The organism is Luteibacter sp. 329MFSha, assembly GCF_900111665.1.
Classification (GTDB): domain Bacteria; phylum Pseudomonadota; class Gammaproteobacteria; order Xanthomonadales; family Rhodanobacteraceae; genus Luteibacter.
This window is the reverse complement of record NZ_FOJE01000001.1, coordinates 591,807-649,477: the sequence shown is the minus strand read 5'-3', so window position 1 is coordinate 649,477 and position 57,671 is coordinate 591,807. Positions and strand designations below refer to the sequence as shown.

At 68.8% G+C, this 57,671-nt stretch carries 46 protein-coding genes (2 of these 46 cut by a window edge); 19 read left to right on the top strand and 27 right to left on the bottom strand.

Annotated features, from left to right (window positions below; genetic code table 11):
• On the bottom strand, positions 1-813 hold the 5' portion of the coding sequence (gene gltX / locus BMW54_RS02890) for a glutamate--tRNA ligase (protein ID WP_090052846.1). The gene continues 591 nt to the left of window position 1, outside the view; 813 of the gene's 1,404 nt are visible here — the first part of the coding sequence; its start codon is at positions 811-813; the stop codon falls past the left edge of the window.
• Positions 814-1,233: 420 nt separating this feature from the next.
• Between gltX and BMW54_RS02885 the strand changes: the two genes are divergently transcribed.
• Positions 1,234-2,394, top strand: a complete 1,161-nt coding sequence (locus BMW54_RS02885) for a glycosyltransferase family 4 protein (RefSeq protein WP_090052844.1) — start codon at positions 1,234-1,236, stop codon at positions 2,392-2,394.
• A complete protein-coding gene (locus tag BMW54_RS02880; RefSeq protein ID WP_090052843.1) occupies positions 2,366-2,908 on the top strand; it encodes a phosphatase PAP2 family protein in 543 nt (180 codons plus the stop codon). Before BMW54_RS02885 ends, BMW54_RS02880 begins: the two co-directional genes overlap by 29 nt.
• A gap of 175 nt (positions 2,909-3,083) precedes the next feature.
• Here BMW54_RS02880 and accD read toward each other — a convergent pair whose 3' ends face one another.
• The 13 genes from accD to hisN form a co-directional block, all read right to left on the bottom strand.
• A complete protein-coding gene (gene accD / locus BMW54_RS02875; protein WP_090052841.1) occupies positions 3,084-3,956 on the bottom strand; it encodes an acetyl-CoA carboxylase, carboxyltransferase subunit beta in 873 nt (290 codons plus the stop codon).
• Positions 3,957-3,992: 36 nt separating this feature from the next.
• Complete coding sequence (gene trpA, locus BMW54_RS02870; protein WP_090052840.1) at positions 3,993-4,793, bottom strand: tryptophan synthase subunit alpha; 801 nt, start codon at positions 4,791-4,793, stop codon at positions 3,993-3,995.
• Positions 4,793-6,004 carry a tryptophan synthase subunit beta gene (gene trpB / locus BMW54_RS02865; protein ID WP_090052838.1) on the bottom strand — a complete coding sequence of 404 codons (1,212 nt, stop codon included), beginning with the start codon at positions 6,002-6,004 and terminating at the stop codon, positions 4,793-4,795. The genes trpA and trpB overlap by 1 nt, the downstream gene beginning before the upstream one ends.
• 28 nt (positions 6,005-6,032) lie before the next feature.
• The gene (locus BMW54_RS02860) at positions 6,033-6,656 is read right to left on the bottom strand and encodes a phosphoribosylanthranilate isomerase (RefSeq protein ID WP_090052837.1); all 624 of its coding nucleotides are present in this window, start codon (positions 6,654-6,656) and stop codon (positions 6,033-6,035) included.
• Positions 6,653-7,420, bottom strand: a complete 768-nt coding sequence (gene truA / locus BMW54_RS02855; RefSeq protein ID WP_090052835.1) for a tRNA pseudouridine(38-40) synthase TruA — start codon at positions 7,418-7,420, stop codon at positions 6,653-6,655. Before truA ends, BMW54_RS02860 begins: the two co-directional genes overlap by 4 nt.
• 317 nt (positions 7,421-7,737) lie before the next feature.
• Positions 7,738-10,296 (bottom strand): motility hub landmark protein FimV, encoded by a 2,559-nt coding sequence (locus tag BMW54_RS02850; RefSeq protein WP_090052834.1) that lies wholly within the window; start codon positions 10,294-10,296, stop codon positions 7,738-7,740.
• A gap of 177 nt (positions 10,297-10,473) precedes the next feature.
• Positions 10,474-10,761 carry a hypothetical protein gene (locus tag BMW54_RS02845; RefSeq protein WP_090052832.1) on the bottom strand — a complete coding sequence of 96 codons (288 nt, stop codon included), beginning with the start codon at positions 10,759-10,761 and terminating at the stop codon, positions 10,474-10,476.
• Positions 10,761-11,789, bottom strand: coding sequence for an aspartate-semialdehyde dehydrogenase (locus BMW54_RS02840; RefSeq protein ID WP_090052828.1), 1,029 nt, complete (start codon positions 11,787-11,789; stop codon positions 10,761-10,763). Before BMW54_RS02840 ends, BMW54_RS02845 begins: the two co-directional genes overlap by 1 nt.
• A gap of 30 nt (positions 11,790-11,819) precedes the next feature.
• A complete protein-coding gene (locus BMW54_RS02835) occupies positions 11,820-12,818 on the bottom strand; it encodes a 2-hydroxyacid dehydrogenase (protein WP_090052827.1) in 999 nt (332 codons plus the stop codon).
• 3 nt (positions 12,819-12,821) lie between these two features.
• Positions 12,822-13,925, bottom strand: a complete 1,104-nt coding sequence (gene aroC, locus BMW54_RS02830; RefSeq protein WP_090052825.1) for a chorismate synthase — start codon at positions 13,923-13,925, stop codon at positions 12,822-12,824.
• A 17-nt stretch (positions 13,926-13,942) separates the two neighbouring features.
• A complete protein-coding gene (gene prmB / locus BMW54_RS02825; protein WP_090052824.1) occupies positions 13,943-14,863 on the bottom strand; it encodes a 50S ribosomal protein L3 N(5)-glutamine methyltransferase in 921 nt (306 codons plus the stop codon).
• Positions 14,864-15,103: 240 nt separating this feature from the next.
• Positions 15,104-17,236 (bottom strand): phosphocholine-specific phospholipase C, encoded by a 2,133-nt coding sequence (locus BMW54_RS02820; RefSeq protein ID WP_090052822.1) that lies wholly within the window; start codon positions 17,234-17,236, stop codon positions 15,104-15,106.
• A 7-nt stretch (positions 17,237-17,243) separates the two neighbouring features.
• Positions 17,244-18,035, bottom strand: a complete 792-nt coding sequence (gene hisN / locus BMW54_RS02815; protein WP_090052821.1) for a histidinol-phosphatase — start codon at positions 18,033-18,035, stop codon at positions 17,244-17,246.
• A gap of 191 nt (positions 18,036-18,226) precedes the next feature.
• On the opposite strand from hisN, the gene BMW54_RS02810 reads away from it, so the two are divergent.
• The 6 genes from BMW54_RS02810 (at position 18,227) to BMW54_RS02785 (ending at position 27,717) form a co-directional block, all read left to right on the top strand.
• Positions 18,227-19,228 (top strand): extracellular solute-binding protein, encoded by a 1,002-nt coding sequence (locus BMW54_RS02810; protein ID WP_090052819.1) that lies wholly within the window; start codon positions 18,227-18,229, stop codon positions 19,226-19,228.
• 29 nt (positions 19,229-19,257) lie between these two features.
• Entirely contained in the window at positions 19,258-20,259 is a 1,002-nt protein-coding gene (locus BMW54_RS02805; protein ID WP_090052818.1) for an ABC transporter ATP-binding protein, read from the top strand.
• Positions 20,256-21,917, top strand: coding sequence for an ABC transporter permease subunit (locus BMW54_RS02800; RefSeq protein WP_217642587.1), 1,662 nt, complete (start codon positions 20,256-20,258; stop codon positions 21,915-21,917). Before BMW54_RS02805 ends, BMW54_RS02800 begins: the two co-directional genes overlap by 4 nt.
• On the top strand, positions 21,907-22,662 hold the full coding sequence (locus BMW54_RS02795) for a DeoR/GlpR family DNA-binding transcription regulator (protein WP_090052815.1): 756 nt from the start codon (positions 21,907-21,909) through the stop codon (positions 22,660-22,662). The genes BMW54_RS02800 and BMW54_RS02795 overlap by 11 nt, the downstream gene beginning before the upstream one ends.
• A gap of 83 nt (positions 22,663-22,745) precedes the next feature.
• Positions 22,746-25,763 carry a TonB-dependent receptor gene (locus BMW54_RS02790; protein ID WP_254779022.1) on the top strand — a complete coding sequence of 1,006 codons (3,018 nt, stop codon included), beginning with the start codon at positions 22,746-22,748 and terminating at the stop codon, positions 25,761-25,763.
• 10 nt (positions 25,764-25,773) lie between these two features.
• Complete coding sequence (locus tag BMW54_RS02785; RefSeq protein ID WP_090052813.1) at positions 25,774-27,717, top strand: CocE/NonD family hydrolase; 1,944 nt, start codon at positions 25,774-25,776, stop codon at positions 27,715-27,717.
• 111 nt (positions 27,718-27,828) lie between these two features.
• Here BMW54_RS02785 and BMW54_RS02780 read toward each other — a convergent pair whose 3' ends face one another.
• The 5 genes from BMW54_RS02780 to BMW54_RS02760 all read right to left on the bottom strand — a co-directional run bounded on the left by BMW54_RS02780 (position 27,829) and on the right by BMW54_RS02760 (position 32,342).
• Positions 27,829-29,265, bottom strand: coding sequence for a catalase (locus tag BMW54_RS02780; RefSeq protein ID WP_090055627.1), 1,437 nt, complete (start codon positions 29,263-29,265; stop codon positions 27,829-27,831).
• A gap of 253 nt (positions 29,266-29,518) precedes the next feature.
• Entirely contained in the window at positions 29,519-30,178 is a 660-nt protein-coding gene (locus tag BMW54_RS02775) for a DsbA family oxidoreductase (protein ID WP_090052812.1), read from the bottom strand.
• An 80-nt stretch (positions 30,179-30,258) separates the two neighbouring features.
• Positions 30,259-30,969 carry an SDR family NAD(P)-dependent oxidoreductase gene (locus BMW54_RS02770; protein WP_090052810.1) on the bottom strand — a complete coding sequence of 237 codons (711 nt, stop codon included), beginning with the start codon at positions 30,967-30,969 and terminating at the stop codon, positions 30,259-30,261.
• Positions 30,970-31,053: 84 nt separating this feature from the next.
• Complete coding sequence (locus BMW54_RS02765) at positions 31,054-31,965, bottom strand: enoyl-CoA hydratase/isomerase family protein (protein WP_217642586.1); 912 nt, start codon at positions 31,963-31,965, stop codon at positions 31,054-31,056.
• 164 nt (positions 31,966-32,129) lie between these two features.
• Positions 32,130-32,342, bottom strand: a complete 213-nt coding sequence (locus BMW54_RS02760; protein WP_090052806.1) for a tautomerase family protein — start codon at positions 32,340-32,342, stop codon at positions 32,130-32,132.
• Positions 32,343-32,465: 123 nt separating this feature from the next.
• On the opposite strand from BMW54_RS02760, the gene BMW54_RS02755 reads away from it, so the two are divergent.
• Entirely contained in the window at positions 32,466-33,386 is a 921-nt protein-coding gene (locus BMW54_RS02755) for a LysR family transcriptional regulator (RefSeq protein ID WP_090052804.1), read from the top strand.
• Between the two features lie 4 nt (positions 33,387-33,390).
• Here BMW54_RS02755 and BMW54_RS02750 read toward each other — a convergent pair whose 3' ends face one another.
• Positions 33,391-38,811: an autotransporter outer membrane beta-barrel domain-containing protein gene (locus BMW54_RS02750; protein ID WP_139206018.1), complete on the bottom strand. Its 5,421-nt coding sequence runs from the start codon at positions 38,809-38,811 to the stop codon at positions 33,391-33,393.
• A gap of 259 nt (positions 38,812-39,070) precedes the next feature.
• Between BMW54_RS02750 and asd the strand changes: the two genes are divergently transcribed.
• Positions 39,071-39,916 (top strand): archaetidylserine decarboxylase, encoded by an 846-nt coding sequence (gene asd, locus BMW54_RS02745; RefSeq protein WP_090052801.1) that lies wholly within the window; start codon positions 39,071-39,073, stop codon positions 39,914-39,916.
• Between the two features lie 136 nt (positions 39,917-40,052).
• On the top strand, positions 40,053-40,499 hold the full coding sequence (locus tag BMW54_RS02740; RefSeq protein WP_175472740.1) for a hypothetical protein: 447 nt from the start codon (positions 40,053-40,055) through the stop codon (positions 40,497-40,499).
• 6 nt (positions 40,500-40,505) lie between these two features.
• On the opposite strand, the gene BMW54_RS02735 is transcribed toward BMW54_RS02740, so the two are convergent.
• The gene (locus BMW54_RS02735; RefSeq protein WP_090052799.1) at positions 40,506-42,035 is read right to left on the bottom strand and encodes a transglycosylase SLT domain-containing protein; all 1,530 of its coding nucleotides are present in this window, start codon (positions 42,033-42,035) and stop codon (positions 40,506-40,508) included.
• A 136-nt stretch (positions 42,036-42,171) separates the two neighbouring features.
• Here BMW54_RS02735 and BMW54_RS02730 point away from each other — a divergent pair, with 136 nt between their 5' ends.
• The 3 genes from BMW54_RS02730 to greB are packed head-to-tail and all read left to right on the top strand — an operon-like array spanning position 42,172 to position 45,439.
• Positions 42,172-43,680, top strand: coding sequence for a helicase HerA-like domain-containing protein (locus BMW54_RS02730; RefSeq protein ID WP_090052797.1), 1,509 nt, complete (start codon positions 42,172-42,174; stop codon positions 43,678-43,680).
• 2 nt (positions 43,681-43,682) lie between these two features.
• Positions 43,683-44,945, top strand: coding sequence for a DUF4013 domain-containing protein (locus BMW54_RS02725; RefSeq protein ID WP_090052795.1), 1,263 nt, complete (start codon positions 43,683-43,685; stop codon positions 44,943-44,945).
• Positions 44,942-45,439 carry a transcription elongation factor GreB gene (gene greB, locus BMW54_RS02720; RefSeq protein ID WP_090052793.1) on the top strand — a complete coding sequence of 166 codons (498 nt, stop codon included), beginning with the start codon at positions 44,942-44,944 and terminating at the stop codon, positions 45,437-45,439. Before BMW54_RS02725 ends, greB begins: the two co-directional genes overlap by 4 nt.
• 34 nt (positions 45,440-45,473) lie before the next feature.
• On the opposite strand, the gene BMW54_RS02715 is transcribed toward greB, so the two are convergent.
• Complete coding sequence (locus BMW54_RS02715; RefSeq protein ID WP_175472739.1) at positions 45,474-49,025, bottom strand: ATP-binding protein; 3,552 nt, start codon at positions 49,023-49,025, stop codon at positions 45,474-45,476.
• 85 nt (positions 49,026-49,110) lie between these two features.
• Between BMW54_RS02715 and BMW54_RS02710 the strand changes: the two genes are divergently transcribed.
• Entirely contained in the window at positions 49,111-49,755 is a 645-nt protein-coding gene (locus tag BMW54_RS02710; protein WP_090052789.1) for a response regulator, read from the top strand.
• Between the two features lie 96 nt (positions 49,756-49,851).
• Here the strand turns inward: BMW54_RS02710 and BMW54_RS02705 are convergent, their stop codons facing one another.
• Positions 49,852-50,640: a DUF3025 domain-containing protein gene (locus BMW54_RS02705; RefSeq protein ID WP_090052787.1), complete on the bottom strand. Its 789-nt coding sequence runs from the start codon at positions 50,638-50,640 to the stop codon at positions 49,852-49,854.
• A 4-nt stretch (positions 50,641-50,644) separates the two neighbouring features.
• Complete coding sequence (gene rimO / locus BMW54_RS02700; RefSeq protein ID WP_090052785.1) at positions 50,645-51,961, bottom strand: 30S ribosomal protein S12 methylthiotransferase RimO; 1,317 nt, start codon at positions 51,959-51,961, stop codon at positions 50,645-50,647.
• Positions 51,962-52,097: 136 nt separating this feature from the next.
• Here rimO and BMW54_RS18970 point away from each other — a divergent pair, with 136 nt between their 5' ends.
• Positions 52,098-52,769 (top strand): dienelactone hydrolase family protein, encoded by a 672-nt coding sequence (locus BMW54_RS18970; protein WP_254779020.1) that lies wholly within the window; start codon positions 52,098-52,100, stop codon positions 52,767-52,769.
• Complete coding sequence (locus tag BMW54_RS18965) at positions 52,766-53,185, top strand: HIT domain-containing protein (RefSeq protein ID WP_254779018.1); 420 nt, start codon at positions 52,766-52,768, stop codon at positions 53,183-53,185. The genes BMW54_RS18970 and BMW54_RS18965 overlap by 4 nt, the downstream gene beginning before the upstream one ends.
• A gap of 318 nt (positions 53,186-53,503) precedes the next feature.
• Here BMW54_RS18965 and BMW54_RS02690 read toward each other — a convergent pair whose 3' ends face one another.
• The 3 genes from BMW54_RS02690 to apbC all read right to left on the bottom strand — a co-directional run bounded on the left by BMW54_RS02690 (position 53,504) and on the right by apbC (position 55,801).
• Entirely contained in the window at positions 53,504-53,995 is a 492-nt protein-coding gene (locus BMW54_RS02690; RefSeq protein WP_090052783.1) for a hypothetical protein, read from the bottom strand.
• An 87-nt stretch (positions 53,996-54,082) separates the two neighbouring features.
• Entirely contained in the window at positions 54,083-54,649 is a 567-nt protein-coding gene (gene dcd / locus BMW54_RS02685; RefSeq protein ID WP_090052782.1) for a dCTP deaminase, read from the bottom strand.
• A 66-nt stretch (positions 54,650-54,715) separates the two neighbouring features.
• Positions 54,716-55,801 carry an iron-sulfur cluster carrier protein ApbC gene (gene apbC / locus BMW54_RS02680; RefSeq protein WP_090052780.1) on the bottom strand — a complete coding sequence of 362 codons (1,086 nt, stop codon included), beginning with the start codon at positions 55,799-55,801 and terminating at the stop codon, positions 54,716-54,718.
• 158 nt (positions 55,802-55,959) lie between these two features.
• Here apbC and BMW54_RS02675 point away from each other — a divergent pair, with 158 nt between their 5' ends.
• On the top strand, positions 55,960-56,406 hold the full coding sequence (locus BMW54_RS02675) for a DUF2147 domain-containing protein (protein WP_090052778.1): 447 nt from the start codon (positions 55,960-55,962) through the stop codon (positions 56,404-56,406).
• 98 nt (positions 56,407-56,504) lie between these two features.
• Positions 56,505-57,671: the 5' portion of a methionine--tRNA ligase gene (metG, locus tag BMW54_RS02670; protein ID WP_090052776.1), read on the top strand. It continues 933 nt past the right edge of the window; 1,167 of the gene's 2,100 nt are visible here — the first part of the coding sequence; the start codon lies at positions 56,505-56,507; its stop codon lies off the right edge, out of view.

Below are 57,671 nucleotides of genomic sequence, written 5' to 3'. Positions count from 1 at the left end.
GTGCGACCAGCCGAGGCGGACGAGGTAGTTGAGCAGCGCGTGCGGCAGGAAGCCGTCGTCGCGGTACTGCATCACGCTCACCGCGCCGTGGCGCTTCGACAGCTTCTGGCCATCGGGACCGAGGATCATCGGCAGGTGCGCGAACTCGGGCACCGGCGCGCCGAGCGCCTTGTAGATGTTGATCTGGCGCGGGGTGTTGTTGACGTGGTCGTCGCCGCGGATCACTTCGGTGATGCCCATGTCGATGTCGTCGACCACCACGGCGAAGTTGTAGGTCGGGAATCCGTCGGAACGGAAGATGACGAGGTCGTCCAGCTCCTCGTTCGACCACTCGATGCGCCCCTTGACCTTGTCGTCGAACACCACGCTACCCGAGGTCGGGTTCTTGAAGCGGATGACGCGGTTCGGGTCGTCGCGCAGCGGCTCGTCACGGTCGCGATAGTATCCGTTGTAGCGCGGCTTCACGCCCGCGGCCATGGCCGCGTTGCGCATTTCCTCGATCTCTTCCTTGGTCTCGTACGCGTAGTACGCCTTCCCTTCGCGCAGCAGCTGGTCGGCCACTTCGCGGTAACGGTCCATGCGCTGCGTCTGGTAGTACGGACCTTCGTCGTGCGCGAGGCCCAGCCACGACATGCCGTCCAGGATCGCCTGCACGGCTTCCTGCGTCGAACGCTCGCGATCGGTGTCCTCGATGCGCAGCACGAACTCGCCGCCGCGACGGCGCGCCTCCAGCCAGCAATACAGCGCGGTGCGCGCGCCGCCGATGTGCAGGTAGCCGGTAGGACTGGGGGCGAAACGGGTGCGGACGGTCATGGGGGGCGGTTGGGGTTTGTGGGCAATTGGAGAGTTTAGCGTGGGCGGGGGGTAGGCGGGAGTTGGTCGTCTGGAGTTGGGGGATGGGAATTGGGGGCGTTGAGTTCGGGAGTTGGGAGTTGGGAATCGGGGGCGTTGAGTTCGGGGGTTGGGGGTTGGGAATTGGGGGCGCTGAGTTCGGGAGTTGGGAGTTGGGAATTGGGGGCGCTGTTCACGGCGGCCGCTCGAAGGGGCCGGTGGCGTGACACTCGCCTCGAGGCACGCCAAACGCTGCAGCCCCCTCGGGCGCTCGTTAGTGCGCCCCCAATTCCCAACTCCCCCCCCCCCATCTCACCTGTCATTCCCGCGTAACACGCCGATCATCCCGACGACACGACTTCCACCCACCATGCCCCAAGCCAGGCAACGAGGGGCACCGCCATGCGCATCGGCATCGTCACCGAAACCTACGCACCGGACGTCAACGGTGTCGCCCTGACCGTCCAGTCCCTCGCCCGCGGCATCGTCCGCCGCGGCCACAGCGTCGACCTCGTTCGCCCCATCCACCCCGCGACGACGCCGCTGGCCGATGCGGGCATGGATGTCCTGGCGGTCGACGGGGCGTCGGTGCCCCGCTATGCGGGCCTGCGTTTCGGGCTGCCCGCACGGTTTCGTCTCGAACGCCGCTGGCGTTCCGACCGGCCGGATGCCATCTATGTGGCCACGGAAGGCCCCCTGGGCTGGAGCGCCGTCAGTGCCGCGCGCCGCCTGGGCATCCCGGTCGCCACGGGGTTCCACACGCGGTTCGATTTCTACGTCGGCCACTACGGCTTCGGCGCGCTGACTCCACTCGTGCGGCACTACCTCGCGCGTTTCCACCGGCGGGCGCAGACGACGCTCGTGCCGACGGGCCAGCTCGCCGCCGAACTCAACGATCTCGGCGTGCACGACGTGCGCGTGCTGCGCCGCGCGGTCGATACGCTGCGTTTCCATCCGGAACGTCGCGACGACGCGCTGCGCGCCTCCTGGGGCGTGACGGACGACGCACCGGTCGTCCTCAGTGTCGGCCGCGTCGCGCCCGAGAAGAACCTGCACGTCGTCATCGACGCATACCGCGCCCTCGCCCGCCGGGTGCCGGGCACGCGGTGCGTCATCGTGGGCGATGGCCCCGGCCGCGCCGCGCTGGAGGCCGCGCATCCGGATGTCATCTTCGCCGGCACGCGCTGCGGCGACGAGCTCGCGGCGTACTACGCCAGCTCCGATCTGTTCGTGTTTCCGAGCCTCACCGAGACGTTCGGCAACGTGGTGCTCGAGGCCATGGCCTCCGGCGTCCCGGTGGTCGCGTACGCCGAGGCGGCCGCGCGGGAATTCATCCGCAACGGCCAGAACGGCATCCGGGTCGCGCCCGGCAACGAAGGTGGCCTGATCGAGCGCGCCGCCGCCCTCGGCGCCGACGCCACCGTGCGCGCCGCGATGGGGCGTGCCGCGCGCGCCTCGGTCGCCAGCCTTTCGCCCGAGTCGGTCGTCGCCGCCTTCGAATCGATCATGCAGTCACTGGCCGAGGAGCACGTCCATGAACGCAGCACCGCCGTCGCCGCGTAGGGCGAACCTGGACCGGCGCATGTGCGTCGCGGCCAACCGCTGGGGCGCGCGTCGCGCCATCGGCATTTTCTTCGGCGCCATCAGCCGGCTCGGCGATGGCGTGTTCTGGTATGCGCTGATGAGCGTCATCGCGGTCGTGGGCGGCTGGCACGGTGTCGCCGTCGCGGCGCAGATGGCCGTGACGGGCCTCACCGCCCTCATGCTCTACCGCGTGCTCAAGCGCTGGACGCGGCGCCCACGCCCTTTCCGCACCTGTCCCGGCGTCATCGCCCACGTCCCGCCGCTCGACGAGTTCAGCTTTCCCTCGGGCCACACGCTGCAGGCCGTCGCGTTCACGGTCGTCGCCGTGGCGCACTATCCCGTGCTCGCGCCGTTCCTGATCGGATTCGCGGCGCTGATCGGCGCATCCCGCGTCGTGCTCGGGCTGCACTACCCCAGCGACGTGATCGCCGCCACGGCGATCGGCGGCGGGCTCGGCACGCTGTCGCTCTGGGCGGAGCGCGTGCTGGTCTGAACGCATCATCATCCGTCGTCCCGGCGTACGCCGGGACCCACCGCGATGCGGTTGGCCGTTGCGACCAACGTCACATCGGCTCTGGCGCGTGGATCGCCCCGACGCATTCGTGACAACGCGGACCGGGGCCGTGGACCCCGGCGTTCGCCGGGGTGACGGTGAGGGGCTGAGGCGATTACGCCGCCGCGCGCTGGGCCTTCTGCAGGATGCCCAGCATGGCGCCGAGCTTGTCGCGCATCTCGCGGCGGTCGACGATGACGTCGACGGCGCCGTGCTCGACCAGGAACTCGGAACGCTGGAAACCCTCCGGCAGCGTCTCGCGCACGGTCTGCTCGATCACGCGGGGACCCGCGAAACCGATCAGCGCCTTCGGCTCGGCGACGTTGAGGTCGCCCAGCATGCCGAGGCTCGCCGACACGCCGCCCGTGGTCGGGTGCGTGAGGACGGAGATGTACGGAATGCCGGCATCGCGCATGCGCGCCAGCGCGGCGGACGTCTTCGCCATCTGCATCAGCGAGAACAGGCCTTCCTGCATGCGCGCGCCGCCAGTGGCGGAAAAGCACACCAGCGCGCTCTTCTCGGCGAGCGCCTTTTCGGCGGCGCGGGCGAACTTCTCGCCCACCACCGAACCCATCGAGCCGCCCATGAACGCGAATTCGAACGCGACCGCGACGACCGGGCGCTCGAGCAGGCGGCCGGACATCGCGATCAGCGCGTCCTTCTCGCCCGTGTTCTTCTGCGCGGCGGCCACGCGGTCCTTGTACTTCTTCTGGTCCTTGAACTTCAGAGCGTCGACCGCTTCCATCTTCGGCCACAGCTCGGTCGTGCTGCCCTCGTCGAAGAAGGCCGCCAGGCGCGCGCGCGCCGAGATCGCGTGGTGGTGGCCGCACTTCGGGCAGACCATCAGCGACTTCTCGAGCTCGGGCTTGTACAGCACCGTGCCGCAACCCGCGCACTTCTCCCAGACGCCTTCCGGCACCTTGCCCTTGCCACCGGCCGCGCTGGGTGCGCGGGTCTTCGGCGTCATGATTTTCTGCAGCCAGTTCATCGTGTGTCTCCGGTACCTGTACGTTCGCTCGCCCGATCAGCGCGCGTCGAGCGCGGCGCGGATCGGCGCGAGGAAATCCCTTGCCCTGCCGACGGCATCGTCGGCCGAGGTCGCACCGGCGAGGCGGTCGACCAGGGCGCTGCCGATGACGACGGCGTCGGCGAATTCGCCGATCGCCTTCGCACCCTCGGCGTCGCGGACACCGAAGCCCACGGCGACCGGAGCCTTCGACCGGGCGCGGATGCCGGCGACGCGCTCGGCGATGTCGCCGGTGCTCAGCTGGGCCGCGCCGGTGATGCCGGCGAACGATACATAGTACAGGAAGCCCGTCGCCGCCTCGCAGAGGGCGGCCAGGCGCGTCTCGGCCGTCGTCGGCGACGCGAGCAGGATCTGGTCGAGCCCGGCCTCGCGCAGCGGTTCCAGGACGTGCGACTCCTCCAGCGGACAGTCGACCATCAGGACGCCATCCACGCCGGCTTCGACGGCATCTTCGGCGAACGCCGCGTATCCGTACATCTCCACCGGATTGAGGTAGCCCATCAGCACGATCGGGGTCTCGTCATCCGTCTCGCGGAACGCGGCCACCCAGGCCAGCACGTTCGCCAGGCCGACGCCCTTCGCGATCGCGCGCTCGCTGGCGTGCTGGATGACCGGACCGTCGGCCATGGGGTCGGAGAACGGCACGCCAAGCTCGATCACGTCGGCGCCGGCGGCCACCAGGCCATGGAGCAGCGACACCATGCCGTCCGGCGACGGATCGCCGGCGGTGACGAAGGGGATCAGGCCGGTGCGGCCGGCGGACTTCAGCGCCGCGAAGCGGCGTTCGATGCGGCTCATCAGAGTTCGATTCCTTCGCGGGCGGCGATGGTATGCACGTCCTTGTCGCCACGCCCCGAGAGGTTGGCGAGGACGATGCCGTCCTTCGGCAGCTCGCGCGCCAGCTTCATCGCCTGGGCGATGGCGTGGCTCGACTCGAGCGCCGGCAGGATGCCCTCGGTGCGGGCGAGCAGGTGGAAGGCTTCGAGCGCCTCGTCGTCGGTGACGCCGACGTACTCGGCGCGGCCGGCGTCCTTGAGGAACGCGTGCTCGGGACCGACGCCCGGATAGTCGAGGCCTGCCGAGATCGAATGCGTCTCGACGATCTGGCCATTCGCATCGGAGAGCACGTACGTGCGGTTGCCGTGCAGCACGCCCGGCTTGCCGGCGGCGAGCGAGGCCGCGTGGCGACCCGTCTCGAGGCCGTCGCCGGCGGCTTCGGCGCCGACGAGGCGCACACCGCCGTCGTTGAGGAACGCGTGGAAGATGCCGATCGCGTTCGACCCGCCGCCGACGCAGGCGGTGACGACGTCGGGCAGGCGCCCGAACTGTTCGATGGTCTGCGCGCGGGCCTCGCGGCCGACGATCGCGTTGAAGTCGCGCACCATCTGCGGATACGGGTGCGGGCCCGCGACGGTGCCGATGATGTAGAAGGTGTCCTCGACGTTCGTGACCCAGTCGCGCATCGCCTCGTTCAGGGCGTCCTTGAGCGTCTTCGAACCGGACGTCACCGGCACGACCTCGGCGCCCAGCAGGCGCATGCGGTAGACGTTGATCTTCTGCCGCTCGATGTCGACGGCGCCCATGTACACGACGCACTTCAGGCCCATGCGCGCGGCGACCGTGGCGCTGGCCACGCCGTGCTGCCCGGCGCCGGTCTCGGCGATGATGCGCGACTTGCCCATGTAGCGCGCCACGAGCGCCTGGCCGACGGTGTTGTTGATCTTGTGCGCGCCGGTGTGGTTCAGGTCTTCGCGCTTGAGCACGATGCGCGCGCCGCCGACGTGCTTCGACAGCCGCTCGGCGTGATAGACCGGGCTCGGGCGGCCGACGTAGTGCTTGAGATCGCGATCGAGCTCGGCGATGAACGCCGGGTCGGAGCGCAGCTTCTCGTAGGCGGCGGTGAGCTCGGCCAGCGGCTCCATCAGGGTCTCGGCGACGTAAATGCCGCCGAAGTCGCCGAACCGACCGTGGGCGTCGGGCCAGGCGTGGAAATCCGTGATCTGCGTCATTGCCTTCTCGGTATCTGCTGGGGGCCGCTCACGCGCTGGGGACGGCGCGCACGGCGGAAATGAAGCGTTCCATCTTAGCCCGATCCTTGATGCCGGGCGACGCCTCGATGCCACTGGAGACGTCCACGGCCCACGGCCGGGCGACGCGGATCGCTTCCGCGACGTTGTCGGCGGTGAGGCCACCGGCGAGGATCAGCGGCTGCGCGAGATCCTTCGGCATCAGCGACCAGTCGAAGCGCTGGCCGCTGCCGCCCTGCTCGCCAAGTCCGTGCCCGTCGAGCAGGAGGCCGGCGGCCGCGGGGTAGTCGCGCAGGCGCGCGAGCGCCGGCGCGCCCTCGCCCATCGCGATGGCCTTCAGCCAGCGTACGCCGTGCGCCGCGCACTCCGCCTGGGTTTCCACGCCGTGGAACTGGAGCATGTCCGGCCGGAGCACACGCACGACCTCCGCCACGTAGGCGGGATCGTCGTCCATGACCAGCGCCACGATGCCGACGAACGGCGGCACCGCATCGCGCAGGGTCGCCGCGGTCGAAGGGTCGACGAACCGCTTGCTCTTGCGCGTCATCACGAAACCGACCGCATCCGCGCCGAGACGCGCGGCGAGCTGCACGTCGTCGACACGCGTGATCCCGCAGCACTTGATGCGCGTCATAGCGTCACCTCCACCGGAAGGCCCCAGTGGGCTTCGTACATCGGTCCGAGGAACGTGAGTCCTTCCGCGGGCGCGGTCGCGCCGGCGATTTCGCGATCCCGGCCCTCGAGCAGTTCGGCCATCCATTCGACCGGGCGCTCCCCGCGACCGATGGGCAGCAGCGACCCGACGATGTTGCGCACCATGTGGTGCAGGAACGCGTTCGCCTCGATCTCCACCACCACGTGGATGTCCTCGCGGAACACGCGGATCGACCGCACGTTGCGCCGCGCATGCGCGGCCTGGCACGACACGGCACGGAATGCGGAAAAGTCGTGCTCGCCGACGATCGCCTGCGCCGCGACGTGCATCGCGTCGGCGTCGAGCTGGCGGCGTTCCCAGGCCACGAAACGCGCGTCGAGCGCCGGTCGCACGAAGCGCGGCAGGATGCGGTAGCGATAGCGCCGGGCCCGCGCCGAGAAGCGCGCGTGGAAGTCGTCGGCCACGGGCTGCGCCCAGGTCACCGCCACGCTGTGCGGCAGGTTCGAGCACGCGCCGAGGACCCAGCCACGCATGTCGCGCACGACGTCGGTATCGAAATGCACCACCTGGCAGCGGCCATGCACGCCTGCATCCGTGCGGCCGGCCGCCGTCACTTCCACCGGCGCGTGCGCGACGTAGGTCAGCGCTTCTTCCAGCGCGCCCTGCACGGTCTTCGCGTGGCTGAGCCGCTGCCAGCCAAGAAAATCGGTGCCGTCGTATTCGACGCCAAGGGCGATGCGCATGGGGTGGGTCGGAAGTGGTGGGAGCCGCAAAGGGTACCATCCCGTCGCCAACGAGCCGCTGTTGGAGCGGACCTGGCCGCGACGTCGTTGGGGCCGTGAGCCGCGGGGCCTGCTGCGCCCCGCGAGAAGCTGTCGCGGCCGGGTCCGCTCCCACACCGCACCGATGGCTGTTGGAGCGGACCTGGCCGCGACGCCGTTGGAGCCGTGAGCCGCAGGGCCCGATGCGTCCGGCGAAAAGCTGTCGCGGCCGGGTCCGCTCCTACAAGAAAAAAGCCCGGGCGGGTGGCCGGGGCTTTCTGTTCTGCCTGTGCTCGCGATCAGACGATATCGTCGAGGATCCGGCGGGCCGTGTCCTTCTGCATCTGCGAGCCTTCCGCGATCACCTCGTCCAGCATGAGGCGGGCGCCCTCGGCGTCGCCCATGTCCAGATAGGCGCGGGCGAGATCGAGCTTCGTGTCGACCGGGTCGTCGCTGAAGCTTTCCGGGCCGTGATCCCCGATCGGCTCTTCGTCGGCGAACACCGGTTCGTCGAAACGCGGCGGTTCGTCGAAGCGCGGGAGCTCGTCCACATGCTTCGGCGCCTCGAAGGCCGGCTCGTCGTGCGTCGGCGCGCGATCGGCATCCTCGTCGAACGACCAGGTCGAGCGCGGCTCGTCGTGGGCGGCCGTCTCGCTGGCGAGCACGTCGCCGAACGCCGCATGGCCTTCATGCGTGCCGTGCGCTTCGGCATACGGCGATTCCGGCGCGTCCACGTCGAACACTTCCGGCGCATGCGGACGACGATCCGCCTCGGCGCGCTGCACCGGGGTCAGGTCGAAATTGAAGTGATATTCGCTGTGCTTCTGCGGCGCGGGCGTCGCAGGGCGCGTCTCTTCGTCCGGGCTGGTCACGTACGTGCCGAGGTCGAACTCCTCCAGCGCCGCGGCGTGATCCGGGTGCTGCGGCGAGCCGGCCGTGTACGTGTCGTCGTCGTACGGATCGTCGATCTCGTCGACCGGCACGCCGCCGAACAGCGGATGCGTCGGGGCGAGGTCCTCGCCCATCATCACCACCTCGCGCCATTCCGGCTGCTCGGGATCGGCGACATGGGCGAACATGGCTTCGGCGGCGGCCTCGAAGTGATCGACGTCGCGGCGGCCGTAGTACAGGCTGACCAGTTCCAGATGCAGCCCGATGTCGTCCGGGTGCTCCGCCAGCGCGTCGAGGATCTCGCGCTGGTCCTGGTCCATCGTGTCGGTGTGCTCGAAGTCGCCGAACGTGGGCTCCTGGCCGAAACGATCGGCGAGCGACGGCGTGCCGGCGACGGCGGCCGCGGCCTTCGGTTTCCTGCGACCGAACACGGCCGCGACGAGCAGCAGGAGGATGACGATCGCGCCGCCACCCCAGGCCCAGGGCTGCATGAACCAGGGATCTTCCTCGGCGACGGGAGCCGTGGGCGTGACATGGGCCGGGGTCGGCTTCGCGACGGGCGCCGGCGGTGCGGCGACGGCCGTCGCCGCCGCGGCGGGCGCCGGGGACGCGAGCGGGGTCGTGGCGACGGTCGCGGAAGCGACCGGGGCTGCCGCGGTGCTGGCGGCGGTGGCCGGTGCCGTGGCGGCCGCGACCGGCGCGCTGGCGGCAGCCGCCGGTGTCGGTGCTGGAGCCGGAGCGGCCGCGACGGCCGCGCCCTTCTGCGCCTCGGCCAGCTTGCGCTGGAGCTCGGCGATCTCCGAATCCTTCAGGCTTAGCAGGCGCTGGTTCTTCGCGTCGATCGCCTCGAGCTCGCCGATGCGCGACTTCAGCTCGGCGCCCTGCTGCTTGAGCGACGCGACGCTTTCCTGCGAGGTCGCCAGTTCCTGACGGAGGCCGGCGACCTGGGCGTCGCCCGTGCCACCCTTCGTTCCGGCGCGGGTGGACGCGGCGTCGCCGCCATCCTTCGACGGCACGATGGCGAGACGGTCGTCGGCGCTGGCGGCGGACTTCGCCTTCGGCTGGCTCGCGCCCGTGGAGGCGGCATCGGCGACCGTCGACGGCGCGCGGGTGCTACCGGCGCGCCAGGATTCGTTCTGGCGGCGGACTTCGGAGAGCGCCGCGTCGGCGCTCTCCGCACGCACCTCGTCGGCAGACGGGATACGCAGGACCGCACCCGTCTTCAACGCGTTCATGTTGTCGCGATAGAAGGCGTCCGGATTGGCCTTCTGCAGGGCCACGAGCATCTGGTTCATGTCCGCGCCGCCCGCATGCTGGCGGGCGATGGTGGACAGCGTCTGGCCACGCTGCACCGGGCCATAGGAGTCGGCGGACGCACGGCGCGGCGCCGACTGGCGAGGCGCGGGAGCGGGAGCGGGCGCCGCGGGAGCCGGCGCCGGCGGCGCAGCTGTCTCGGCGGTGCGCGAGGGACGCGCGTCGCTGGCCGCCGGCACCCGCGGCGGCACGTCCGACGTACGCGACGGCGGCGCGGCGGGAGCCTGCGCTTCGGCCGTCGACGCCGCCTGGTGGATCGGCGAGCCCGGCGGGTCGAGCAGCATCGTGACTTCCCGGACGACCTTGTTGCCGCCCGAGGAGACTTCGACGAGGAAATCGAGGTAGGTGTCGCGGACCGGCTCGGCACTGGTGACGCGAACGACGGGCTGCCCGGAGGCGCCCTTGGCGACGGTGAAGTTCAGGGCGACGGGAAGGCCGCCGCGATTGAGCCCAGCCCGGCGGAAGGCGTCCTCCGACGCCAGCGCCACCTGGACGTTGCCCAGGTTGCCCGACACGCCGGTGAGCGGAATCTCGGCGACCAGCGGCTGATCCATGGTGGAGCGCACCTGGACGGCACCCAGACTCTGAGCCAGGGCGGTGCCGCCCCAGCTGGCCAACGCCAGCATGATCGAAAGCTTCAACGTGCGGTTCATGTGTTACGTCCCCCGAACTGGATCCATGCCGGCGGCGCGCCTCTATCGGGCGATCGGCCGCGAAGGCGCCACTGTAGTGCACCCCGACAACAACTAACAATAGCGGCTACGGATAGTTACGCGACAACGTTGAGTCGTTCGCGAGGCCCGTACACGCCCCCCTTACATGTACTTCGGTCAATGGCCCTGCGCGGCCTCCAGCTGCCGCTGGAGCTCGGCGATCCGGCGATCCCGTTCCTCCAGCGCCTGCCCGGCCTCCTTCGAGTGCGACTCCAGCGTGTCCACACGCGTCTTCAGCTGGCGGACTTCGGCGTCCTCGCGTTTCTCCTGCCCGCGAAGGGCATCGAGCCGCGCGCGGGAGGACGACGAGTCCGCGCGCGTCGCCCGGTCCTGCGGCCGCTGCGCCGCCGACGCGGCGAGCGCGGGGAGCATCAGCAGCAGGAAGGTGGCGACGCGAGGGTTCATTACAGGTAATCCTCGATCAGGATTTCCGCGATCTGCACGGCGTTGAGCGCGGCACCCTTGCGGATGTTGTCCGCGACGACCCACAGGTCGAGGCCGCGCTCGTGGGAGATGTCCTCGCGGATGCGGCCGACGAAGACCGGGTCCTTCCCGGCCGCGTCGCCGACCGGCGTCGGATAGCCACCGGCCTTGCGCTCGTCCTGCACCACCACGCCCGGCGCCTGCTCCAGCAAGTCGCGCGCGCGTTCGGCGGTGATCTTGTCGCGGGTTTCGATGTGCACCGCCTCGGCGTGGCCGTAGAACACCGGCACGCGGACGGCGGTCGGATTCACCTGGATGGACGCGTCCTCGAGGATCTTCCGGGTCTCCCAGACCATCTTCATCTCTTCCTTGGTGTAGCCGTTGGCCTGGAAGTCGTCGATGTGCGGAATCACGTTGAACGCGATCTGCTTCGGGAACTTGGCCGTCTCCACGTCCTGGAAGTTGAGCATCTGGGCGGTCTGCTTGCCCAGTTCCTCCATGCCGCTGCGACCCGCGCCGGACACCGACTGGTACGTCGCGACGTTGATGCGCTCGATCCCCGCCTCGCGATGGATCGGCGCCAGCGCCACCAGCATCTGCATCGTCGAGCAGTTCGGGTTGGCGATGATGCCGCGCACCGTGTAGTCGGCGATGGCGTGCGGGTTCACCTCGGACACCACCAGCGGGATGTCGTCCTGGTAGCGGAACTCGGAAGTGTTGTCGATGACCACGGCACCCGCGGCGGCGGCGCGCGGGGCGTGCTCGCGGCTCACCGATCCGCCAGCCGAGAAGAACGCGATGTCGACGCCGTCGAAGTCGTATTTCGCAAGGTCCTGGACGGTATACGGTTTTCCGGCGAAGTCGACGGTACCGCCCGCCGAGCGCTCGCTCGCCAGGGGAACCAGTTCGCTGACGGGGAAATCCCGCTCGGCGAGGATCGACAGGAGGGTTTCGCCGACCGCGCCGGTCGCGCCCACCATGGCCACCTTGTAACTCGTCTTCTTGCTCATGCTTCGCTTTTGTCAGGCGTGGATGGAAGGTCAGCTGGCGTCGGCCAGCACACCCGGATTGAGGATCGTGGGTGGCTGGCCGGCGTGTGGACCGTGTCCGAACGCCGCCAGCACATTGTCCACAGCCAGCGCCGCCATATCGCGACGTGTGTCGCGACTTGCGCTGGCGATGTGCGGACTGAGGACGATATTGTCCCGTTCGAGCAGCCCCGGATGGACCGAGGGCTCCCCTTCGAACACGTCGATGCCCGCCGCCGCGATCTCGCCGGTGGCCAGCGCACGCGCCAGCGCCGCGTCGTCGACGATGCCGCCACGCGCGATGTTGACGAGCGTCGCGGTCGGCTTCATCGCCTTCAGTTCGGCCTCGCCGATCGCGTGGTGGTTCTGCGCGGTGTACGGCAGCACCAGGATGAGATGGTCGGACCGGCCGAGCAGCGTGGCCTTGTCGACGTAGGTCGCCGCGCATTCGCGTTCGACCTCCGCCGGCAGGCGCGAGCGATTGTGATACAGCACCTGCGCCCGGAAGCCGGCCGCGCGGCGTGCGACGGCCTGGCCGATGCGGCCCATCCCGAGGATGCCGATCGTCTTGCCGTGGACGTCCGCGCCGAGCCAGCCCTCGAAGCGGGAGCCGTGCCACTGGCCGTCGCGCAGCCAGCGCTCGGCCTCGCCCACCCGTCGCGCGGCGGCGAGCATCAGCGCCCAGGCGTAGTCGGCGACGGTCTCGGTGAGGACGTCGGGGGTGTTCGACGCACCGATGCCCGCGGCGGTCAGGGCATCCAGGTCGAGGTTGTTGTAGCCCACCCCGAGGTTCGCGACGAAACGCAGGCGCGAGGCGCCGGCGATGGCGGCCGCGTCGATGCGCTCCGCGAGCCCGACGATCGCGGCGTCGGCGCCGGCGAGGTGCTTCGCGAGGTCGGCGCTACCGAACGTCCGCTCCTCGGTTTCCGCCCGCACCTCGAAATGCGGCCGCAGGCGATCGACGATGTCGGGGAAGAACGGGCGGGAAATCCAGACGACGGGTTGGTTCATCGGTTACTCCCGGACGGCCCCTGGAATCCGCGGCGGCACCTCGCCCACGTCGCCGCACTGGGCGCGATGACGCAGCGCCTGGTCCATCAGCACGAGGGCCAGCATCGCTTCGGCGATCGGCACGGCGCGGATGCCGACGCAGGGATCGTGGCGGCCCTTGGTCACCACCTCGGTCGGCTGGCCCGCGCGATCGACGCTGCGACCCGGGATCAGGATGCTCGAGGTCGGCTTGAACGCCATCGACACGACGACCGGCTGGCCGGACGCGATGCCGCCGAGGATGCCGCCCGCGTGATTGGACAGGAAACCGTCGGCCGTGAGTTCGTCGCGGTGCTGCGTGCCGCGCTGGGCCACGGCGGCGAAGCCGTCGCCGATCTCCACGCCCTTCACGGCATTGATCGACATCATGGCCGCCGCGATCTCGCCGTCGAGCTTGCCGTAGATCGGCTCTCCCCACCCCGCCGGCACGCCCTCGGCGACCACGGTGACTTTCGCGCCGACCGAATCGCCCGACTTGCGCAGGGCGTCCATGTAGGCCTCGAGCTCGGGCACCTGCGCGGCGTCGGGCCAGAAGAACGGGCTACCCTCGATCGCGTCGGCGTCGAAGCCGCGCGGCACGACGTCGCCGATCTGCGCGACGTGCCCGCGCACCGTCACGCCATGGCGCTGTGCCAGCCATTTCTTCGCGATGACACCGGCGGCCACACGCATGGTGGTCTCGCGCGCCGAGGATCGCCCACCCCCGCGCGGATCGCGCACGCCGTACTTCTGCCAGTAGGTGTAGTCGGCGTGGCCGGGGCGGAACGTGTCGAGGATGTTGCCGTAATCCTTCGAACGCGCATCCGTGTTGCGGATCAGCAGCGCGATCGGGGTGCCGGTGGTCACGCCCTCGTAGACCCCGGAGAGGATCTCGATATCGTCGGCCTCGCGCCGCTGCGACGTGTGCCGCGAGCGGCCCGTCGCGCGGCGTTCCAGGTCGGCGCGGAACTCGCCGGGCTCGAGCGCGAGCCCCGGCGGGCACCCGTCGACGACGCAACCGATCGCCGGGCCGTGGCTTTCGCCGAAGGTGGTGACGGAGAGGATCTTGCCGAACGTATTGGAGGACACGGTACTTCCGGTGAAGGTCAGTTTCTTGCGGCGCGAACGGCGGCGATGTCGGCGGCATGCTCGACGAGGTCGCGCCGTTCCAGCGCGAAGATCCCCATCTGGCCCACCTTGAACTCCAGCCACACGAACGGGACGCGGGGCAGCAGGTTGACCAGCGCATGCTCGCTGTCGCCCACCTCGACGATCAGCAGGCCGTCCTCGCTCAGATGGTCGGCCGCCTCGTCGAGCATGCGCAGCGTGAGGTCCAGTCCATCATCGCCGGATGTCAGGCCGAGGACGGGCTCATGGCTGTATTCGGCCGGCATCGCGGCGTATTCGTCGTTGGTGACGTACGGCGGGTTGGAGACGATCAGGTCGTAGACCTCGCCCTGGAGGCCGGCGAAGAGGTCAGACTTCACCGCGCGCACGCGGTCCTCGACGTGCTGGAACACGATGTTCTCGTTGGCCAGCGACAGCGCGTCGTCGCTGACGTCGGCCAGGTCGACCTTCCACTCCGGGTTGTACTCGGCCATGGCGATGCCGATGCAGCCCGAGCCGGTGCACATGTCGAGCGCGCGTTCCACGTGGCGATCGTCCAGCCACGGGGTGAAGCGGCTCTCGATCAGCTCCGCGATCGGCGAACGCGGCACCAGCGCGCGGCGGTCGCTCTTGAACTTCATGCCCGCGAACCAGGTCTCGCCCACGAGATAGGCCACCGGCACGCGCTCGACGACCCGGCGCTCGATCAGCGCCAGCACGGCCTCGCGCTCGGCGGCGACCAGCTTGCCCGCGCCGTAGGCCGGCGGAATGTCCGGCGGCAGGTGCAGCGCGGCCAGCACCAGATGCGTGGCCTCGTCGATCGGATTGTCGTGGCTGTGCCCGAAGGTCAGGCCGGCGGCCGAGAAACGGCTGGCGCCGTAGCGGATGAAATCGATGATCGAGGAAAGTTCGCTGGTCACGGTCGGGGGGATTCGGTGGGGCTGGCTCGTGAGTATAGCCGTCCGGGGACACGCGGCGGCCTTCGCCGGGCCGGGCGCTTCGCCGTAGGCACCGGCGTGCGCCGGTGCGACGGTGAGGGGTACCTGGCCGGACGCCACCAGCACCCTCGACGTCGGCACCGGCGTGCGACGGTGCGACGGTGAGGGAACCTTGCCGGACGCCACCCGCTCCCTCGACGTCGCACCGGCGCACGCCGGTGCCTACGGCGAGGCGATCGCAGGGGCGGAACGTGCCGGATCGCTGGTTGCCGGCTTCCCGTCCTCGTGATGTCCCGCGTAGCGACGGAGGTAGCGCGGCGTGGGCGGCGTCAGGATCGACACGTCGAACCATCCGGCGCTCGCGGTGAGATCCAGCGTCAGCGTCTGGCTCGCACCGGCCGGGAGCGCGAGTTCGTGCCGCGTCGGCCCGTAGGCCTCGGAGATCGCCACCGCGACCGGGGCCGGGCCGCCGTTCGTCACGACGACCTCGACGGCGCGCTTGCCCTCCACGCCCCGGACCCACGCCTCCAGCGCATCGTCGGCGAATCCGCGCACCGCCGCGTAGTAGCCATTCGGGCCATGGATACGCCGGTCGTAAGCGTCGCCGGCCTTCGCGAGGGGCCACGCATCCTCGATCGCGGTGCCCGCGCTGGCCGCATAACGACGCGGCGGCGCATCCCGGTCGAGCCCGTCGTAGACCATGAACGCCGCGCCGAGCCGGCCGTGGTTGTCGAAGGAAAGACGGCTGGATCCGTCCTCGATGCGATGCCGCAGGTGCCACGCGTAACCGAGCGCCCGTGCCGGCCGCGTGCCCGGTTCCTGCACCGGCATCGTCTGCGTGCCGGGCACCGCGACCGGCGCCTTTCCGCTGAAGCCGGTCGGCACGCGCAACGCGGGCATCGACGGATCGGACCGGCCGCCGAAATCGAAGGCACTGGTAAGATCGCCGCAAACGCTGCGCCGCCACGTGCTGATGTTCGGCTCCTCGACGCCGAAGCGCTTCTCCAGGAAGCGCAGCACGGACGTATGGTCGAACGTTTCGGAGCACACCCATCCACCTCGCGTCCAGGGCGAGACGACGATCATCGGGACACGGTTGCCGAGGCCGACCACCTGCTTCCCGCCGGGATCGCTTCCGGGGACGAGCGGCGACGCGATCCGGCGATGCCGGTCGAGGTCCATCGTTTCGTCAATCAGACCTCCGACGAGATCGGGAGACACGACGCCCTCGCCGTCCTCCAGCGGCGGCGCGGGCGGGACGACGTGGTCGAAGAACCCGTCGTTCTCGTCGTAGTTGAGGAACAGGACCGTGCGGCTCCACACCTTCGCGTTCGCGGTCAGGGCCTCGATCACGCGCTTGATGTACGCCGCGCCATCGGCGGGCGACGAGGTGGGATGCTCGCTGTACTTGTACGGCGCGACGATCCAGGTGACCTGCGGCAGGCGGTCGTGCAGCACGTCGTCACGCAGGTCGCGCAGCGTGTGCGTGGACACGCCGTTGCGCACGAGCGCGCCGGACGGATCGGCGCCCTCCTTCACCTGGTACGCGGCGAAGAACTCGAGCGAGTTGTCCGTGTAGTTGTCGGTGGGCGAACCCGGATCGCCGGTGCCGCCCTGGTACACGCGCCAGGTGACGCCCGCCTTCTCGAGTCGCTCCGGATACGTCGTCCACGTATAACCGTTCGCGTCGGGACGCTCCTCGGTGCCGGGACCGTTGTCCTTGCGTCCGAGCCGGCCCGACGGATCGGACGTACCGCTCCACAGATAGATGCGGTTGATCGCGGTATCGGCCAGCGCGGACGCGTGGTACGCGTCGCAGATGGTGAAGGCATCGGCGAGCGCGTAGTGGAACGCGGCGTCCTCGCGACGCAGGTACGCCATCGTGAGCACGTCCTGCTTCTGTTCGATCCAGCGGTCGTTACGGCCGAGGTTCCACGCACCGTGGCCGGAGCTCCAGCCATGATCGGTGCCCTCGTGATGGTCGCCACTGCGGTGCGTGTCGAGATGGAACGGATAGACCCATGCGACATCGTCGCCGATGCCGCGCGACTTCCAGTATTTCGTGCGCGCTGGCGTCACCGGCTGGCGCCAGACCGGATCGCCGTTACCGAGCTCGAGCACGCGTGGATCCGCGAAACCGCGAACGCCACGCAGGCTGCCGAAATAATGGTCGAACGAGCGGTTCTCCTGCATCAGCACCACGACGTGACCGACGTCGGCGAGCGTGCCCGTGCGGCGGTCGGGCTCCGTCGCCAGCGCCTTCGCGATGGCCGCGGGAAATCCCTGCGCGACGAACGAGGCCGCCACGGTCGCACCCGCGGCATGGAGGAAACGGCGGCGATCGTGGGAGACCATGGCCGTATCAGTCCCGCGCGAGCGATTCGATCAGCGCCGCGTGCAGCGCCGGCGTGGCCGCCGCGACCACGCGACCGCCGCTGTCGAGGCCCAGTTCGCGGCCCTCCCAGTCGGTGATGACGCCGCCCGCGGCCTGCACGACGGGAGCGATGGCGAGATAGTCGTACGGCATGAGGTTCGATTCGATCACGGCGTCGATGTGACCCGACGCGAGCATGCCGTAACCATAGCAGTCGCCGCCGAAGCGGCGTGTGTAGGCGGCCCGGCTCGTGCGATCGAAGCGCACCCACTCGTCGGGCGTGAACATGTCCGGCGTGGTGGTGTAGAGCGTCGCGGCATCGAGCGTCTCGCAAGCGCTGGTACGGCAGCGCACGCCGTTCATGGTGGTGCCGACGCCGACGTGGCCGATCCAGCGTTCGTCCAGCGCGGGCATGTCGAGCACGCCGAGTACCGGCCGCCCGTGCCGGAGCAGCGCCAGCAACGTGCCCCACAGCGGCCATCCCGAAATGAAGCTGCGCGTGCCGTCGATCGGATCGATGGACCAGACGAACTCCGCATCCGTGCGCGTCGCGCCGTATTCCTCGCCGAGCAGCCCGTGCGCCGGCCACGCGTGCTCGATGCGATCGCGCAGCATCGATTCGACGCCGCGATCCACCGCGGTCACCGGACTCATGTCGCCCTTGAGCGTCACGTCGACCGGACGGCGGAACCGGGGCAGCGACAACGCGCGAGCGTTGTCGGCGATCGCCAGCGCGAACGTTTCGAACTCTTTCCGCTCGGCGGCGGACAACGATTCCATCTTGCGGGACTCCCGATGCGGAAAGCGTGCGCGATCTAACGGTTACACGTTTCGGATTGATGACAAAAACGAAAATTCTCTGGTGGACGACGACGCCACAGGTTTGCAAATATACCCAAATCGCCACACCGGTGGGTGGTCGTTTCCGCCCCGGTGACACGTAAAGCGAACCGCCATCCGTCGAGCCGGCCATGCGTCCATACCGCCAAATCGGAAGCGCCATCCTGCTGCTCGCCGGCTCCGCCGCGGCGCACGCGGGCACCGTGACCGTGTACTCCGCGCTCGAGAGCGACGAGATCATCGTGTACCTCGACGCCGCGAAGAAGGCGCTCCCCGACATCGACGTCCGCGTCCTGCGTCTGTCCAGCGGCGACCTCGCCGCGCGGCTGCTCGCCGAATCGGCGCAGCCGCGCAACGACGCGATCTGGGGCATGGCGGTGACCGACATGCTGGAACCTCGCATCGCCGCCTTGCTCACACCCGTGCGGGGAACCCACATCGGTCGCATGCCGTCCGCGTTCCGCGCCGCGGACGGCCGCTGGTTCGCGCCCACCGGCTTCCTCGCCGCGCTGTGCGTGAATCGCGAAGCGCTCGCGGAGCGCGGCCTGCCGATGCCGCGGACGTGGACCGATCTCGCGTCGCCCCGCTATCGCGGGCAGGTCGCCATGCCGGACCCCGCCTCGTCGGGCACCGGATACATGCTGCTCTCGTCACTCTCGGACGCCGGTCGCGATCCGAAGGGCATGCAGGTCGTGCTCGACATCGCGCGCAACGTCGGACAGGTCACGCTTTCCGGGTCCGCGCCGTGCAAGCTCGCGCGCATCGGTGAATTCCCCATCGGCATCTCGTTCGCGTTCTCGGCCATGCAGTCGATCCGCCAGGGCTATCCGGTCTCGATGGTGATTCCCGAAGGCGCCAAAGGTTACGAGCTCGAAGCGTCGGGACTCATGACGAAGGCGTCGAACCCCGGCGACGCGCGGCGTTTCCTCGACTGGACGGCCTCGCCCGAGGCCGCCGTCCTGTATCGCGGTTACAAGGAAATCGTGGCGGCGCCGGGCAGCGTGCCCAGTGCCGAACAGCAGCGGGAAGGCCTTCCCGCCGACCTCGTCGCGACGCTGCCCGCGCGCGACTTCGCCACGGCGGCGCGCGAACGCGCGGCGCTCATCGCCCGGTACAAACGGCTGACCCGCTGACGCGGCGGCCGAAGGGGAACCAACGCGACATGCACCTGCGGATCGACGACCTATCGAAGGCATGGAACGGGCACACGGTGCTCGACGACGTGTCCTTCAGCACCGCCGAGGACGAGTTCGTCTGCCTGCTGGGACCGAGCGGCTGCGGCAAGACCACGCTCCTGCGCATCGTCGCGGGGCTGACGACGCCCGACGCCGGACGCATCGCGCTAGGCGGACGCGACATCACCACCCTTCCCGCGCGCGAACGCCGCATGGGCCTCGTGTTCCAGGCGTATTCGCTGTTCCCGGACATGACCGCCGCGGCCAACGTCGGCTACCCGATGCGCCTTCGCCGCGAGTCGCCGGCGAAGATCGCCGCGCGCAGCAGCGAGCTGCTCGAACGCGTCGGCCTGGGCGGCTTCGGCGCGCGCTTCCCCGACGAACTTTCCGGCGGACAGCAGCAGCGCGTGGCGCTGGCCCGCGCGCTTGCCACCGAACCCGCGATGCTCCTCCTCGACGAGCCCCTTTCCGCGCTGGATCCCGCGATCCGGGCGCAGCTTCGCACGGAGATCCGCAGTCTCCAGCGGGGGCTGGGCATCCCCACCATCATGGTGACGCACGACCAGGACGAAGCGCTGGCGATGGCGGACACCATCATCTGCATGAACCATGGACGCATCGAGCAGTCCGGTTCGCCGCGCGACCTCTACGAACGACCGCGCACGCGTTTCGTGGCCGAGTTCGTGGGCCGCGCGAACCTGCTGCCCACCGCGTTCGTGCGCGACGCCCTGCCCGGCTTCCTCGAACGCCGCCCTCCCGGCGCCGAAGCGACGTATGAGCTCTGCCTGCGCCCCGAGGACATCGTCGTCGTCGCCGACCCGCGCGGCGAAGGCGTCATCGAGGAGACGACGTTCCTAGGCAACCTGACGCGGATGACGCTGTCGTGGCGTGGCCGCCGCCTCCTGGTGGAGGTATCCGGCCGCGACTCGCTGCCGCGCGGCCAGATCGTGACGGTCGACGCCCTGCGCGGCGCCTGGGTATGCGCATGACCATCGTCGCCGCCACCGCGCCGCGATCGCGCTCGCGCGCCATCGCGGCGACGTTGCTCCTCGCCGTACCGGTGGCCGGCCTCGTCCTGTTCTTCCTCCACCCGCTCGCCACCGTGCTGTGGCGCGCGGTCACGGACGCGGACGGCACGCCGACGCTGGCCAACTTCGCACGCCTCCTCGACGATCCCGGCCTGCCCCGCGCGGCGTGGCGAAGCCTGGCGATCGGCCTCGCGACGACGGCGACCACCGTCCCCCTGGGCCTGTGCCTCGCGATGGCGCTGCATCGCTCCCGCCTGCGCGGCAAGTTGCTCATCCGCGGCGCGCTGCTGTTGCCGATGCTCGCGCCGTCGCTCGTGCTCGGCCTCGGGCTTGTCTGCCTGCTCGGCCGGAACGGGCTCGTGCATCGGCTCACCGGCCTGCCGACCGACATCTACGGATTCTGGGGCCTGCTGCTCGCGAACACGCTCTACGGCCTGCCGCAGGTGACGATCATCGTTTCCGCCGCCCTCGCGCGAACGCCCGCGCGCCACTACGACGCCGCCACGTCGATGGGCGCGGGCGACGGGAGACAGTTCCTCGACGTGACGCTGCCACGCCTGCGCTACGCGCTGCTCGCCGCCGCCTTCCTCGTCTTCACCGAAACGCTCACGGACTTCGGCAGCGCGGTGGTCGTCGGCGGCAGCTACCGCGTGCTGGCGATGGAGATCTACAGCGAAGTGGTGGGTCAGCTCGATTTCGCGATGGGCGCGACGCTCGGGGTCCTGCTGCTCGCTCCCGCGCTGCTTTCCGTCGGACTCGCCCGCCTCGCGAAGCGGCGGCAGGACAGCGGCGACGCACGCCCGGGCCAACCGCTCGTGCCACGACGCAACGCGCCGCGCGATCTCTTCCTCGGCGTGGTGTCCGTCATCGCGTTGCTGCCGCTCGTGGCCATCGTCGCGACCGTGGCCTATGTCAGCGTCGTGAAGCTCTGGCCTTACGACCGCACGCTCACGCTGGCGAACTACACGACCGGCATGCCCGACGGTTACGGACCGGTCGCCACGTCGCTCGGCGTCGCCCTGACCGCCGCCGTGGCGGGCACGCCGCTGGTCTTCGCACTCGCCGCCGGCCTGCGCCGTGCGCCGGCGACGCTGTCGCGCCCCGTGCAGTTCCTCGCCTCGCTGCCCGCCGCGGTGCCGGGCATGGTGCTCGGCCTCGGTTACGTGCTCGCCTTCAACCACGGCGCGCTGTCCGGCGTGTTCTACGGCAGCGCCGCGCTGGTGGCGGCGTGCAGCCTCTACCACTACCACGCGCAGTCGTTCCTCACGATGCAGACCGGCATGCGCCAGGCGCCCGAGGCGCTGGAAGACGCGGTCGTGACGTCCGGCGGCGGCATGCGGCATGTCCTGCGCGACGCCATCCTTCCGTTCACCGTGCCCGCCGCGGTGTCCACCTTCTTCTACCTGTTCATGCGCTCGCTCGTGACGCTGTCGGGCGTGATCTTCCTCGTCACACCGACACTCGGCCTCGCCTCCGTGACCGTGATGCGCCTCGACGAGAACGGCTTCCTCGCCCAGGCCGCGGCCTATGCGATGTGCGTCGTGATCGCCGGCGCCCTCGCGCTCGGCGCGATGCGCCTCCTCCTCCACGCATTCAAGGACCGACACCATGTGGCATGAAGAACGGCATTCCCGCATCCGCGACCTGCTGCGCACGAGCGGCCAGGTGTCCGTCGAGCGCATCGTCGCCGAGCTCGGCGTCTCGCGCGAGACCATTCGCCGCGATCTCGTGGAACTGGCGGAACGCGGCGAGATCCGTCGCGTGCACGGCGGCGCCGTGCTCACGGGCGACGAGCCGCCGATCGACGTGCGCCATGCCACCCGCGTGCGCGAGAAGCGCGCCATCGCGAAGAAGGTCGCCAGCCTGGTCGAAAGCGGCCAGACGATCTTCATGGACGCGGGCAGCACGATGAATCTCGTCGCCGAGGCGCTCGCCACGCGCAGCGGCCTCACCATCGTGACGAACGCCGTGGACGTCGCCGCGCGCTTCGCGACGCGCGACGCCAACGAGGTGCACCTCCTCGGCGGGCGGTTCAACGCGCAGATCGGCTGCACGCAGGGCTCGGCCACCGTCGCCGAGATCGCGCGCTACCAGCCGCACGTCGCGATTCTCTCGCCCGTCGGCATCGACGCGAAGGCCGGCGCCAGCAGCTTCGAGATGGAAGAAGCCGAGATCGCGCGCGCCATGTGCGCGAACGCCCGCCGCATCGTCATCGCGGCCGACCATTCCAAGATCGGCGTGCGCAGCCGCGTCGCCTGGTGTCCCGCCGACCGCGTGGACGTGCTCGTCACCGACCGTCGCAGCGAGAAGTCCCGCGCGATCGCCGCCATCCGTAAGGCCGTGGGCGAGATCGCCTACGCCTGAAACAAGACGCGCCAGGAAGGCCGCCGAAGCCACACATTTTCAATCGATACAAACCAACCACGATGCCTTCCCGGAGCGTTCCCATGCATCCCCGCCCCACCCTCCGTCATACCCTGTTATGCGCCGCGGTCGCCGCCGTCCTCTCCGGCACCGCGTTCGGCCAGGCCACCACGGGCCGCATCGCCGGCTCGGCGCCGGCCGCGGCCGGCGAAACCGTGCTGATCGAAGGCAGCAACGGCATCGTCCGCGAGGTCCAGGTCGACCCGCGCGGACGCTACTCCGCCGATGCGCTGCCGCTGGCCACCTACAAGGTGTCGCTGAAGTCCAACGGCAACGTCGTCGATTCACGCGACAACGTCACGCTGCGCGTCGGCGCCGCGACCGACGTCTCCTTCGCCGCCGCCGCGGCATCCGCGCAGGACGCGCAGCAGCTCGACCAGGTCACCGTCTCGGCGACGCAGCTGCCGAAGATCGACGTCGCCACGGTCGCGTCCAGCACCGTCATCACGGCGGGCGACCTCGCGCGCCTGCCGCTGCAGCGTTCCGCCGAAGGCATCGCCCTGCTCGCACCCGGCGCGAGCCGCGGCAGCACCAGCTTCAAGGGTGCGATGGGCAACACGCTCGTCAGCTTCTCCGGCTCGTCGGTCACCGAGAACGCCTACTACATCAACGGCATGAACACGACCGATCCGCTCAGCGGCTTCGGCGGCATCACGCTGCCGTACGGCGCGATCGACCAGCAGGAAGTGCTCAGCGGCGGCTACTCCGCCATGTACGGCCGTTCGGACGGCGGCGTCATCAGCCAGGTCGGCAAGCGCGGCACCAACGAATGGCATGCGGGTACGCAGGTGCTCTGGGAGCCCGACTTCGCGCGCGCGAGCGCCCGCAACATCACCTACGGCCACGGCAATCCGCATCCGCCGGGCACGATCGTCCAGCGCAACGACCGGAACCACGAGTGGACGTCCACCGTGAGCGCGTACGCCGGCGGCCCGCTGGTCAAGGACAAGCTCTACGCCTTCGCCGCCGTGGAGATGGAACGGAGCGAGGGCAACAGCATCGGCGACGTCAACCACGCGTACGACACGAAGTACACGTACAAGGACCCGAAGTGGTACGGCAAGCTCGACTGGAACATCACGGACAGCAACATCCTCGAGCTCACCGGCGTCAACCAGACCCATCGCACGAACGGCAACAAGTACGACTACGACTACCAGACCGACGAGGTCGGTGACTTCGCCAACACCGATTCGACGTACAAGACCCGGGCCATGGTCTACGTCGCCAAGTTCACCAGCTACATCACCGACGACCTGACGCTCACGGCGCTCTACGGCAAGTCGAAGCTCACCTATTACAACGAGCCGCCCGATACCGGCGTGACCGGTCCCTTCATCGGCGGCCTGAACCAGCAGAACCCGGCGCTCAACGGCGGCACGCCGCGAGGCAACGGCCAGACGCTCGACACGATCGACAACCCCGATCACGAGTCGACCAACCGCAACCTGCGCGTCGACCTCAACTACCGCATCGGCGACCACTCGATCACCGCGGGTATCGACAACCAGGACTCGCGCGACATCGACGACGGCACGACCATCGGCGGCGACGGCTACGAGCTGTGGTACGGCCATCAGGATCCGAACCTCAACATCAGCGACAGCCCGTTCGTCGACAAGCCGGCCAACTACCCAGGCGGCGGCACGGGCTACTTCGCGTACATCCGCCACTACAACACGCTCGCCTCGGTGCGCGTGAAGCAGCGCGCGCAGTACGTGATGGACGACTGGCAGGTGACCGACCGCCTGCTGCTTTCGCTGGGCCTGCGCAACGACCAGTTCACCAACTACAACCCCTCCGGCCAGCCGTACCTCAACCTCACCAGGCCGCAGTGGGCGCCGCGCCTGGGCTTCAGCTGGGACGTCAACGGCGACTCCACGATGAAGATCTACGGCAACGCGGGCCGTTACTTCCTCGCGATGCCCGCCTCCGTCGCGTTGCGCACGTCGGCCGGCTCGCTGGCGACCAACCAGTACTTCACGTACACGGGCATCGACGGTAATGGCCTGCCCACCGGCATCACGTACATCGCCTCCTCCACCGGCGGTGCCGTCTCGCCGAACGGCGAATACGGCCAGCCGCCCGACCCGAAGACGGTCAGCGCCAAGAACATCAAGTCCGAGTACCAGGACGAGTTCATCCTCGGCATGGATCAACAGCTGAACAAGGAATGGATCTGGGGCGCGAAGGCCACGGTGCGCAAACTGCGCAACGCGCTGGACGACGTCTGCGACAACGGCGCCATCACGCGCGCCGCGGTCGCCCAGGGCGCGGACATCGACGTGGTCACGGTCGGCAGCTGCTACCTCTCGAATCCAGGCCGCGCCAACGTCTACCAGCTGAAGAAGGAAGGCGGCGGCTACTACGACGTGACCGTGACCAACGCCGACTTCGGCTTCAGCCACCTGAAGCGGAACTACTACGGCCTGAACCTGTACCTGTCGCATCCGTTCGACGGCAAGTGGGCGGCCAAGATCGACTACCTCTACTCGCGCAGCTACGGCAACACCGAAGGCCAGGTGCGTTCCGACGTCGGCCAGGGCTCGGTGTCGGCGTCGCGCGACTGGGATTACGCCACGCTGATGGACTATGCGAACGGTTATCTGCCGAACGACCGCAAGCACCAGCTGAAGCTCTATGGCTCGTACCAGCTCGCCGCCGAGTGGCTGCTCTCGGCCAACCTGACCGTGCAGTCGGGCACACCGAAGTCCTGCCTGGGCCGCTATGGCGCGAACGAGAGCGATCCGTCGGGCTACGGCAGTTACTATCACTTCTGCTTCGGCGAACCGTCCGCGTACGGCGCCAAGGGCCGCGAACCGTGGCAGCAGCTGGTCGACCTCAACGTCGAATACCGTCCGCTCTGGGCCGACCGCAAGCTGGCCTTCAACGTTTCGGTGTTCAACGTGCTGAACCAGCAGCGCGCCGAGCAGCGCAACCCCGTGTCCGGCAGCAGCAAGTCGATCAACGATGGCTACAACCAGGTCATCAGCTACACGCAGCCGCGCTACGCCCGCTTCGGCATCACCTACGACTTCTGACGGAGACGTCATGCAAGCACTGTTGCGACTCGGTTTCGTCGCGCTCGCCGCCGGGGTCCTCGCGACCCCGGCGGCCGGTGGCGAGCGGACCTACAAGGAGCTGCCCACGGAAATCCCGGCGACGTTCACGCCGGTGACCGCGGGCTTCGATTACGAACGGCGCACGATCGACATTCCCATGCGCGACGGCGTGAAGCTGCACACCGTCATCGTGCTGCCGAAGGGCGCCCGGCACGCCGGCATCCTGCTCACGCGCACACCCTACGGGGCCGACGGCATGGGCCATCGCTCCGATAGCCCGCGGCTCGACACGATGCTGCGCGGCTACGACAACCCCGCCGACATCGTCGCGCAGGACGGCTACATCCGGGTGATCCAGGACATCCGCGGCAAGCACGGCTCCGAGGGCGACTTCGTGATGAACCGTCCGCCCAGCGGTCATGGCAATCCCACGCCGATCGATGAATCGTCCGACATCTACGACACGATCGACTGGCTCGTGAAACACGTGCCCGAGTCCAACGGCAAGGTCGGCATCATCGGCATCAGCTACGACGGCTTCGAGGCGATGGTCGCCACGATCCACCCGCATCCCGCCCTCAAGGTGGCCGTGCCGATCAACCCGATGATCGACGGCTGGATGGGCGACGACTGGTTCCACCGCGGCGCCTTCCGCCAGCAGATGATCCCCTACATCTATGGCATGGTGAACTCCCGCGGCAGCGACATCGGCTGGTCCAGCGGCTACCGCGACGACTACGATCTCTACCTCCGCGGCGGCTCGGCTGGCGACATCGGCCGCGCCTACGGCATGGAGGCGCTGGGCTTCTGGCAGAAGCTGCTCGCGCACCCGGCCTACGACAGCTTCTGGTCCGAGCAGGCGCTCGACCGCATCGCCGCCAAAGAGCCGATGACGGTACCCACGATGCTCGTGCACAGCCTCTGGGATCAGGAAGACAACTATGGCGACATGGCGGTCTACCGCGCGCTGGCACCACGCGATCCGACGCACGAGAAGCTGTGGCTGGTGATCGGTCCGTGGCGGCACGCCAAGACCTGGGAGAAGGCGAACACGATCGGCGCCCTCGATCTCGGCAGCGACACCGGCACGACGTTCCGCCGCGAGATCCTCCGCCCGTTCCTCGCGCAATACCTCAAGGACGGGGCGCCTCGAGCGGATATCGCGCCGGTCAACGCGTTCGTGACCGGCGACAACGTCTGGCGCAAGCTCGATACCTGGCCGTCGTCGTCCCGGCACGGTGGCGCACCCGTGCACCACCGCTGGTACGTCCAGGCCGATGGCGGCCTCGGCGAAGCGCTGCCCGCCGCCGGCTCGGACGAGTACGTGTCCGACCCGGCCAAACCCGTGCCCTATCGTGTGCGCCCGATCCAGCCGTGGTCGCACGGTGTCCCCGACCAGGTGGAAAGCTGGCCCGAATGGCTGGTCGACGACCAGCGCCAGTTCGCCACGCGCACCGACGTGCTCACCTATGTGTCGCCCGTGCTCGACAAGCCGATGGGCGTGGCCGGCGAACCGCTCGTGCACCTGCTCGCCTCCACCAGCGGCACGGACAGCGACTGGGTCGTCAAGCTGATCGACGTCTATCCCGACGAAGTCGAAGAGAAGCCGTCGATGGGTGGTTACCAGCTGCCGGTGGCGATGGAGATCTTCCGCGGGCGCTACCGCGAGGGATACGACCGGCCGAAGGCGCTCACGCCCGACCGGCCACTGCCCTACGAGATCCCGCTACCCACGGTGAACCACGTGTTCCAGCCGGGCCATCGCGTGATGGTGCAGATCCAGTCGAGCTGGTTCCCGCTGTACGACCGAAACCCGCAGACCTTCGTGCCGAACATCTTCAATGCGAAGCCGGCGGACTACCGCAAGGCGACGCAGCGGATCGTTCGCGATGGGGCGAGCGGCACGTATGTGGAGTTGCCCGTGACTCAGTGACGCGCGAGGTAGGGCGCCATTCGCGCGCGAGCGCGCTCCCACCCGCCGGTAGCGAGACATCTGCCACCGGGTGGGAGCGCGCTCGCGCGCGAAGTGACGGAGCGCGACGCCTCAGCCCAGCTGGCGGATCGCCTCGGCCACGCCCTGGCCGTACTCCGGATGGCAGGCGGTGCAGTTGGCGATGTGCCGATCGACGACCTGCTGCGACGCGCCCTTGATCGCCCGCGCGGTGTTGCCGAACAGCACGTCGCGCTGCTCCGCCGACATCATCTCGAACAGCTTGCGGGGCTGCGAGAAGTAGTCGGTGTCCTCGCGGTGGTTCCAGCGCTTGGCCACCGTTTCACCCAGATCCAGCGGCGGCTCGGAGAAGTCCGGCTGCGCCTGCAGGGCGCCGTAGCTGTTCGGCTCGTAGTGCGTCGAACCGCCACCGTTGCCGTCCACGCGCATGGCGCCGTCGCGATGGTAGCTGTGCACCGGGCAGCGCGCGGCGTTCACCGGGATCTGCGCGTAGTTGACGCCGAGGCGGTAGCGCTGCGTGTCGCCGTACGAGAAGAGACGACCCTGCAGCATCTTGTCGGGCGAGAAGCCGATGCCCGGCACGATCACCGCCGGCGAGAAGGCCGCCTGCTCGATGTCCTGGAAGAAGTTCTCCGGATTCCGGTTCAGCTCCATCACGCCGACCTCGATCAGCGGATAGTCGCCGTGCGGCCACACCTTGGTCAGGTCGAACGGGTTGTACGGCGTCTTCGCCGCGTCGGCCTCCGGCATCACCTGCACGTAGAGCGTCCACTTCGGGAACTCGCCGCGCTCGATCGATTCGTAGAGGTCGCGCTGGTGGGTCTCGCGATCGCCGGCGATGGCGGCGCCCGCCTCGGCGTCGGTGTAATTCTGGATGCCCTGCTGGGTCCGGAACGTGAACTTCACCCAGAAGCGCTCGTTGGCCGCGTTGATGAAGCTGTAGGTATGGCTGCCGAAGCCATGCATGTGACGGAACGACTTCGGGATGCCGCGCTCGCTCATCACGATGGTGACCTGGTGCAGCGCCTCGGGCAGCAGCGTCCAGTAGTCCCAGTTATTGTTCGCGCTGCGCAGGCCGGTCCGCGGATCGCGCTTGATCGCATGGTTGAGATCGGGGAACTTCAGCGGATCGCGGATGAAGAACACCGGCGTGTTGTTGCCGACGAGGTCCCAGTTACCCTCTTCCGTGTAGAACTTCAGCGCGAAGCCGCGGATGTCGCGCTCGGCGTCCGCCGCTCCACGCTCGCCGGCCACCGTCGAGAAGCGGGCCATCATCTCGGTCTTCTTGCCCACTTCCGAGAAGATCTTCGCGCGGGTGTACTTCGTGATGTCGTGGGTGACGGTGAACGTGCCGAACGCTCCCGCGCCCTTGGCGTGCATGCGACGCTCGGGAATGACCTCGCGATCGAAGTGCGCCAGCTTCTCGAGGAACCAGACGTCCTGCAGAAGGGCCGGGCCACGCGGCCCCGCCGTCATGGTGTTGTTGTCGTCGACGACGGGGGCGCCGAAGGCGGTGGTCAGCTTGCTCATCCAGGTATCACCCTTGCGATAGGTCGTGCCGCGGCGGTCGCCGCGGCGAGGCTGCAACGTTAGGTACAGCCGACCCGCAAGGGAAATTCATTCTCTTCATCGCGTCGATAGGGGCCGGCTATGGGGCGACGCGGCGACGAATCGTCGCAACGGCGCGGACGATCATCGTCTCGACGTCGAGCATGCCTCTCGCCCTCGCTTCCGGCTTGCAAATCCCTGCGGCGTCATGCGCAGGCACGATCGGATGCTCGTATCACGCCGCCGCCATCGCCGCGGCTTCCAGCAAGCGGACGTAGCCATCCACGTCCTGCGAACCGGCGAAGAGCAGCCGGCCGCCGGCCATGTAGCTCGGCACGGCCGTGATGCCGGCATCGCGTACGGCTCGTTCAAGGCGGGGAATCTCGGCGCGCAGCGGGATGGATCGCTCCACGGCGCCTGGCGACATGCCGCTATCCATGGCGACGGCGTCGAGCACCGCGTGATCGCCGATGTCCCTGCCTTGCGCGAAGTAGGCGACGAACAGCGCGTCGATCACGTCGTGCTGCAGCGACGAACCACCTTCGGCGTACGCGAGTCGAGACAGGGCGTGGGCGGCGAGCGTGCTGGGTGTGCGGGTCTGCGCGTCGTAGTCGAAGACCGCGCTGACGGCGCGTCCCGCCGCGACCGCGCGGGCGTCCATCGCCGAGGCGTTCGCCCAGCTGCCGAAACGTGCGCTACGGAACGTGCGGCGATCCATGCCCTCGGGCGGCATCGTCGGATTGAGCTGATACGGCATCCATTCGACATCGATGTCGATGCCCTTCTCCGCCAGTCGCGCCAGCGCCTTGTCGAGGCTTCGCTTGCCGATGTAACACCACGGGCAGATGACGTCGGAGGCGATCTGCAGGGCGAAAGATGTCGGGTTGTCACTCATGGGAAATCCTCGTGGCGTCGCGGGGGTGCACCGGACGTGCACCCTCGCGGTATCGCGGCCTGCCCCGCGACGGGTGGGAATCAACGACCGGCGTTCTGACCGCCGTCGACGTAGAGCACTTCGCCCGTCGCGAAGCCCGCCGACTCCAGGTAGAGCACCGCGTCGACGACGTCGCTCACCTCGCCCACCCGCTTCTGCGGATTCAGCGTGCCGAGGAACTCGAGCGCCTCCGCGCTGTGCAGCGGCGTGCGGATGAACCCGGGGGCCACGGCGTTGACGCGGATGCCCTGCTGCGCGTACTCGACGGCCAGCTCCTTCACCACCGAGGTCAGACCACCCTTCGTGATGTTCGCGAGCGCGGCCGGGATACCGGCGATGGCCTGGTTGACGAACGGCGTCGTGATGTTCACCACGTGGCCCGAGCCCTGGACGAGCATCTGGCGGATGGCGCGCTGCGTGATGTGGAAGAACCCGGTGAGGTTCGTACCGATCATCGCGGCGTAGTCGTCCGCCGTGTAGTCGGTGAACGGCTTGGCGACGAAGATCCCCGCGTTGTTGACCAGCGTATCGACGCGGCCGAAACGCGCGATGGCTTCGCCGATCACACGATCGGCCGTGGCCGGATCCGCGATGTCGCCGGGGATGGCGAGCACGCCCGCGTCGGGACCCTGCGTGATCGAACGTGAGGTCGCGACGACGTTGTAACCGCGGGCGCGATAGCCCTCGACGAGGCCGGCGCCGATGCCCTGGGAGCCGCCGGTGATGACCGCTACTTTCTGTACGTTGCTCATGATGTTTCTCGCTGTGTGGTGGATGAAAGGCAAAAAAAACCCGGATCGCGAGATCCGGGTCGGGGATGTCGCTGGTGTGACGCGTCATTTTTCGGGCGTCGTGCCCGTCAAACGTCCGGTGTAGACCGGCAACCGCCGCTCGACGTCGGGATTCTTCTGCAGGCCCTCTTTCATGAGTTCCGTGATGCGTGTCTGTGCCGCCGGACGCTGGACGGACTGGATGAAGCTGTCCCAGCCGCGTGCGATGCGCTCGTTCGATGGGAGGCTCACCGCGTCGACTTCCGCCTTGATGTCGGCGAGCGTCTGCTTGTCGAAGCGCGAAATCCGCTGCGCCATCGCATCGACGAAAGCATCCAGCTGCGCGTCCGGCAGCGACCGGTTCACGTAGCCGTAGCGCTCGGCGAGATCGCCGTCGATGTCGCTACCGGTGAGCACGACTTCCAGCGCCCTCCCGCGACCCATGAGTTCCGGGAGCCGGGCCATCGGGCCGCCGCCCGGCACGAAGCCCGCGCCAACCTCGAACTGGGAAAGCAATGCCTTTTCCCGGCTGGCGAAGCGCATGTCGCTCGCCAGCGACAATTCGCTTCCGACACCGGAGGCGCGTCCGCGAATCTTTGCGATCGATACCACCGGGGCCTTGCTCAGGCGGATCAGCATGTCCGGCAGCGGCGGCATGCCCAGAGGTCCGTTCGGCATGCTCGTGGTGGCCTTCAGCGGCGGAACGAAGTCGTAATGCGTGAGGAAAAATCCCGGCACATCGCTTTCGAACACCACCACGCGCAGCTCCGGGTCTTTTTCGATAGCGGTGATCACCTCGTTCAACTGCGGGATCGTCTCCGGCCCGAAGATGTTGAACGGCGGGTTGTGCAATGTGACTCGCCAGTACGCCGGCGACACCTTGTCCACGAGGATCTCCCGTCGACCGGTTGCCACGGGCCCGTCAGCATCGTTGGCAAAGACAGGTGAGGCGGCGAACGTGCCGACCGCCAGGAGCATGGCGAGGAAGGGCCTTTTCATGACGTAACCTCCGCGGGTGGATGGGAGCCGCTCCCGTCCCGGTGCGAGCAGGGAGGGATATTCCGGAAACGCTCCGCCAAGCTTCCGGCGGCCGTGACGTGGCGGCTTGGAAAGACGTTCCCGGACCGCCCTGTTCCTTACCGTCACGCAGGACCGGGATCCGGCCCTCTGAGCGTCGAGGTGGGCACGCCGCGGTAGCCCCAGTCCTCCATCGCGACCTCTTCGATCACGATGTGGGTGAGCTCCGGCGCCTTGCCGAGGACCCGCTCCATCGTGTCGGTGATCTCCTTGATCACCTGCGCCTTCTGGGCCGGCGTGTTGCCCTCTTTGGTGATGCGAACGCTGATGAAAGGCATGGCATGTGCTCCGCTGCAGGTTCACCGATCCGGGTTGGCCCCCGGGCTGGTGAATAATCTATTGATGCGCGACCTGCGGATAAATAAGATCGGAAGCAATTGAATCGTTACATGGTGTAATCCATGCACAGGCAATTCGACGACCTGATGCTGGGCAGCGTCGAGCTCTTCTGCCTGGCGGGCGAGCTGGGTGGATTCACGGCGGCGGCCACCGCGGCAGGCGTCACGCCCGCCGCGGTGAGCCGCGCGGTGGCGCGACTCGAAGCGCGGCTGGGCATTCGACTGTTCGTACGCAGCACGCGACAGATCCGGCTCACCGACGCCGGCCGCGTCTACATGGAGCAGTGCCGCCAGGCGCTCGCGCAGTTCGCCGACGCCGAGCGCATGGCGACCGGCGAGGAAACGCGACTATCGGGGCGGCTGCGCATCAGCGTGCCGACGACGTACGGCCATTACCGTCTTCTGCCGCTCCTGCCGGCATTTCATCGCGAACATCCCGACGTCCGTCTCGACCTGCACATCAGCAATCGCAACATCGGCTTCGCCGACGAGGCCTTCGACCTCGCCATCCGCGTCCGCCCGCAGGCGGACTCGACGATGATCGTTCGGCATCTCGAAGACGCGCCGCTGGTCGTCGTCGCATCGCCCGCGTATCTGAAGGAGCGGCGCGCGCCGAAGACGCTCGCCGACCTCGCCGGGCACGAATGCATCCAGTTCGACCTGCCCAGCAGCGGACGCCGCATCCCGTGGCTGTTCCGCGAGAACGGGCAGGATGTGGAGTACGAGGCCGAGAGCGCGTACACGGTGGCCGAGGACGTCCTGGGCGGCGTGACGCTCGCCCGCGCCGGCGCGGGGCTGTTCCAGGCGTACCGCTTCGTCGTGCAGAAAGACTTGGCCGACGGCACGCTGGTCGAGGTACTACCGAAACTCGGCGGCCGCTCGCGCCCCTACAACCTGCTCTATCCCCACAGTCGGTTCGTGCCACCCCGCGTCCGCGCCTTCATCGACTTCCTCACCACCGAGGTCGCGACCGCGTCGTCGTAGCGCGTCAGAACGTCCAGCGCACGCCGATGTTCGCGGACCAGCCGCGTGCGCCGGCGTCGCCGAGGTTCTTCTGCCAGTCGGCTTCGCCGTAAATGGCCAGCCCGCGAATCCACGTGTACGTACCGCCGAGGCCGAATTCCAGCAGCCTCCCGAAGCGGCCGCCCGCGAACCGCCGTGATACGTCGTATCCCGCGGCACCCACGGTGACGTCCGGACGACCGCCCCATCCGCGTACATAGTTCACGCGCGCGTAGGGCGTCGCCCTGTCGCCCGAGTCCGTAAGCCATGTGCGGTCGACGCGCAGCCCCGCCCGGCCGACGGTCTGTTCGAACGCGTCGTAATGCGTGGTCGTGGCGTCACGATCGGTCTGGTCTCGCAGCCCGATGTGCTGGCGGACGAGCTGCAGCTGCGGTTCGATGCGCCAACCGCCGTCGAGGATGAACGGATAGCCCGTCTCGACCGAGCCTGTCCAGCCGCTGCCGCGTAGCCGTGCGACATCCTTCGCACGCGCGGTATCAACGTCGCCACGATGCCGGTCGCCCGAGGCCACGATGTCGACGTAGTAACCGCCGCGGTGCTGCCAGGTCACGAACATCGCGATGGAATTCGAGGTGAACTTCGCATGGCTGTAGCCGTCGGCGGCCTTCGGATCGAGGCGTGTCGTGCCGTGCGTGTAGGCGACTCCCGCGCGTAGCGCCGAACGTTCCGCGTCCACCGCGAAGACGTTCGCACCCACCTGCACCGCGCGCATGTCGAGATCGTAGTCGAAGCCGAAATCGCGGAACGACCGGTCGGTCGCGTAGTGATAGTCGCCGCCGAGGTAGCGTACAAACGTGTCGCCGCCGAGCCCCTCGTCGCCATCCGCATCGCGGATCTCACCGAGGCGCCGGTGCAGGTTGTCGATCGTGCGGTACCCATACATCGCGAGCGCTGAAGGTGACACCACGTACGTGGGCACCTGCGGGACGACGGCCGCCCGCGCCTCGACCCGTGCCAGTGGCGCGACACCCGCCGCCGGCGCGACGTACGGCGTGCCTGCGGCTGGCGTCGGGGCGGGCGACGCGGTCGTCGGCGCGGGGCACGGTCCATCGCAGACGATCACGTTGGCCAGCCGGTAATCCCAGAAGCCGCCGCTGCCGCCGACGACGCGCTGCGCCACGTCGCTCGCTTCCGGCGCGAACGCGTAGAGCCCGTATTGCCAGGGGCCGAAGGCGAGGTATCCGCCGTCGAGACGGAACGCGCCGCCCGCGGACGCGCCGGCGACCTGCACGATCGAGATGCCTTCGCCGGCAGCCACGTATCCGCTCGCATCCGTATCGGTGAACGCGCCCGTGCTCGCGGTGGCGGCGATCGCGTCGATGCGCGTCTCGCCGGACGCATCGCCCTGCACGAGCAGGCGGTCGGTCGCCTGTGCCGCGAGGGACCCGCCGGCGTCGAGGCGGCTGACGAGGCGAAGGCGGCCGGGCCCGCCGGCATAGTTTCCATCGATGGTGAGGGAATTCCCCGGCGAGCCGCTGCCATTCGTGAGATCGATCAGGCCCGCGTTCGCGACGCTGGCCGAACCGGCCGTCGCGCCGGCGATGACGGGATGCACGCCGTCGCCGGCGAACAGCGTCGAGGACGCGTCGATCGTCACGTCGCTGTTCGCGAGGCGCAGGTGATCGGTGAGCGTGAACGACGCGCCGTTGGTGAACGCGATGGTGTTCCAGCCCGAGCCGAGATTGACGCCCCTGGCGAGCGTGTCGGCCGTGAACGAACCGCCCCGGGCCTGCGTGCTGTCGAACGTCAGCGTGTTGCCGCCACCGTCGCCCGCCACGAGGTGATACGTGGTGGCGGTATCGACGGCGCCGATGGTCGCCGCGTTGCCTGCGCCGTCGCCCATCGTGAGTCCGCCGTCGAGCGTACCGCCGGTCCACGCGAACGTGTCGCCGCCGTCGCCCGTCGCCACGTCGCCGCGCACGGCGCCGGAAGCCAGCGCGATCGCGTCGCGTCCCGTGGCGCCACGCACGGCGATCGCCGAGGGCGTCGCGGCCGCGATGATGCCGCCGTTGGTGAACCGCGTGCCGCCACCGTTGGCAAGGTCCACCACGGGCGACACCGTGCTCGACGACATGAGCACGCCGCCGTTCGTCACGGACGACGACGTGCCGGCGACGAGCGCGGAGCCACCCGCGACGTCACGGACGTCGACGGCGGCGGACGAGACCACGGCGCCGGTGGTGAGCGCCTGAATCCCTGTCGCGCCGGGACCGTTGGCATGGATGACGAATCCCGGGCCGACGGTGAGGGCGCCATCGGCCACGCTCCCATCCGCCCGGCGAAACGCGTAACCGGTTCCCCTGCCCTCGATGTCCACGGTCGCCGTCGAGGCGGGGTCGATCGCCGTCGCCGTACGCAATCCCGCGCCGTCACCGACGCGCAGGGTGGCGCCGCTCAGCGTGATCGCCGCGATCTCCGCGGCGTTCTCGATCGCGCTGCCCGAGCCCAGCGTGGCGATCGTCGTGCCGTTGGCCGTCAGCGACGTGGCCCCCGTATCGAGGAGCACGCCGTGCGCGCCACCTCGCGTGACGATCGCCGAATCGCCCGCGCCCAGCAGCAGGCCCGCCCCGTCCAGCAGTTGCACGCCCGCGACGCCATCGTCCACGGCGATCGAGCCGGCCGGATTCAGGCGCTGGGTTCCGGCGCCCTCGACGCGGACGCCGGTGCCGCTGCCCACGTGGATCGAACCGTCGTTCGCGAACGTGCCGCCCGAGCGCAGCAGCGCGCCCGTCGCGGCGGGCCCGGAGAGATCGACGGTCGCGCTGTTCGTCCCGCGCGCGCCGGTTTCCACGATGAAGCCCGTGGCGTTCGCGCCGGTGAAACGCATCGCGCCGGCGTTGGACAGCGACGCGCCGTTACGTGCGATGTAGCCGATGACGCCGGCCTGCGACGCGTCGAGCGCCGCGAGACTCGTCAGCGACGTCGACGCCAGCGGCGAGGCCGTCGCGGCGCCCGTCAACGCGTGCTTCTGCCCATCCGCGATGCCGGCGATCGCTCCCGCACCGGTCAGCGACATCGTGGTGGCGGCATCGATCGTCGCGTTGGCGCCGCCCTCCGCGATCACGCCTTGCGCGGCGGCGCCCGATAAGGTGATCACCGCGTTCTTCGTGTTGAGCACCGAGCCGGTGCCGCTGCCGAGTATCCCGATGGACTGCGCGCCGGATGCGCGCATGGTCAGGCCCGTGCCGTCGAAGTCGGCGCCCATATCCAGCCGGAACAGCGTCGACTGCGCGGTGGACACATCGAGGGTGGAACCGCCGTTGACGTTGATGTGCGCGTCGTTGCCAAAGGCGAAGAACCCGATCTGCCGCGTGCCCGACGCGAACGCCGGAGCCGCGCCGGCCGCGACGTCGACCGTCGCGCGGCCGCGCGCGTGGATGCCGATGGCACCGTCGCCCAGAAGGTTCACCGCGCCGCGCACGTCGGCCCGCGCCGTGGCCGCGCCCTGTCCCTCGGCCCAGACGCCGTAGTTGCGCGTGCCGCTCGCGGGATCCGCACCGCCGGCGACGTTGATGATGCCCGTCGACGACACGAGCGAGGCGACGCCGGCCGTCGACAGCGCCTTGACGCCGGTGCCGTTGACGCCGGACAGGTTGATCGTGCCGCTGTGGGTGACGCCGCCCGCCGCGCCACCGTTCTGGACGAGCAGTCCGACGTTCTCGCGCGGCACCGCCGCGGCGCGCCCGCCGACGTCGATGATCCCCGCGTTGTTCACGACGGCGGTCGGCGACGTTACGAGGATGCCCGCCGCGTTCTGCGTGAACGTACCGATCGCGATGCGACCGAGGTTGGTGACACTGCCCGCGACGGGCACGTTGATGCCGGTCGTGAGCGTGCCCTGGTTCACGGCGATGTCGAACGACGGCGCGGCGGGATCGGTCTGCGGACCGCGGCCGATGTAGATCGTGCCGGTGGCCGTGTTGGTGAAGCGCGCGGTCGCGTCGTTGACGTACACGCCGTCCATCGAACCGTTCGAGCGCGAGCCGGTGACGCCCACGTTGACGATGCCCGCGTTCGTGGCGACGCTCCCCGCCCCCACCCGGATGCCCGTCGACTTGCCGGCGCCGTTCGTCGCGCCGGTGGCGAGATTCAGTATCCCCGGATTGTCGAACGTGCTGCCGGCGACCACGTCGACGACGTTCGAGCCGACCTGTCCGTTGATGATCAGCCCCGCCGCGTTGCGGAAGAAGTTGCCATTGATGACGCCGTTGTTGGTGCCCGTGCTGCCACCGGTCAGCAGGAGCGCCGTGCCGTCGCCGGTGGCGTGCACCGTGGCCAGCGTGCCGTCGATGACGGCGCTCGCCCCACCCTCCGCGCGCACCGCGCCGTTGTTCGCGTTCTGCACCTCCAGCGTCGCGCCGGCCGCGACGTGCCCGTGGGCGTTCGATCCGACGAGGTGCATCGCGATGCGATTTCCGATCGGCTGCGCGACTTCGTCGGGCGGACTGTCCGCGGTGATGCCATAGACGATCTGCTCGGTCGTCGACGTGTAGCCAAGGGCGAAAAGCGCGCCGTAACGGGCGGGATCGAGGTTGCCCGCCTGCATCTGCGCGATGAGGAAATCGTTGTACGCGCGCAGTTCCGCGTCGTTGGTCACCGTGTGCGTCGTGCTGGCGCCGTCGGTGGTGGTGACGGCGAACGTCCCGCCGTAATGCGAGACGAACGTGACGCCGAACGTCTGCGGCACGCTGGGCTCGGCGACCTGGCCGATGAAGATGATGCGGTTGCTGGAGGTCCACTCGATGTCGCTGGCCGCGCCGCCCGTTCCGTCCGCGAAGAACAGCGAACTCTGCTTCGCCGCCATCGTCCACGCGTTGGTCGACGCCCCGCTTTCGGCGCCCGGCTGTCCGATGGCGACGTTCAGGCGGCCACCCGCCGATGTCACCGTCCCGATGCGCGCGTCGAGGTACTGCTGATCCTCGACGTCCACCGTGTCGGGAACGGTGCTGGCCTCCGTGTAGGGAGTAAGGGGCACCAGGTTCGCGGAGTTGTAGGCCGACACGACACGCCGTCCACCCGTGATCGGGTCGGGCACGCTCACGCCGAAGTTCTGCGTGCCGGGATTGAGCCGCGCCGCGCCGATCCATTCCTTGCCGGACTGGATGCGACCCAGCGCGTCGAGGGCGCCGAGAGTCGTCTCCTGCCCGCCCGCGATGCCGGGCACGAATTGCTGGTTACCACTAAGGGTGACGGTTCCGCCGGGATCGACGATCGTCTGGCCGACCTTCGCGTCGTTGTCGACCGGGTTGTAGGCCGGCAACGTGACGGTCTGCGCGCTGGCGTCGACCGGAGTGCCGAGGAGCGCCAGCGCGATGCCGGCGGAGAGAACGCGATGCATCCCGATGCCGCCCCGCGAGGGGCGTGCTGCCGCGTGCCACGATTCCATGTCGTCTACCCCGTCGCGACCACCGATGTCCGGTGGTTCTGGCGCGCGTGGTACGTCCAGATACGGCCGCAGGCTCCCCCCCTGCTCGCCCGCGCCCCGGCCCTCGTGGCCGCTGCGCGGCATCGGCCCGTTGCTCAGCGAACGGGTCGTCCCGGCGCGGTTATCGCGCGCGAACCATTAAACGGGCGTGGAGGAATGGTTACGCCGAGCGACGGGTACGAGGGTGGTGGATCGGGCGCGCTCCCCTATACTCCCGCGCATGAAGCCCAACGTCCTGCTGCAGTACATCCTCCCCCACCGCTTCCTTTCCCGCATCGTCTACCAGGCGACGCGCTGGGAATGGGCCCCGTGGAAGAACTTCCTCATCGGGGAGATCGTCAAGCGCTACGACGTGGACATGAGCCAGGCCGCGCAGCCGGATCCGTTCGCCTACCAGCACTTCAACGCGTTCTTCACCCGCAAGCTGAAGCCCGATGCGAGACGCGCGGACCCGGACCCGCAGGCGATCGTTTCGCCGGCGGACGGCCGGATCAGCCAGTCGGGGCGCATCCGCGACGGCCGCATCTTCCAGGCCAAGGGCCAGGAATACACCGCCGCCGAGCTGCTGGGGAACGAGGCGGCGGCGGCACCCTTCCGCAACGGCAGCTTCGTCACGATCTACCTGTCGCCGCGCGATTACCACCGCGTGCACATGCCGCTGGAAGGCGAGCTCACGGGCACGACGCACGTGCCCGGCCGCATCTTCAGCGTCGCCCCCTTCGCCGTCGAGGCGATCCCGCGCCTGTTCGCACGCAACGAGCGCCTCGTCTGCCACTTCGACGGTGCGCATGGCCCGTTCGTGTCGGTGATGGTCGGCGCCATCCTGGTGTCCAGCGTGGCCACCGTGTGGGACGGGCTGGCGATTCCGCCCTACGCCCATGAGATCCGTCGCAACGACTGCCGGGGCCGCGGCGTCCGCCTCGAACGCTTCGGCGAGATGGCCCGCTTCAACATGGGCTCGACCGTGATCCTGCTCCTGCCGGAGGGCTACGAACTGGACGAACTTCAACCGCAACAACAGGTTGTCGTCGGCCAGCGGCTCGGACGCTGGGCTGGCGAGGCCTGAGGGACTGACCGCCCGCGTCACAATGTGACGAAAACGTCTTACATTTGACGCATGGCCAGCGTATTCTTCGTCGACCATCGCCTCCGGGGAAAGGCGATCGGTCCGATCGAAGCATCCGTACTAGGGGAAGTCGTCCATGCGTCTGGTCAGTCATCTCATCGCCGTCAACCGCGAAATCCGCCTCCGCCGGCAGCTCGCCGACATTGAACGCGTCGTGCTCGCACTGCCCGTGCGCGCCCATGCCGATCTGCAGCAGCTGGTCCGCCGGGAGATGGAGCAGGCCGCCGCCTGCGATTTCCCCCACCTCTACGGCACCCCGCCGGAAGAACGCTACAGCACCTATGGCCATGGCCCCGATATCGGGCTGGGCAAGGCGCGCTCCGACAACCCGCTGATCGCCACGCGCGGCGTCGCGCTGTGGATCGCGTCCGTCTATCACGAGACGCTGGATGCGCGTCGTCCGGGCATGGAAGACCTGCACCGGCAGATCCTGCGCCTTATGCGCCAGATCAAGGAGCTCTCGGCGGCGGAACGACGTGACCCCGCCGCCGCGTGGATGAGCCAGCCGCAGGCGGTGGCGTAACGCCTCCTAGCGACACACGGGCACGCGCAGTGCCTGCCCCACCTTGAGCTGGTGGCCCTTGAGGCCGTTCATGCGGGCGATGTCCTCGACGTCGGCGCAATTGCTCTTGCGCGCGATGCTGACGAGCGTGTCGCCGCGGCGAACCGTGTAGCTCTTCGACGCGCTCGACGACGGTTTCGCGGCCGGCGACGGCGACCCGTTCGCCAGCGCGGCCGATGTCGACGCGGGCGGAGGCGGCGCGACGATCTTCACCGCGTTGTGCAGGTCGCTGGCGAGGATCGGCCAGGGGCCGTCCGTGCAGCTGGTGGCATACGCCTTTTCGAGCTGCTTGGGCACTTCCAGCCGCGCGCCCACGGGTTGCGTCACCTGCGGGTCGAGCCGCGGATTGAGGTTCCGAAGCGTACGGAACCAGCCCTGGGGCATGCCCTGCGCCGAACCCAGGCACACCGTCAGCTCGCTGAGCGACGCGGGCCGCTTCAGCACGATCTGGCCGGCTTCGCCGTCCACCTTGGGCCAGGTCAGGTGATAGCTGTCCGGATGCAGGAACAGCCAGGCGGCCGCCAGCACCATCGGCACGTAATCGCGCGTCTCGGCCGACATCTGCCCGTAGATCTGCGGATCGTAGAAGCTCGCACCCGGACTGGTGGCCGCGATGCGACGCATGCGGCCCTCGCCGCCGTTGTACGCGGCGAGCGTGAGTTCGAGGTTGTTGTTGAAGGCGCCGAGCTGTTCGTCGATGTATTCGGCGTTCGCCTGCGCGGCCATCGTGGGATCGAAGCGCTGGTCGAAGCCGTCCGAATTGGACAGGCCGAAGCGCAGGCCGGTCGCGTACATGAACTGGAGCGGGCCCGACGCGCCGGAACGCGACACCGCGTGCACCTTGCCGCCGGACTCCTTCGCCATGATGCCGAAGAGCAGCGCCTCGGGCAGGTCGGCCTTCTTGTACGCCGGCCACATCTTGTAGCGCATCATCTGGTAGTTGACGTAGGCGTCCATGAGGTTCGGGCGCAGCTGCGTCAGCCACATCTCGAGCGCGGCCTTGACCGGACCGTTCATCACCATGAGGTCGGAGAACTGCTGGCCCTTGAGCATCGTGACGCTGCGCTGCGCCTGCGGCAGAGCACCCAGCACCACCGAACCCTGCGCGTCGCCGGGCTGCGCACCCACTTCGGCGCCCTGCTCCGTGTCGTCGGCGTCCTCGCCCTCGATGAAGCTACCGTCCTTCAGACGCAGGAGGCGATCGAACACGGCAGCGAAGCGCTGCTGGTCGCAGCCGGGGGTCAGCGCGCAACGGGCCGACGCGTCCTTGAGCTGATCGAGCGCCTGCTTGCGGCTGCGATCCGCCGCGGGCGTATCGCCCCGGCGGGCCTGGTCGATGGAGGCCTCGTACCCCTTGCTCGCCTGGTTCATCCGGTCGTACAACGCATTCACCTCCGGCGTGGCCTTTCCGGGCCGGGGCGAACCACCGGAGGAAGCGCAACCCGCGAGGATCGCCAGGGGCAGCAGCAGAAGGGAACGCGGGACGCGGACGGGCATGAACTTACTCGGGGTCGGACAATGCGGGCCACGTTACCGCCGGGGGCCTGCGGACTCAAGCGCTACGGCGAAAAAACTCCCGCAACGGCGAGCCGTTGCGTAGACTTGTTCAGCATTTTCTTAAGGACGAAAACTCATGGCGAGCATCCTCGTGGGACGCAACGAAGCGACGGCCGTCGAACTCGATGCCCGCTACGGAAACCGGCACGGCATGATCGCCGGCGCGACCGGCACCGGAAAGTCGGTCAGCCTGATGCTGCTCGCCGAAGGCTTTTCGCGGCTCGGCGTGCCCTGCTTCCTCGCCGATGCCAAGGGCGACCTCGCCGGCCTTTCCCAGGCGGCCGGCGCGCCTTCCGACAAGCTCGCCGCGCGCCTCGCCCGCCTCGGCCTCGCCGACTGGAAGCCGCAGGCGAATCCGGTGATCTTCTGGGACATCTACGGCAAGTCCGGTCACCCCGTGCGGGCCACGGTGTCCGAGATGGGCCCCACGCTGCTCTCGCGCATCCTCGAGCTCAACGACACGCAGGAAGGCGTCATGGAAGTGATCTTCCGCGTCGCCGACGACGAGGGCCTGCTGCTGCTCGATCTGGCGGACCTTCGCGCCATGCTCGGTTTCGCCGCCGATCACGCCAAGGACATCTCCGCGCGCTACGGCCTGATCAGCCCGCAGAGCGTCGCCGCCATACAGCGCTCGCTGCTGAAGCTGGAGCAGGACGGCGCCGACGCCTTCTTCGGCGAGCCGGCGCTGGAGCTGGCCGACCTGATGCGCCAGGACATGAGCGGCCACGGCGTCATCAGCGTGCTGGCGGCCGACACGCTGATCCTCAAGCCACGACTGTATTCGACCTTCCTGCTCTGGCTGCTCTCGGAACTGTTCGAGCAGCTGCCCGAGGTCGGCGATCTCGACGTGCCGAAGATGGTGTTCTTCTTCGACGAAGCGCACCTGCTGTTCGACGACGCCCCCGCGGCACTGCGCCAGCGCGTGGAACAGGTGGTGCGCCTGATCCGCTCCAAGGGCGTCGGCGTCTACTTCTGCTCGCAGAATCCCGACGACGTGCCCGGTGACATCCTCGGCCAGCTCGGCAACCGCGTGCAGCACGCGCTGCGCGCGTTCACGCCGCGCGACCAGAAGGCGGTGAAGGCCGCAGCCGAAACCTTCGCGCGCAATCCGAATCTCGACGTGACGGAAGCCATCGGTACGCTCGGCACCGGCGAGGCGCTCGCGTCCACGCTGGGCGATGGCGGCGTGCCGTCACCGGTGCAGAAGGTGCTCGTGTCCACGCCGACCTGCCGCATCGGTGCGATCACGCCGGACGAACGCGCGACGGTCCGCGCGAGATCGCCGGTCGGCGGCAAGTACGATACGTCGGTCAACCGCGAATCCGCCGAGGAACGCCTCGCCGCGCGCGCGGCGGAAAAGAACACGGCCGACGCGCCTCCCGTGCCGCCGGGGCGCGGATCCGCCACGGGTGCCGACGAGGACGCGGGCTGGGGCGGCGTGGTGCGCGATGCCGTGTTCGGCACGAAACGCCGGCAAGGCATGATCGAGACGATGGCCAAATCCATGGTGCGGACCGCGGGCTCGCGCGTCGGCCAGCAGATCGTGCGCGGCATCCTCGGCAGCATCTTCGGCGGAAAGCGCTGAACATGCCGCGACACGAGCTCGCCGACGCGGCCACGCCATTCGCCGAGCGCGTCCGCACCGGCTGGCGTTATCCGATGCGCGGGGCCGCGCCCTACACGATCGGCGCGATCACGCTGTTCGAGGCGATCGCGTTCCTTCCCATCACCGGCCTGAAGCTGCTGGTGATCGCCATCGGGTGGGTCGCGCTGTACACCTACGCGTTCGAATGCCTTCGGCACACGGCAGACGGCTACGCCGATCCGCCGGAGCTCGCCGTGAACGGCGGCGACGGCACCAGCGTCGCGCTGATCCTCATCCAGCTCACCGGCAACGCCATCGCCGTGCTCGCGCCGATCCTGTTCGGCGTCCCCGGCCTCGCCGTGGCGCTGCTGTTCGCGTTCGTGCTGCCGGTGATCACGATGTCGCTCGCGTTCGACGGCGTGGGCGCCGCGCTGAATCCGCTTACCTGGTTCGAGGCCGTGCGCCGCCTCGGCGCCAGCTATGTCATGCTCTTCGCGATGGTGCTGGCGAGCAGCCTGCTGCAGGCCGCCGCGCAGTACGCGATGGCCGATCACGGCCCGACGTTTTTCGGTACGCTGGGCTATTACGCCGTGGCGAACTACCTCACCTTGTACAACTTCCACCTGATGGGCGCGCTGATCCACCACAAGCACGAAACGCTCGGGTACCGGCCCGCCTCGGTCGAGATCGCGGCGCTCATGGAACCCGACGACGATCAGGCGCTGCTGGCGCACGCCAACCTGATCGCGCGCGACGACGTGCCGGCCGCCACCGACATCCTGACCGAACGCCTGCGCGAAGGTCTCGCGCCCGCCGCGATGCACGCGCGCTACCGCGAACTGCTTCGCGCGCAGGACCGCCTGCCCGAACTGCTGGTGCACGGGCAGATCTGGATCGCCGCCCTCGTCGTCGCGCGCGAAACGCGCCGCGCCCTCGGGGTGGTGCAGGATTGCATCGGCATCGATCCGGCCTTCCTGCCCGACGCGACCGTCACTTGCGGCCCACTGGCCGACACGGCGGCGCACGGCGGCATGACGCGACTGGCGCTGCACCTCGCGGAAGGCTACGTGCGCACGTGGCCGCAGGACATCGGCGCGCCGCACTACGGACTGCTCGCCGCGCGCATGCACGAACGCCTCGGGCAGGCCGACGAAGCGAAGGCCATCGCACGGCGTCTCCTGGCCGAACATCCCGGCCATCCGCTGGGCGTGGATATCGAAGCGTTGCTCGCGAGCCTCGACGGTGCACGCACGGTGGCACCATGAGCCGCTGGCGTCCGCCATCGCCCTCCTCCACGGCGATCATCACGCGCGAAGGATTCGAGCGCCTGAAGGCCGAGCTCGATCATCTTTGGCACACCGTGCGGCCCGAGGTGGTCAAGGCCCTCGCCGCAGCGGCGGCGGAGGGTGATCGCTCCGAGAACGCCGAGTACACGTACCGCAAGAAGCAGCTCGGCGAGATCGATCGCCGCGCGCGCTACCTGAGCAAGCGCATTCCCGTGCTGAAGGTGGTCGAGGCCGCCCCGTCGCAACGCGACGCCGTGTTCTTCGGCGCCACGATGGAGCTGGAGAACGTCGAATCCGGCGAGACGGTGCGCTATCGCATCGTCGGTCCCGACGAGACCGACGCCCGCAAGGGCTGGATCAGCATCGACTCGCCGATGGCCCGCGCGGTACTGAAGAAGCGCATCGACGACGAGTTCGAGGCGGACCTGCCCGGCGGCAGGACGCGGTTCGCCGTGGTCGCCGTCGAGTACTGATCCACACCGACCGTGGGGATGTGCTCCTCCCGCGTCATCGTGCAACCATCCTCCGCGACAGCCGTTCCAGGCCGTCCGCGAACGTCGCGACGTCGGCCGCGAACGCGTCCACCGCCACGAGATCGACCTCGCCGCCGTCCCGCAGCGCAAGTTCCATCCGTTCGCCGCGTTCGCCGACGTCCGAATGGCCGAACACGTTGATACCGCCGAGGATGTGATGGATCCATCCCGCGACCTCGCCGCCATCGGCGCGATCGAGCAGCTCGGGCAACCGCGCAAGCGCCGCGCGCGTCGCTTCCACGCCGGCGCCGATCACGCTGGCGATGTTCTCGTCGGAGCCGAACGCGCGGCGCAGGCGTTCCATGTCGACGGACGGCACATCGTCGCGCACCGGTGTAAGCCAGCGCGTCAGCGCGAGGTGGAACGCGTCGAGCCGGATGGGCTTGCGCAGGAGGTCGTCCATGCCGGCGGCGAGGCAGACCTCGCGTTGATCGGCGCGCGCGTCCGCCGTCATCGCGACGATCGGCAGATGGCGCCCGGTGCCGGCTTCACGCCGGCGCACCTCGCGCGCGAGCTCGTAACCGTCCATGCGCGGCATGTGGCAATCGACGAGCAGCAGGTCGTATGCCTTTTCGTCCAGGGCTTCCAGCGCGGCGACGCCGTCGTCGACGATGTCGCACTGGAAGCCGCGCATCGCCAGCTGCACGCGCACCAGCTCCTGGTTCACCGGATGGTCCTCGGCGAGGAGGATGCGCGCCGGGTGCGGCGCGTGCACGGGCGGCGTCACGTCCAGTGCCTCGGGCTGGCGTGGCACGCTCGCGGCATCGGCCACGGGAAGCTCCAGTGTCACGGTCACCGACGTGCCCCGCCCCGGCTCGCTTTCGATGGCGATATGACCGCCCATGCGCTCGATCAGGCGCCGCGCGATGCTCAGGCCCAGTCCGGTGCCGCCGAAGCGGCGCGTGGTGGACGATTCGGCCTGGCTGAACGGCGCGAAGACGTGGCGCAGCTTGGCCGCGTGGATGCCGATGCCCGTGTCGGCGACCACGATGCGGACGCGCTGGCGCCCGCCATGTCGCTCGTCCACGTGGACACCCACACGCACCTCGCCCGAGGCGGTGAACTTGATCGCGTTGCCGAGCAGGTTGAGCAGCACCTGGCGCAGGCGGCCGTCGTCGACGATCACGGCCGGCGCGAGCGCCGCGTCGATGTCGCTGCGCAGCGCCAGGCCCTTCGCCTCCGCCTGCGCCTCCATGATGGCGATCGCCCCCTCGACGATCGCCCGGGGATCGGCGGGCTGCGGATCGAGCGCGAGGTGACCGGCCTCGATCTTCGAGAAGTCGAGCACGTCGTCGAGGATGTGCAGCAGCGCTTCGGCGGAATGCTCGATGGTGGAGACCATCTTGCGCTGCCGGGCGTCGAGCGGCGTGCGCTCGAGCACGTCGAGCAGACCGATCACGCCGTTCATCGGCGTGCGGATCTCGTGGCTGATCGTCGCGAGGAAGTCGCTCTTCGCGCGTGTCGCCGCTTCGGCTTCGTCGCGCGCATGCGCGACGCCACGCGAGGCGAGTTCCTGCGTCGTCACGTCGACCCAGTAGCCGTTCCAGCGCACGCTGCCGTCGGCGGCGGCCAGTGGCACGGCGTCGGAACTGAGGTAACGCACGCGTCCGCCGACCTGCGCCCGCACGGTCACGTGCAGCGGCGTGAGCTCGCGCGCCGAGCGCTCGAACGCGTCGCGAAGCCGCTCGCGATCGTCGTCGGCGACAGGCGCCAGCATCGTCGCGTCGCCCGCGAGCAGCGTGCCGGGCTCCAGGCCCAGGATGCTCAGCGGATCGCCGCCGACATAGGTCATCGTGTAGGCGCCATCGGTACCGCGCACCGCCTCGTAGACGACGGCGGGCACGTGCGCGGTCACCTCTGCGAGGCGCCGCTCGGTGCGTTCGCGCCGCCGGGTCTCGCGGCGGAGGTTCAGATAGGCGTAGCTGATCGCCACGAGCGAAATCAGCAGCACGAGCACGAAGGGAAGGACGCGGCCAGCCACTTCGCGCCAGGTCGGGCCCACGACGTAGTGCGCGGCGAACCACGTGTTGCGGATTTCCTGCTGGCGATGGGTGGAGAGGTTCACCAGCACACGGTTGATCAGCGGCAGCAGCGGCGCGAGGTCGCGACGGACACCGATCGCGATGGCTTCGGTGTCGCCGGTCGGCGCGGCGACCTTCAGCTGTCCGAGGAAGGCCTCGCGTATGTGGTAGTCCACGGAGGCGAGGTTGCCGACGAACGCGTCGCCCTCGCCCGCCGCGAGGCGACGCATGCCTTCGAACTCCGTATCGACCGGAATCACATGCACACCCGGAACGCGAGCGAGCAGGCGCCGGATGGGCTCGCGCGTGACGTTGCCGAGCACCCGCTTGCCCGACAGGTCGTCGCTGCCGGCGATGGTGGGCGCGCCTTCGCGCGTCACGATCATGATCGGGAAATCGAGATAGGGGACGCTCGGTTCGAGGAACGGCGAGGTCGCGCTCTGCGGGTTGTTGATGGCCGCGACGAGGTCGACGTCGCCCTTGCGCACGCGCTCGACGGTGCCCGACCAGTTCTCGCTGGGTACCTGCGTCAGCCGCAAGCCGAGCTCGGCGGCGATCTCGCGCACGTAGTCGAGCGCCAGTCCCTCGGCCTCGCCCTGCCCCGACAGCAGGCTGAAGGGGGCGTAGCTCGGGTCGACGCCGAGGCGCAGCGGCGGCAACGCCTTCAGGTAAGCCTTTTCCTTCTCGCTGAGCGGAATGTCCGTTTCGCGCGGGCGAGGAGCGATCTCGCGTCCGACCCAGCGAGCGCGCAGACGCCCGTGGTCGGCGGCCGTCAGTTCGCGCAGCGCGTGGTCGATCGCATCGCCCAGCGGCGCGGCGTTCGCGGGCACGGCGAAGGCCAGCGCGCTGATCGGCAGCGCCAGCGGCGCCCCGACCCGCAGCTCCTGTTCCAGACCCGCGCGCGAGACGAACTCGCGTGCCGAAAACGGGTTGTCGATGTAGGCCGTGACGTCTCCCGAACGTACGAGGGCAAGGGCGTCCGCCGTGGAGTGGGTCTCCACCAGCGTCGTTTCCGGCAATTCCCGGCGCAGTGCCGCGAGGTCGAAGTAGCCCGTGTGTACGGCGAGGCGCTTGCCGCGCAGGTCGCCCGGCCGATGGATGATCGGCGCGTCGGCGCGCTCCACGAGCGATGGCAGGGATTCGAAGTAGGTGGCGCCGATGCGGATGCCCGGCATCCCGGCCTCCAGCGGCGTGACGGAGGTCGCCACGTCGATTTCCCCCCGGGCGAGGCCCGCCAGCAGCTCGGGCCAGGTCGCGTAGACCCGCGTCTGCAGCGTCACGCCCAGCTCTCCCGCGATCTGGCGCAGGTAGTCCGGGCCCAGGCCCTCCAGTTCCCCGTCGCGCAGCTCCTCGAACGGTGGATAGCCCTCGCGGTAGGCGCCGACGGTCAGCACCGGATGGTGACGAAGCCATTCGACGTCCGCACGCGGGAGCGGCGTCTCAGGCGCGGCCGCGACGGGCAGCGCGAGGGTCGTCAGAATTAACAGCAGGATGCGTCGGATCACGTCGTGGGCTTCGTAAGGGAAAGCTTCGTGGGCATAATCGGGCGGAGTACGCTGGTCCGCAAACGCAGTAAGGAGAACACGAGGCATGCCATCCAAGGCACTCAGGGTCATTCTGGCCGACGATCATCCGCTGGTTCTCGTCGGCGGCGCGCTGGCGCTGCAGAACGCCAACATCGACGTGGTCGGCAAGGCGAAGGCCGCGGACGAGCTCCTGGCCCTGCTGGCCGATCGCGAGTGCGACGTCGTCATTACGGATTTTCTCATGCCGAGCGACCGTCAGGACGACGGATTCGCCCTGCTCGACACCATCGTGAAGCAGTACCCGAACCTCGCGGTCGTGGTGCTGACGATGATCAACCGCCCGGCCGCCCTGCAGTCCATGCTCAATCGCGGCGTGCTGGGCATCGTCGACAAACGCGCGCCGATGGACGAACTGGCCACCGCGGCGCGTGCCGTGGTCGACGGAGAGACGTACCTCAGCGAGACCCTGCTCGACATCCTCAACGAGGCCGACGAGGTCTCCGAGGCCATGCCCGGCGCCGCGCTGTCGCCGCGCGAGACCGAGGTGATCCGCCAGTTCGTCGCCGGTCGTTCGCTGCAGCAGATCGCCGATAGCGAGGGCAAGTCGGTCAAGACCATCAGCCGGCAGAAGCGCGACGCGATGCGCAAGCTCGGCGTCGACCACGACAGCCTGCTGGGCGACTACGTGCGCGATCACGGGCTGGTCTGACGGGTCGGGCCGATCGGCTCCCACCGGTCGGCCGAAAGCCTTGCCTACCGAAGGGGTGGGAGCCGATCGTATCGGCGATGGGTGCTCGCCTCACCGCTACAGCGGCGCGGGATACACCCGCCCCGCGCGCAGCGGCTGGAAACAGGGTGCCGTGGTGTAGAACGCCTCGTCGCCGGTGTCCGGATGCCAGCCGGGCACGCCCGACACCGGCAGCGGCCGCAGCTCGAGCGGATCGTTGAGGATGGCGCCCGAGGCGATCGCCTCCGCGCATCGTGCCAGCGCATCGCCCTGCCCCATCACCACGAGCGCCTTGCCGACGAGAAGCTTGCCCGGCGTGAGCGCGTGCTCGAGCAGCGCGTGGCCGAACACCTCCACGCGCGCGTCGCCACGCAGCCACGCGTCGCGGAAAGTCCAGAACAACGCGTGCCAGTCGTGGGTGTCCCACGCCGCCAGCATCGCCGGATCGCGCAGGCTCACCACCATCCCGGCCTCGTCGAAATGCGTGAGCGCGCATTGCGGACGCGAACGCTCGCGCGGGCCCATGATCGCGATCTCGGCGACCTGCCGCGCGTTCAGCGCGCGCTTGAGCGGCCCGTGCCGCAGCCACACGAACGCGTTGAAGAGGTCGTGCCAGTTGCGCGGCCGCGTGGCGATCGCACCGCGTTTCGCGATGCGCTCCTCGTAATGCAGTCCGTCGGCGAGCAGCGCCTTGTCCTGCGTCACGAAACGATGGCGCGACTCGCCGCTCCAGCACGCGTTGAGCGCGTCGACATCCGGCCACGCGTCGCCTTCGACGAAGGCCGCGTAGCCGGACCAGTGCGACAGCGGCGGCGACGCGAGGACGCGCCGGTCGAGCGCCTCGCGGGTCGGCGCCACGTAGCGCATGGGATCAGGCCAGGCGGCCGTAAAGATCGTGGGCGTCGGCGTCTTCGACGACCACGTCGACGAACTGGCCGGGCTTCAGCAGCTGACCGTCGTCGATGCGCACGGCGCCGTCGATTTCCGGCGCGTCGGCGCTTGAGCGTCCCCATGCGCCATCCGCGTCGATCTCGTCGACCAGCACCTTGATCGTGCGCCCGACCTTGCGCTGCAGTTTCGCGGCGGAGATCTCCGCCTGCACCGCCATGAACTGCTCGAGGCGATCTTCCTTCAGTTCCTCGTCGATCTGCCCCGGAAGGTCGTTCGCCTTCGCACCGTCCACCGGCGAATAGGCGAACGCGCCGACGCGATCGAGCTCCGCCTCGCGGAGGAAGTCGAGCAGTTCCTGGAACTCCTGGTCCGTCTCGCCGGGGAAGCCGACGATGAAGGTGCTGCGGATCGTGAGGTCCGGCACCTGGCGGCGCCAGTTCTGCACGCGCTCGAGTGTCTTGTCGACGTTCCCCGGGCGCTTCATCAGCTTGAGGATGCGCGGGCTCGCGTGCTGGAACGGGATGTCGAGGTACGGCAGGATCCTGCCATCCGCCATGAGCGGCATGATCTCGTCGACGTGCGGATATGGGTAGACGTAGTGCAGGCGCGTCCACGCGCCGAGCTCGGACAGGCCTTCGCAGAGCTCGGTCATGCGCGTGCGATACGCCTTCTCGCGCCACGTGTGTTCGGCGTAGCGGACGTCGACGCCGTAGGCGCTGGTGTCCTGCGAGATCACGAGCAGCTCCTTCACCCCGCCGCGAACGAGGCGCTCGGCTTCCATCAGCACCTGGTCGACCGGGCGGCTGACGAGATCGCCGCGCATCGACGGGATGATGCAGAAGCTGCAACGGTGGTTGCAGCCTTCCGAAATCTTCAGATACGCGTAGTGCTTCGGCGTGAGCTTGACGCCCGTGTCCGGCACGAGGTCGAGGAACTTGTTGCGCGTGGGCGGGATCGCCGTGTGCACGGCGCTCATCACGCTCGCGTAATCCTGCGGACCGCTGATCGCCAGCACGTCGGGGTAGCTTTCGCGGATCAGCTCCTGGCGCTTGCCGAGGCAGCCGGTGACGATCACCTTGCCGTTCTCGTGCAGCGCCTCGCCGATCGCGTCGAGCGATTCCTGCACCGCCGAATCGATGAAGCCACAGGTGTTGACCACGACGGCGTCGGCCTCGCCATAGCTCGGCACGATCTCGTAGCCCTCGACCTTGAGCTGCGTGAGGATGCGTTCGGAGTCGACGAGCGCCTTCGGACAGCCGAGGCTGACGAAACCGACTTTGGGAGCGGCCTGGGACATTGCCGTGGGTACCGGGGAGGGGAAACCGCGCATTATAGCCGGTCGGGCCGGTCGGGGCCGGCGAGGCGTCCGTAAGACCACCGACAGCCTCGTCCGGTTACCCTTGTCGGACTTTTTCCCCACACGGAGTTTCCCCATGGGTCGCACCCTGAATCTCGATACCTCCCGGCCGCACGAAGACATGGACGCGTACCTCGCCGAGCCGGCCGGCACGCCCCGGGGCGGCATCGTGGTGATCCAGGAGATCTTCGGCGTCAACGCGCACATCCGCAGCGTCGCCGACCGCTTCGCCGCCGAGGGCTACGTCGCCATCGCTCCGGCCCTGTTCGACCCGATCGAGAAAGGCGTCGAGACGGGCTACGACCAGGAGGGCATGACCAAGGGCCTGAAATGCGTGGCCGAACTCGGGCTGCGTCGCCCCACGGACGACAGCGTCATCGCCGCGAAGTACCTGGCGGACAACTACAAGGTGAAGGTCGGAACCGTCGGATACTGCTGGGGCGGCACCGTCGCCATGCTGGCCGCGCTCCGTCACGGCCTGCCCTCGGCGAGCTACTACGGGTCGCGCAACGTGCCGTTCCTGACCGAGCCGGCGAAGGCCAACGTGATCTTCCACTTCGGCGAGCGCGACCATTCGATCCCGCCGGAGATGGTGGAAAAGCACCGCGAGCTGAAGCCGGAGATGGACACCTGGGTCTACCCCGCCGACCACGGTTTCAATTGCGACGTGCGCGCCAGCTACGACGAACCGAGCGCGAAGCTGGCCTGGGAACGCACCCTGGCGTTCTTCGCCCGCGAGCTCGCGTGAGCGCTCCGTTCGACCTCGATCCGCGACTCGCCGGCGACACCCTCGTCGTCGGCGACCTCGCGTTGTGCCGCGTCCTTTTGATGCGCGACGCGCGTTTCGCGTGGCTCGTTCTTGTGCCTCGTCGGCACGGGCTGGTGGAGATCGCCGACCTGCCGGCCGACGATCGCGCCCGGCTCTGGCGGGAAGTGGACGAAGCGGCGGCGGCGCTTCGTGCGTCAGCCCCGTGCGACAAGCTCAACGTGGGCGCGCTGGGCAACATCGTCCGGCAGCTGCACGTGCATGTCGTCGCCCGTCGCGAAGGCGATGCGGCGTGGCCGGGGCCCGTGTGGGGCTCAGGGACCGCGGAGCCTTATGCGGACGGTGTGGCGGAGCGGCTCGTGGAAGCTTTGCGCGCTGGATTGGGTATCGAGGCCTGAGCCGTGCGCTTTCGCGGTGGGCCCGCTGCGCGGGATCGCCGATACGATCGGCTCCCACCCCTTCGGTAGGTGGCTTGTCGCGAGGGTGACGCTGCGCGGGGTCGCCGATGCGATCGGCTCCCGCCTTCGGTCGGTGGTTTGCCGCAGGCCTGCTACCGGAGGGTGGGAGCCGATCGTATCGGCGATACGGTGCGGAGCCGGGCGTCGCAGGGCCTGAAACGACCGAACCCTGCCGCGGCATCCTCGCTCGGGCCTGTGGCCTTCGCGAGAAGATGTCGCGAGCAGGGCTCGCTCCTACAGAAGCGCTTGCGCGCTTTCTTACTGCTGCGTCTGCGGGTCGTAAGCGCCGCTCGAGGCTTCCTTACCCTGCATGCGATCCGGCAGCGCCGCCTTGTGCGGGGTGTCTTCCAGCTGGCGGGCGTTCTCTTCCACCGCGTTCAGCCGCACGAGCTCGCCCTTCTTGTCGTAGTACACGGTGAAGCCGTAATCCAGCTGCATGCGGGCCATGAAGCCGAGGTGGTTGTCGCGAATCTTCGAGTCGTCGCTCGGCAGCACCAGGACCGTCTTCGGCAGCTTGCCCTGGTCCTTCAGGTAGGCGAAGTGGCTGCCCGTGTCGGCGGCGGAAAGCACGGCGCCGTCGACCAGGAACTGGCCGCTCTTGTACGCCTTGATCGTGTAGTCGAACTGGCCCTGCGTCGCCATCGCGGGGTCGGACTTCGAGGCGCCACGGTGGCAGCCGGCGAGCACCAGCATGCTGGCGAGGAGGATCGCCGCGGCGGCGCGGGCCATCAGGGTGGGAACTCGGATCATGCGGTGTCTCCGTGGATCGGGTGAGGCGTGGAAAGGGGCGAGTCTACCGCGTGGACGTGTCGCGCGCGGCGGAGACGTGAAGGCCGTTCAGGTGCTCGGCAGCGTGACGCCGCGCTGGCCCTGGTACTTGCCGCCACGGTCGGCGTACGACACTTCGCACTCCTCATCGGACTCGAGGAAGAGCATCTGCGCCACGCCCTCGTTGGCGTAGATCTTCGCGGGCAGCGGCGTCGTGTTCGAGAACTCGAGCGTGACGTGGCCTTCCCATTCCGGCTCGAGCGGCGTCACGTTCACGATGATGCCGCAACGCGCGTATGTGCTCTTGCCGAGGCAGATCGTCAGCACCTTGCGCGGGATGCGGAAGTATTCGACGGTGCGCGCCAGCGCGAACGAATTCGGCGGGATGATGCAGACATCGGACTTGATGTCGACGAAGCTGCGTTCGTCGAACGCCTTCGGGTCGACGATCGTCGAGTTGATGTTGGTGAACACCTTGAACTCGTCGGCGCAGCGGACGTCGTAGCCGTAGCTGGACGTGCCGTACGACACGAGCCGGTGGCCGTCGCGCTCCTTGACCTGGCCGGGGGCGAACGGCTCGATCATGCCGTGCTGCTCGGCCATGCGGCGGATCCACTTGTCGGACTTGATGCTCACTTGGGTCTCCCTCGCTGGAGCCGGAAAGGTATAGGAACGTCGGCGAACGTGCCAGCCGGCGTGTGCTTACGTGTTCTGGATGACGATCTTGGGGAACGAAATCGCCTTGTTGCGGGCCTGCAGCGACAGTTTCGCCGCCGTGTGCCGGGCGATCGAACGGTAGCGCGCCGCGAGGTCGGACTCCGGCATCGCGACGACGGTCGGATTGCCCTGGTCGGCCTGCTCGCGGATGCGGATGTCGAGCGGCAGGTCGCCGAGGTACGCGATGCCCGCGTCCGCCGCCATGCGCGCGCCGCCGCCCTGACCGAAGATGTGCTCCTCGTGCCCGCAGTTCGAGCAGATGTGGGTCGCCATGTTCTCGACCACGCCGAGCACGGGCACCTCCACCTTGCGGAACATGCCCAGCGCCTTGCGGGCGTCGAGCAGCGCGATGTCCTGCGGCGTCGTGACGATGACGGCGCCCGACACCGGGACTTTCTGCGACAACGTGAGCTGGATGTCGCCCGTGCCGGGCGGCAGGTCGATGATCAGGTAGTCGAGGTCGTCCCAGCGCGTGTCGTTGAGCAGCTGCATCAGCGCCTGGGTGACCATGGGGCCGCGCCAGATCATCGGCGTGTCCTCTTCGATGAGGACGCCGATCGACATGGCCTGCAGACCGTGCGCCCGCATCGGCTCGATGCTCTTGCCGTCCGGCGACGCGGGCTTGCCGCTGAGGCCGAGCATGCGCTGCTGGCTCGGGCCATAGATGTCGGCATCGAGGATGCCCACCTTCGCACCTTCGGCGGCCAGCGCCAGCGCGAGGTTCACCGAGAGCGTCGACTTGCCGACGCCGCCCTTGCCCGAGGCGACGGCGACGATGTTCTTGACGCCCGGCTGCGGCGCCAGCTGGCCCTGCACCTTGTGCGCGTGGACGCGCCAGCTCACGGAGACCGCGGCGGCGGCGATGGCCGGATCGGCTTCGAGCGCGGCCTGTGCCTCGGCGGCGGCCTGTTCGACGTAACCGGCAGCCGGGTAGCCGAGCTGGATGTCGACCGACACACGGTCGCCGTCCACGCCCACGGCGCGCACGGCGGCGCCGAGCGGCTGGCCCGAATGGGGATCGAGGACGCGGTCGAGGATGCCGCGGACGAGGGTTTCGCTGGCCTGGGTCATGGGGGGCGTAAGGAAAATCGAAGATCGCCCATTATGCCACCTCAACCTTCCATCGCCTTGCGGAAAGCGGACGGCGGTCTGGCGCATTGCAGCTTGACGCCCGCCCCGCCGCTCGTCAGGCTCCGGCCGTACCTGACCGTATGGGGAACGCGACGCCTATGAAGCACCTGATCCGTACCACCCTCGCCCTCGCACTGACCGCGAGCGCCCTCCCCGCCCTGGCCGACAGCACCACGCCGGTCGGCAAGTGGAAGACCATCGACGACAAGACCCACGAGGTGAAGTCGATCGTCGAGATCACCGAGAACGGCGGGCTGCTGGAGGGCAAGGTGCTCCAGGTGCTCAAGTCGGATCACGGCCCGCATCCGAAGTGCACCGAGTGCTCGGGCGAGCGCAAGGACAAGCCCATCGAAGGCATGACCATCATGTGGGGCCTGAAGAAGGACGGCGACGAGTGGTCCGGCGGCCAGATCCTCGATCCGGCCAAGGGCAAGATCTACAAGGTCACGATCAAGCTGGAGGACGGCGGCAAGAAGCTGGACGTCCACGGCTACATCGGCTTCTCGCTCATCGGCCGCAGCCAGGAGTGGGTGCGGGCGGAATAAGCCCCAGTCCCGCGGGACCGACGCGGGCCGCCCGAACGGCGGCCCGGCGCCGGCCGGCCATGCCATAATCCGCGGTCCATAAGCCGACCGTGCGAATCATGGCCCGCCGCATCCTCGTCACCAACGCCCTTCCCTACGCCAACGGCCCGCTCCACCTGGGCCACATGCTCGGCTACATCCAGGCCGATATCTGGGCGCGCGCGCAGCGAATGCAGGGCAACGAGGTGTGGTACGTCGCCGGCGAGGACGCCCACGGCACGCCGATCATGCTCGCGGCCGAAAAGGTCGGAAAGTCGCCCGAAGACTACATCGCGGGGATCCGCGCCGGTCACGAGGCCGACTTCACCGACTTCCACTTCAGCTACGACCAGTACCACACCACGCACTCGCCCGAGAACCAGGATCTCGCGACGGCGATCTACACGCGCCTGCGCGACGCCGGGTACATCGCCCGCCGCGACATCCAGCAGCTGTACGATCCCGAGCGCGACATGTTCCTGCCGGACCGCTACATCAAGGGCACCTGCCCGAACTGCGGCACGCCCGACCAGTACGGCGACAACTGCGAGAACTGCGGCGCCACCTACGCGCCGACCGACCTCGTCAATCCGTACTCGGTGATGTCGGGTGCCACGCCCGTCCTGCGCGATTCGGAGCACTACTTCTTCGAGCTCGGCAAGTTCGAGACCCTGCTGCGCGACTGGTTCGCCGGCAAGCTGACGAACGGCAAGCCGGTCGCGAACAGCGGCGTGTCCGCCAAGCTCGCGGAGTGGCTCGACGGTGGACTGCGCGACTGGGACATCTCGCGCGACGCGCCGTATTTCGGGTTCCCGATCCCCGACGCGCCGGGCAAGTTCTTCTACGTGTGGCTCGACGCGCCCGTCGGCTACCTCGCCTCGTTCAAGGCCCTGTGCGAGCGCACGGGCCTGCGCTTCGACGATTTCCTCGGCACCGACAGCACCGCCGAGATGCACCACTTCGTCGGCAAGGACATCATCAACTTCCACGGCCTGTTCTGGCCGGCGATGCTGCACGGCGCGGGCATGCGCACGCCCACCGCGCTGCACGTCAACGGGTACCTCACCGTCAACGGCGCGAAGATGTCGAAATCGCGCGGCACGTTCATCCAGGCCCGCACGTACCTCGACGCGGGGCTCGATCCGGAAGCGCTGCGCTACTACTTCGCCACCATGCTCGGGCCTCAGCCGGTCGACGTCGACCTCGACCTGAAGTCGTTCGAGGAGCGCGTCAACTCGCACCTCGTG

Excerpts from the sequence above, each read along its gene's own strand:
- BMW54_RS02690 (WP_090052783.1), bottom strand. The coding sequence starts at position 53,995 with ATGATCCGAGTTCCCACCCTGATGGCCCGCGCCGCCGCGGCGATCCTC.
- BMW54_RS02835 (WP_090052827.1), bottom strand. The coding sequence starts at position 12,818 with ATGAACCAACCCGTCGTCTGGATTTCCCGCCCGTTCTTCCCCGACATC.
- BMW54_RS02730 (WP_090052797.1), top strand. The coding sequence starts at position 42,172 with ATGGCGAGCATCCTCGTGGGACGCAACGAAGCGACGGCCGTCGAACTC.
- BMW54_RS02675 (WP_090052778.1), top strand. The coding sequence starts at position 55,960 with ATGAAGCACCTGATCCGTACCACCCTCGCCCTCGCACTGACCGCGAGC.
- BMW54_RS02705 (WP_090052787.1), bottom strand. The coding sequence starts at position 50,640 with ATGCGCTACGTGGCGCCGACCCGCGAGGCGCTCGACCGGCGCGTCCTC.
- BMW54_RS02800 (WP_217642587.1), top strand. The coding sequence starts at position 20,256 with ATGACCATCGTCGCCGCCACCGCGCCGCGATCGCGCTCGCGCGCCATC.
- BMW54_RS02740 (WP_175472740.1), top strand. The coding sequence starts at position 40,053 with ATGCGTCTGGTCAGTCATCTCATCGCCGTCAACCGCGAAATCCGCCTC.
- BMW54_RS02750 (WP_139206018.1), bottom strand. The coding sequence starts at position 38,811 with ATGGAATCGTGGCACGCGGCAGCACGCCCCTCGCGGGGCGGCATCGGG.
- trpA (WP_090052840.1), bottom strand. The coding sequence starts at position 4,793 with ATGAGCCGCATCGAACGCCGCTTCGCGGCGCTGAAGTCCGCCGGCCGC.
- BMW54_RS02790 (WP_254779022.1), top strand. The coding sequence starts at position 22,746 with ATGCATCCCCGCCCCACCCTCCGTCATACCCTGTTATGCGCCGCGGTC.
- BMW54_RS02775 (WP_090052812.1), bottom strand. The coding sequence starts at position 30,178 with ATGAGTGACAACCCGACATCTTTCGCCCTGCAGATCGCCTCCGACGTC.
- BMW54_RS02765 (WP_217642586.1), bottom strand. The coding sequence starts at position 31,965 with ATGCTCCTGGCGGTCGGCACGTTCGCCGCCTCACCTGTCTTTGCCAAC.
- BMW54_RS02735 (WP_090052799.1), bottom strand. The coding sequence starts at position 42,035 with ATGCCCGTCCGCGTCCCGCGTTCCCTTCTGCTGCTGCCCCTGGCGATC.
- BMW54_RS02755 (WP_090052804.1), top strand. The coding sequence starts at position 32,466 with ATGCACAGGCAATTCGACGACCTGATGCTGGGCAGCGTCGAGCTCTTC.
- hisN (WP_090052821.1), bottom strand. The coding sequence starts at position 18,035 with ATGGAATCGTTGTCCGCCGCCGAGCGGAAAGAGTTCGAAACGTTCGCG.
- BMW54_RS18970 (WP_254779020.1), top strand. The coding sequence starts at position 52,098 with ATGGGTCGCACCCTGAATCTCGATACCTCCCGGCCGCACGAAGACATG.
- trpB (WP_090052838.1), bottom strand. The coding sequence starts at position 6,004 with ATGACGCAGATCACGGATTTCCACGCCTGGCCCGACGCCCACGGTCGG.
- BMW54_RS02725 (WP_090052795.1), top strand. The coding sequence starts at position 43,683 with ATGCCGCGACACGAGCTCGCCGACGCGGCCACGCCATTCGCCGAGCGC.
- BMW54_RS02850 (WP_090052834.1), bottom strand. The coding sequence starts at position 10,296 with ATGAACCGCACGTTGAAGCTTTCGATCATGCTGGCGTTGGCCAGCTGG.
- truA (WP_090052835.1), bottom strand. The coding sequence starts at position 7,420 with ATGCGCATCGCCCTTGGCGTCGAATACGACGGCACCGATTTTCTTGGC.
- BMW54_RS02885 (WP_090052844.1), top strand. The coding sequence starts at position 1,234 with ATGCGCATCGGCATCGTCACCGAAACCTACGCACCGGACGTCAACGGT.
- BMW54_RS02810 (WP_090052819.1), top strand. The coding sequence starts at position 18,227 with ATGCGTCCATACCGCCAAATCGGAAGCGCCATCCTGCTGCTCGCCGGC.
- accD (WP_090052841.1), bottom strand. The coding sequence starts at position 3,956 with ATGAACTGGCTGCAGAAAATCATGACGCCGAAGACCCGCGCACCCAGC.
- asd (WP_090052801.1), top strand. The coding sequence starts at position 39,071 with ATGAAGCCCAACGTCCTGCTGCAGTACATCCTCCCCCACCGCTTCCTT.
- apbC (WP_090052780.1), bottom strand. The coding sequence starts at position 55,801 with ATGACCCAGGCCAGCGAAACCCTCGTCCGCGGCATCCTCGACCGCGTC.
- BMW54_RS02710 (WP_090052789.1), top strand. The coding sequence starts at position 49,111 with ATGCCATCCAAGGCACTCAGGGTCATTCTGGCCGACGATCATCCGCTG.
- BMW54_RS02780 (WP_090055627.1), bottom strand. The coding sequence starts at position 29,265 with ATGAGCAAGCTGACCACCGCCTTCGGCGCCCCCGTCGTCGACGACAAC.
- BMW54_RS02845 (WP_090052832.1), bottom strand. The coding sequence starts at position 10,761 with ATGAACCCTCGCGTCGCCACCTTCCTGCTGCTGATGCTCCCCGCGCTC.
- BMW54_RS02820 (WP_090052822.1), bottom strand. The coding sequence starts at position 17,236 with ATGGTCTCCCACGATCGCCGCCGTTTCCTCCATGCCGCGGGTGCGACC.
- BMW54_RS02785 (WP_090052813.1), top strand. The coding sequence starts at position 25,774 with ATGCAAGCACTGTTGCGACTCGGTTTCGTCGCGCTCGCCGCCGGGGTC.
- rimO (WP_090052785.1), bottom strand. The coding sequence starts at position 51,961 with ATGTCCCAGGCCGCTCCCAAAGTCGGTTTCGTCAGCCTCGGCTGTCCG.
- BMW54_RS02860 (WP_090052837.1), bottom strand. The coding sequence starts at position 6,656 with ATGACGCGCATCAAGTGCTGCGGGATCACGCGTGTCGACGACGTGCAG.
- BMW54_RS02760 (WP_090052806.1), bottom strand. The coding sequence starts at position 32,342 with ATGCCTTTCATCAGCGTTCGCATCACCAAAGAGGGCAACACGCCGGCC.
- BMW54_RS02795 (WP_090052815.1), top strand. The coding sequence starts at position 21,907 with ATGTGGCATGAAGAACGGCATTCCCGCATCCGCGACCTGCTGCGCACG.
- BMW54_RS02805 (WP_090052818.1), top strand. The coding sequence starts at position 19,258 with ATGCACCTGCGGATCGACGACCTATCGAAGGCATGGAACGGGCACACG.
- BMW54_RS02880 (WP_090052843.1), top strand. The coding sequence starts at position 2,366 with ATGAACGCAGCACCGCCGTCGCCGCGTAGGGCGAACCTGGACCGGCGC.
- greB (WP_090052793.1), top strand. The coding sequence starts at position 44,942 with ATGAGCCGCTGGCGTCCGCCATCGCCCTCCTCCACGGCGATCATCACG.
- BMW54_RS02840 (WP_090052828.1), bottom strand. The coding sequence starts at position 11,789 with ATGAGCAAGAAGACGAGTTACAAGGTGGCCATGGTGGGCGCGACCGGC.
- BMW54_RS02770 (WP_090052810.1), bottom strand. The coding sequence starts at position 30,969 with ATGAGCAACGTACAGAAAGTAGCGGTCATCACCGGCGGCTCCCAGGGC.